Here is a 57,671-nt window from a genome sequence, read left to right on the forward strand (position 1 = left end):
CGGAAAAGCTGCGGATCTCCTTTCATAGGAATGAATACAAACAATGGAATGCTTGTTGCGTTGAACAAGGCAGCAAGTTCTTTCTGTTTGTCTACATTGACTTTGTAGATTGTTATTTTCCCTGCATATTCCTTTGCCAATTCTTTCATGATTGGGGCTGTCTGGCGACAAGGACCACACCAGTCTGCATATAAGTCGATGATGGCAGGTTTGTCACCTTTGTATTTCCACTCTTTTGATTTTTCATAATCGAAGACGTCTTTCAGAAACATTTCTTTGTCCATTACGACGACTTCACCGTTACCTGTTACCTCTTTTTTACCTTGATTGGCATCCGGTTTGTCATTGAAGGCGTATACGATAACGCTCAGCATGACAAAAGCTACCATTGCTAATACTTTCTTCATTCGCTATTTTCCTTTTATATGTAATTTTGTTCGATGATTCCTTTTAATTCACTACTGTGGATAACTCCGGAATGTCTCCATACGGCTTCTCCATTTTTGAATAAAATAAAAGTCGGCACTGCCTGTATGCGATATTTAGTAGCCAAATCTTCATGTTGGTCAACATCTATCTTCACAATACGGGCTTTATCTCCTACCATTGTTTTCAATTCTTCTAAAACGGGTTTCATTGCTTTGCAGGGTCCACACCATTCTGCAAAGAAATCAACTAAAACGGGTATCGGTGACTGTATTAAATCTTCAAACTTTTCCATAATCTTTCCTTTCTTAAATTTAAATATCAGTCTTTGAAGACTGCAAATATAATTTCTATTTTATTAATATAACGGGAAAAAGCTGTTTTTGTTCATAAAATAGTAATTGTAGAGTCATCTTATTGTAATCTGGAAAAGGGAACTTTGCATAACGAAAAACAAATAAATAAGAAATAAACTAATAATGATAGCCTCATGAAATTTTTATTTATTGTACAAGGCGAGGGTAGGGGACACTTGACACAAGCTATTACCCTTGAAGAAATGTTGTTGCGTAATGGACATGAAGTAGTGGAAGTATTAGTCGGTGAGAGTTCATCACGTATCTTGCCCGGATTTTTTTAACCGGAATATACAGGCACCGGTCAAACGTTTTATCAGTCCTAATTTCTTGCCTGCGGCAGATAATAAACGAGTGAATCTAAAGAAAAGTTTTATTTATAATTTACTGCGTATTCCGGAATATTTTCGCAGTATGTGCTATATTAACCAGCGGATTAAGGATACAGGGGCGGAAGTAGTGATCAACTTCTACGAGCTTTTGACAGGACTTACCTACACACTCTTTCGTCCCTCCGTTCCATATGTCTGCGTCGGACACCAATACTTGTTTTTACATCAGAATTTTGAATTTCCGGATAAAAACTCTTTTCAATTACGGATGCTGCGTTTCTTCACCAAGATGACAGCTGTAAGATCTTCGAAGAAACTTGCTTTATCTTTCAATGATATGGAACCGGACAGGGTAGAACAAGTGGTGGTAGTTCCTCCTTTAATTCGGCAGGAAGTAACTGCTATTCAACCGGAAGAAGGAAATTATATTCATGGATATATGGTAAATTCCGGTTTTGCAGATAGTGTGGAGGAGTTTCATACGATATATCCGGAAGTTCCTTTGAGGTTTTTCTGGGACAAAGCAGATGCAGATGAGGTGACCAGGATTGACGAAACACTAAGTTTCTATCAGATAGATGATGTGAAGTTTCTTAATGGGATGGCCGGTTGTCGTGCTTATGCTACCACTGCCGGGTTCGAATCTATCTGTGAAGCAATGTATCTGGGAAAACCTGTATTGATGGTTCCGGCACATATTGAGCAGGATTGTAATGCCCATGATGCAATGAGGGCAGGAGCAGGGATTATCAGTGATTCTTTTGATTTGAAGCCTTTACTCCGTTTTGCCGGAACGTATTCTCCTAATCGTACATTCGTTCGTTGGGTACGTAGTGGTGAACGACGTATTATTCTGGAACTGGAAAAACTGGCTGCTCCACAATCAGCAATTACTTCAATACCAACATTTACTAATTATTTACCGATATGAAACTGAATAAAACAGATTATGTACTTGAGCGGGCGTCAGATGGCGGATATTATGCCTGGTTGACTGTGAATATGCAATGTAATGCTTACGGAGAGTCTCCTGAAGAAGCTGTGTTGAATTTGCAGGAAACAATGAATGAAATGATAGATGAGATGTATATGGTAGAAGAGTTTATTTAATGGAAAATGGATAATGGAAATGTCACCCTACATAGGGACTTTCCATTATCCATTTTTCATTATCCATTTATTCAATACTCAGTTCATCAATAATGTGGGAGGCTCCTGCATATTTATCGATAATAAATAAGGTATAGCGGATATCTACACAGGCGGCACGTTGTGAGGAGGGGCGGAAAGCGATGTCTCCGGTCAGACCTTCATAGTTGCGGTCGAAAGCTGTGCCCACTAGTTGTCCTTTGCTATTGAATACCGGACTGCCGGAGTTTCCTCCTGTATTATCAGTATTAACAATAAAGCAGACAGGCATTTCACCGTCTTTACCATAGCGTCCATAGTCTCTGGCTTTATATAGTTCCTTCAACTTCTGCGGAACTACAAATTCCCAGTTTCCTGGATCTTCTTTCTCCATAACTCCTTTGAGTGTAGTATGAGCATCATAAACTACTCCGTCGGCAGGTTCATAAGGAAGTACCTGTCCGTAAGTCAGTCGTAAGGTTGAGTTGGCGTCCGGATAGATAGGCATTCCTTTTTCCTGTCTCATGTCCATCATTCCTTTTACCCATACCTTATGAGCAGCGTCGTAGTTCTGATTGGCCTCTTTCATGGCAATGGCAGTTTTCAATATTCCATCTGTGATGGAGTATTTGAAAAGTACCATCCAGTCATGACCTATCTTATATAAGCTTGGCTTTTTAATAAACTTTTCAAAGTTTTTGGGATTACCAAAAATCGAATATTCAAAACAAGCATCTACAAATGAATCTATATTTCCTTTGAAACGTGAGTTTATGATCTCGAAAATATTGATTCGTTGTTCCTCCGGAATGTAATTGGCATAAGTTTGCAGCATGGTTTTGGCAACCATTCGCTCTACTTCCGGGAAGGGAATGGAGGCAAAGTATTTTTCACCGGCTTGTTTCAGATTTTCGGTAGCTGTTTTTATTTGTTCTTTGTTTTTTGACTTAAGGGCAGTGACCATTTCTGTTGTAGAAGGGAGGCGCATAAAGTCAAGTGCTGTGACAAGTGCTTCGTTAAGGGCTTGCTGGTGATAGAGTGCATCCCGTCGATGAGCAACGATAGAACGTATTTCATCAAATGCCTTCTGATAAGAATCATCACCTTTTTCGCGGCCACGGGCCAAGAGTTCTTCTTGTTGCTTACGCTTGGTATCCAGTACTTTGAGACGTACTAATCCTTCGTTCATACCAATTGCATTTTTCCAGTAATTGGCTGAAGATGCATACTTACTTGCATAATGGATTCGTACGGCAGGATCTTTCAGCATCTGCTCCATCAGAACTTTCTGACGGGCCCCACGTACATGTTGACGCATAAAGTTGGTAGTCTGCATACGCTCTTCCACTTCGTCAGAAATCATATATCGCCAGTTGCGTCCCGGGAATCCCATAACAAAGGTGAAGTCACCTTCCTGTACTCCGGCAATGCTGATTTTCAAATGTTTTTTACCTGCAAAGGAACATTGTCTTTAGAATATGCGGCAGGTTTCCCGTTTTTATCAGCATAGATACGGAAGAGGGAAAAATCTCCGGTATGGCGGGGCCACATCCAGTTGTCTGTGTCGGCTCCGAATTTACCGATAGAAGAGGGAGGAGCACCTACCATGCGGATATCGCTGTATACGGTCTTTACAAACATATAATATTTATTTCCTCCGTAAAAAGCTTTAAGTTCAAGTTTGGTTGCAGGAGTGACTTCTATATTTTCATCTTTGGCGAAGCGTTCTGCTACTTTGCTCAGGTAGCTTGGCGACAGATAATTAGTACCGTTCGGATCTTCATCTTTCTTCAACTGATCGGTTACGTAACTGGTTACATCAAGGATACGGTCAATAAAAGTGACGGTCAATCCCGGTGTGGGAAGTTCTGCATCACGATTCATGGCCCAGAATCCTTCTGTCAGGTAATCATGCTCTACGTTACTATGTTGTTGGATAGCTCCGTAACCACAATGATGATTGGTGAGTACCAGTCCTTCAGAAGAAATGACTTCTCCGGTACATCCGCCACCGAAGTGTACAACAGCATCTTTCAGAGAGAGGCCATTGGCATTGTATACCTCTTCAACAGGAATCTCCAGACCGAGTTCCCGCATGGCAACTGCATTTTGTGCTTTCAGGTCAGTTAGCATCCACATACCTTCATCGGCGTGGATGCTAAGAGTTGCCAGTGAAAAAATAGCAAATATAATTTGTTTTCTCATTTATTCTACGATAGTCATTTCATTAATCAGATGGCCGCAGTTTCCTAATTTCTCAAGGATAAACAGGACGTAGCGGATATCAAGATTGATACAGCGTTGCAGGTTGTTATCAAAGTTAATATCACCACTCAGAGATTCCCAGTTACCATCGAATGCACAGCCGATCAATTCTCCGTTTTCGTTCAATACCGGACTACCGGAGTTACCACCGGTAATGTCATTGGTTGACAGGAAGCAGACAGGCATATCACCGTTAGGTAATGCATAACGACCGTAGTCTTTCTTTTCTATAAGTTCTTTCAACTTGGCCGGTACCACAAATTCGCGGTCTTCCGGATTTTCTTTTTCAAGAATACCTTTTGTTGTTGTGTAATAGTTATAGTGTACACCATCTTTCGGATCATATGGTTTTACGTTACCATAGGTCAGGCGAATGGTGAAGTTTGCGTCCGGATATGAAGGAACAGGCAATTTCATTTCACCTAAACCGCGGATGTAAGTTTTGTGGAGCAGAGCAAGTTCTTTGTCCAGCTCTTTTAGCTGATCAAGGAGATTACCGTATTGATCGTATTTGGATTGGGCATATTGCAAAGCCAGATCCTCATCAATAGCTTTTACTGTCGGCTTTTTGAGGAATTTATCAAAGTTAGCCTGATTAGCAAAAATAGACTTGTCGTACATGTCGTCTACGAACTTATTGTAGTCTCCTTTATATTTCTGTTCAATCACTTTATAGATAGCAGGGCGTTGGTTTGCCGGAATCATTTCTGCATAGAGAGGAAGCAGTACTTTAGCTACTTTGCGGTCTACTTCATGATCATAGTCTTTGTTATGGATGCTTTTGAAGTTTTCTTTCAGACCTTCCAGACGAACTTTGATCAGAGAATCGTTTTTATCAACCAAAGCTTCCCGTGTTTTAGTTAACATTGAGTTACCAAATTCGATAGCTCCGAAGAAAACTTCAGTCAGGCAAGTCAGTTGATAATTGAGAGGGGCTGTTTGTGCTACCAGATCATCGATCTTTTTCACAACATTGGCATATTCGGTATTGTTTTGTGCCTTTGCAAATTCAGCAAATTTAGCTTCCTGTTCTGCTTTAGTGCCCAATACGTCATTGTCAATGATCGCTTTGTTCATTCCGATAGAGTTTTTCCAGTAGTTACTGGAGCCTGCATATTTGTTTGCATACTGAATACGGATTTTATCGCTGGCGTTCATCACTTCTTTCAAAACAGCCAGGCGTGCACCACGAATGCGGATACGCGGTTCATTGGTTGATTCCATGCGTTCTTTTACTTCTGACACAGTCAGATAACGGCTGGTTCTTCCGGGGAATCCCATGATCATTGCATAGTCTCCTTCTTTTAAACCTTTGATGGAGATTGACAGATGTTTCTTCGTTTTCAGCGGAGTATTGCTTGCGCTGTATTCAGCCGGCTCTCCGTTGGCATCTGCATAGATACGGAACATGGAGAAGTCACCGGTATGACGGGGCCACATCCAGTTGTCTGTTTCGCCACCGAATTTACCTACTGAAGAAGGAGGAGCGGCAACCATACGTACATCCGGATATATTTTCTTGTAGAACAGGTAGAATTTGTTTCCTGCGTAGAAAGGAAGGGCTTGCGGTACAATTCCTTTCTTATCTTTCAGGTCACTTTTTTCATAGAGTTCTTTAGCCAGTCCTTCAAGGAAAGCACCAGTGAATGACTGAGATACCGTAATTTCTTTGGCTGCGATTTTGGCATTCACAATATCTGTTATATCTTCGATACGTTCGATGAAAGTGAACTTTAATCCCGGAGTAGGAAGCTCCTGATCTCTGGATGTAGCCCAAAAACCATCTGTCAGATAATCGTGTTCTACACTACTGTGTTGCTGGATAGAAGAATAACCGCAGTGATGGTTAGTCAGGATCAAGCCTTCCGGTGAAATGATTTCTCCCGTACATCCTCCTCCGAATATACCGACTGCATCTTTCAAAGAGACACCGTTGGGATTATATAAATCCTGAGCTTCTAGTTTTAATCCTTGCTTCTTCATCATATCTATGGAATGTTGCTGTTGCATTAGTTGCAATAACCACATACCTTCGTCCGCTTTTACGGTACATACAAGCAGCGCTGTCAGCGCTAATAAATAAAGTCTTAGTCTGTTCATTACTTTATGATAACAATTATAAATTATGATGTTAATATTCTATTTTTAAACTTCCGTCTTTCAGTGCTTTCATGATATTGGCGGGAGCCCGTTGATTCATTAATTCATTTTTCATGAAATCCATATAGGGAGCTACATGCTGAAAGTATTGGTAATATCCTTTGCACAGATAGTTCAGACCGGGTTCGCCGTCCGCTGTCCGACTGAAGCGGTTCTTTGGACATTCTCCGTTGCAGGCAAATAGAAAGTCGCACTCCTTGCATTGAGTTGGGAGTGATTGGTATTTCATTGTCCCGAAATTATGCTGTCGTTCACTATGCATCATTTCCACCAAAGTCTGGCTATAGATATTTCCCAATTTATATTCCGGGAATACGAAATGGTCACAAGAGTATACGTCTCCGTTGAACTCCATAACGCCGGCATGTCCGCAATGCTTCGCCATTGTACATACGCCCGGTTGCTCGCCCATCCAGTTAGCCAATGTAGAATCGAATATCTGTATGAAGAATTTGCCTACATCTTCTTTTACCCATTCATCAAAAATTGTACAGAGAAAATTACCCCATTGTTCTGGACTTACGGAAAAATCAGCTAATGCTCCTTCTTTATTTTCTGCCAGAGAAGCGAGATGACGACCGTCCTGATGTGAAACAATGCGTTCAACAATCGGAGCGAACTGAATATAATGGCAATCTATTTCTTTGAAGAAATTATAAAAGTCTAATGGATATTCGGCATTGAAATCGTTCACAACAGCCATAGCATTCCATTCTACTCCGTGTTTTTTCAGGAGATTAATCCCTTGCATCACTTTGACGAAAGAAGGTTTGCCCATCTTATTTTTGCGATATTCGTCATGAAACTCTTGCGGTCCATCAATGGAAACCCCTACCAGCCAGTTGTTTTCACGGAAGAACTCGCACCATTCGTCTGTGAGTAAGGTCCCATTCGTCTGGATACAATTATCAATCGTACGTCCGCGGGCATATTTCTTTTGTAGCTCCATCGCCTTTTTATAAAAGGAAAGAGGACGCATCAGCGTTTCTCCTCCGTGCCAGGTAAAAAGCACTTGAGGCATGGTTTGAGAGTTGATATACTCGTCGATAAACTTTTCAAGTAGCTCATCGCTCATTATATGTTTCGGGTTTTCTTTGTATAGGTTCGCCTTTTCCAAATAATAGCAGTATTCGCATGCGAGGTTACATACGGCTCCCACGGGCTTTACCATGACATAAAGCGGTTTGGCAAAAGGTGCATAAGTTGTTGCTTTCATGACTGCAAATTTAGATAAACTAAATGAAAAAAATGATCTCCTACCTCTGTTTATAAGGATTATTAAAGAAAAGAGTCTTACAAGTTTTAAATATTGATAAAATGTTTCTTTTAAGTCCGAATCAGTTGTACCTTTGTACCCAGAATTTAATGAAACAATGAACGTGAATAAGATTTTGCCTTTTGTGCTTTTGCTTCCCTTTCTAGCTTCGTGTACTCATAAGTATAAGATAGAAGGAACATCTTCAGTAAATGGTCTGGATGGAAAAATGTTATATCTGAAGACTTTGAGGGATGGAGAATGGGCAAAACTGGACTCGGCTGAAGTAGTACATGGATCATTTTCAATGAAAGGGAAAATCGACTCTGTGCAAATGACAACACTTTATATGGATGACGAAAGTGTCATGCCGGTTGTGTTGGAAAGTGGCAAGATCGTTATTACCATTAGCAATACCGATCTCAAAGCGATCGGAACTCCTTTGAATACTGCATTGTATGACTTTATTGCAAAGAAGAATGCAATGGAAGAAAGCATCGGTGATCTGGAAAGAAAAGAAACCCGTATGGTGATGGATGGTGCTGATCTGGAAGAAGTTCATGAACAGTTACTTGCAGAAGGAGATTCACTGATGAAAGCTATGAATCAATATGTCAAGACTTTCATCTCGGACAATTATGAAAATGTATTAGGACCTAATGTATTTATAATGCTTTGCAGTTCTTTGCCATATCCTATTATGACTCCACAAATAGATGATATAATAAAGGACGCTCCCTATTCTTTTAAGAGTAATAAGATGGTGAGAGAGTTCTTGACGAAGGCCAAAGAGAATATGCAGTTGATAGAGGAACATCAACGGATGCAACAAAATGTAGGTCCGAAGAAATAAATCTTGAGTTTTTTGCGTATTTTTGCATAAAACTCAAGATAAGATGAAAACGTCCCTTTCTATTCGTATTGCTTTTTTCTTTATTCTTTCTTTTTTGGCAGTTTCCTGTCATAGAGATTCGGATGCTCTCAACATGACTTTTTCAAAAGTGGAAAAGTGCATGAACCTCTGTCCGGATAGTGCTCTAAACCTATTAAAAGGTATTCCTGATTCTGAAAAATTGCGCGGTAAGTCGCAGGCTACTTATGCTCTTCTGATGACACAGGCAATGGATAAGAATTATATGAAGTTTAGTTCGGATTCGTTGATTGCATTAGCTTTGAATTACTATACAATAATTCAGACTCCTCCAGTAATGTATGCAAAGACTCTGTTTTATCATGGAAGGGTAATGCTGGAGTTGGATAAAGAGGAAGAAGCCTTGAAATCATTTCTTGCAGCAAAAGATATTTATGAGAGAACTAAGGATTATAAAATGTTAGCTCTGATTATTGAAGAAATTGGTATGATTAACCGAAGGCAGGAATTGTATGGTGATGCTTTATCGAATTTTAGAGAAGCATTAGATATACATAAACAATTGAAGGATTCTCTTGGAATTATCAGTGTTAGTCAGAATATTGCTAGAGTTTATTTGTTTAAATCCCAATGGGATAGCTGTTCTTTTTATTATAATAATGCTTTAGAAATAGCAGTACGGAAGAACCTGTCTGAAATCTCAATTTTACATGAACTAGGTATTTTATATCGTTCTATGCAAGAATTACCAGAAGCAGAACGTTATTTTTTAGCTGCTTATGAAAAAGAGACTGATGAAGAAAAAAAATATATGGAATGCTTGTCTTTGGGATATTTATATATGCAAATGGGGCAGATAGAAAATGCAAGAAAGTATTTAAAGATGAGTGCTAAATCTTCTAAGGCATATACGCAAATTAGTGCGTTTGATTGTTTATACTTTTTGGAAAAGGATATAGATAATTTTGAGGAGGCAATAGTATATCATGAGTTAGCAGATTCTATAACTAATGCTATGGAAGAAATTAACTCTCGTGAATTAATAGCAAGCCTACAGAAGAAATATGAAAATGAAAAACTTCAGAATGACAATTTGCATATGAAGGTACGATATACGAATTTTATGTTATGGGGTACGATTGCCTTCTTGTTTGTTGTCGCTTGTATGTGCTATTATTATTATAAAAATCGGAATAATAAAAAGAAAATAGCTGAGATTGAATTGCAGATTCGAGAGAACGAAGAAGAAATAGAGCGATATCAACAAGAAATAGAGGGTATTCAAATATCAAAAGATCAGGTGTTAAAGGAAAATCTGATGCTAGAAGAAAATCGTACTAAAGTAGGAGAACTCAATGGAAAGATTGTTCTTTTAACAATGCAGAATAAAACTTTGTCGGAACATCTGAAAGAATTGGGGGGTGAATTAAATGTTGGCATATCTTCAGGCTCATTTATACATGCATTTCGACTTCTATTGGCAATAAAAGAGGGGACATTAAGAGGTAAGCTTTCTAATGAAGAGCGTCAGAAGCTATTCAGTCTATTTGATTTGATTTATTGGAATTATGTTAGTCGTTTGTTAGAAAGAGCTCCAACTCTTACTAAACATGATCTTGAGATTTGCTGTTTTCTTAAATTTGGTTTGAGTCACGAAGAGCTAAGTCGCATCTTTCATACTACTTCAGATTCTGTAACGAGGGCAAAAGGCAGGCTTAAAGGCCGATTAGGCATTCCTCCGCAAGATGATTTGGACCTTTTTTTTGAAGGAATTTTGAGAAATAAAAAATGGATTGTCCGGGTAAATGTTAAGTCTGTAATTGTTAATATGTTGATTTATAGATTGTTATTGCTTATTTTTCTCTTGTAATTTGTCCGGGTTGATTTTTTTGTTTTTTCGAATACATACCGTACTTTTGGCGAAACAAAAAAGCAATATAGTTATGAAAGTACGTTTTATTTTATCTTTTCTAACTGCATTATTTATTGCAGGGAATATGATCGCTATTGAGAGTACAGATCGGGTAGAGAGGAAATTGCCTGTTGTGTTAAAGGGAGAGGTTCCTACCACTACTCATCGTTCTATTCCTGTAATACCTATTAATGCGTCTATTTCTACAGATGATAATATTGTAGAAATCATTTTCACAGCTCCTTTGGGCGAAGTGAAAATACTAGTAGATGGACAAGTACAGGAAGTCTGTCAGGTAACGGCTCCTGGACAAACAACTTCTTTCTCTATAGAAGGATGGGCTCCGGGCGTTTATAAACTAGAATTTAAAATAGCCGGAGGCGGATACGTATACGGAGAACTAGTAATAGAGTAAATAAGGGACTAAACCTTAACTTTCATATAATGAATGGTCATCATACAGTTGCTATTTGCACTTGGGAAGGTGACAAACAGCAATCTATTGAATATAATTCTTCTATTGCAGTCGGGATTGATTGTCCCCGTGCAAAATTGAGAGTAAGTATTCTATTAGATACAATACAAGAGTATCAGGTGAGATATATCTTTTCTGACGAGGAGATAAGTGAAGCTGTAAATGAGGCTGGGCTTATCATTGGCGCAAGGGGTATAGCCTATGAAGGGGTATTACAACGAAAACCGGTTATTGTAGTGGGGGAATATGGTTTTGGAGGTTTAGTTACTCCAGATACATTGCATGAACAATACAATAATTATTTTAGAGGCAAAATCAATGGAATAAAAGCAGAGTACTTCTCTTTAGAACGATTAGAAGAGGAAATAAGGAGAGGATTTGCTTTGACATTCCAGGAATTGCAAATGATGTCTAACCAGACAATAAGATTTCTACATAATATATAGACTTTTTGATTTAATAGATTAATGCATAAAGACTGGTTAGGTATGCGGGGGTGCGTGAGTATCCCCGCATTTCGTTTCTTACCGATCCTGGTCTTCGTTTGTGATCATTCCTTTATGCTTTTCAGGAAGTGCACTCTCAACAGCAGCATAAGCCTCTGCCATAGTAGCTTTTATGTTTTCCATACCTTTTCCTTTAGGAGGAATAGGGTCATGAATGGTCAGAATCATGCGATGGCGATGTATCCATTTGCCTGTACGTGGCAGGATTTCAAAAGAACCGTCGATTGTAACGGGAACAACTGCCAGCTGCAAGTCATCTGCCAATTGAAACGCCCCTTTTTTGAAATATCCCATGTGTCCGGTGAAAGTACGTGCTCCTTCGGGAAAAACGACTAAGGATACCCCGTCTTTCAGCGAATCTTTTGCTTGCCGAATGGTCTCCAGTACTTTTTTGGGACCGGACCGGTCTACAAAAATGTGTCCTGCACTTTCACATGCTTTTCCTACAAATGGTATCTTACGCAGGCTTTTTTTCATCATCCACTTGAAATTTCTTCCGATGAATCCATAAATAAGAAAAATATCGAAGGATCCCTGATGATTCGGCACAAAGATATAAGAGGTCTTCCCGTGTAATTTTTCACGACCGTGAATCTTTACAGGAATCAACAGAAAAAGACAGATGAGTTGTGACCATATTTTGCCCGGATAGTATCCCCAGAAATGAGCTCCTCCTAGTAAAGAGCCTACAATGGTGACAATCGCTGTAAGAATAGTCAATACCAATAGGATAGGTAAAGCAATACAAATTTGATAAATATAATATAGTATCTTCATGGGGAGTTTATTTTTATATATATGCAAAGATACATGATTATTGGTAAAAAAAGCAGTAGGATACAACATAATCTTTGCGATTATGCTATTTTTGTCATCTGTTATAGACAGATAATGATATGATACGTATACTACATACTGCCGATTGGCATTTAGGACAGACATTTTTTGGTTACGACCGCACGGGAGAACATAAGGCTTTTCTTGACTGGCTGGCCGAAGAAATCCGACAAAACGAGATTGATGCATTGGTTATAGCCGGAGACGTGTTTGATGTTTCCAATCCTTCTGCTGCGTCTCAGCGCATATATTATGAGTTTATTTATCGGGTGACTGCGGAGAATCCGAGACTGCAAATTGTGATTGTTGCCGGTAATCATGACTCTGCGGCGCGTTTGGAAGCTCCTCTGCCTTTGTTGCAGGCGATGCGGACGGAAGTCAGAGGGGTAGTGCGCAAATTGGAGGGCGGAGAGATTGACTATGATCATTTGACAATAGAATTGAAGAATAGAGAAGGGGAAGCAGAAGTACTTTGCATGGCTGTTCCTTTTCTGCGGCAGGGAGATTATCCGGTAGTGGAGACAGAAGGAAATCCATATATGGAAGGAGTTCGCGAGCTTTATGCGCGACTTTTGCAAAGGTTGTGGGCACGCCGGGAAACGAATCAGGCTATTCTTGCTGTCGGTCATTTACAGGCTACCGGATCAGAGATTGCCGAGAAGGATTATAGCGAACGGACAGTGATTGGTGGTTTGGAATGTGTATCACCCGATACTTTTTCGGAAAAGATAGCGTATACGGCTTTAGGGCATATCCATAAAGCACAGCGGGTATCCGGCAGGGAGAATGTAAGATATGCCGGAAGTCCGATTCCTATGTCTTTTGCCGAGAAGCATTATCATCACGGAGTGGTGATGGTGACTTTAGATGAAGGCTGTGCGGTTGATATCAGAAGGATAGAGTGTCCACAATCCATACCTCTTATCAGTGTGCCGGGTGGAGAGGCTGCTTCACCGGAAAAAATAATAGAAATAATAAGAGACTTACCGGAGGTGGATGGAGAAGCTCCTTATCTGGAAGTCAAGGTTTTGCTTGAAGAACCGGAACCTATGCTTCGTCAGGAAATAGAAGAGGCATTGGCTGGTAAGAAATATCGTCTGGCACGTATCGTTTCTGCTTATCGTCAGGAAGAAAGAGTGGAAAAGGAGGCTGATGGCTGGAAAAAGGGATTGCAGGAAATGTCTCCGTTGCAGATTGCTCAATCTGCATTCGAAAAGGTTTATCAGACGGAAATGCCTGCCGACCTGACTGATTTATTTCAGGAAGCATATATTTCCGCAACTCGTAAAGAAGAGGAGGAAGGAGAATGAAAATTATAGCAATAAGATTGAAGAATCTGACTTCGATAGAAGGCAGTGTTGAAATAGATTTTACGGTGGAACCGTTATCTTCGGCTGGTATATTTGCAATTTCCGGTGCTACAGGAGCGGGAAAGTCGACTTTGTTGGATGCTCTGTGTCTGGCATTATATGATAAGGCTCCCCGTTTTGCGGCTTCGGTGGAGAGTATCAATCTGGCAGATGTGGGAGATAACCAGATCAATCAGTCAGATGTGAGAAATCTGCTTCGTCGGGGGACGAGTGACGGATATGCGGAGGTCGATTTTCAAGGAGTGGACGGACATCGATATCGTTCCCGGTGGTCGGTCAGACGGACAAGGAATAAGGCGAGTGGTTCTTTACAGCCTCAAGTGTTGGAAGTGAAAGATTTGGATACGGAAAAAGAATTTCAGGGAACGAAGAAAGAATTGCTGGCACAGTTGGTAGAGTTGGTCGGTTTGACGTATGAGCAATTTACCCGTACCGTATTGCTGGCACAAAACGACTTTGCAACTTTTTTGAAATCCAGAGGGGCAGCGAAAGCGGAACTACTGGAGAAATTGACGGGAACAGGAGTTTATTCCCGCATCTCCCAGGAGATTTTTGCCCGGAATAAGGCTGCACAAGAAGAGGTGGCAATGATTCAAAGTAAGATGAGTGTGATTGAGTTGTTGCCGGAGGAAGAACTTTTAACCTTGCAAAATGAGAAAGAACAGTTAGTTGAGAAACGTGCGGCAGGGATTAAATTGCTGGCAGAACTGAATGCGCAATTGAATGTGGTTCGTTCATTGAAAATGCAGGAAGCTCTTTGGATGAAAAAGCAGCAGGAAGAGCAGGAGGAACTGAATAAACAAAAGAATCTACAGGATGCTTTGGTTGTTCAGGAAGAAGGGCTGGTTCATTTTAAAGCACAGTGGGAAGCGATACAGCCGGATTTGAAAAAGGCACGTCAGCTGGATGTACAAATACAGTCGCAGCAGGCGGGGTATATACAGTCGCAACAAATTTTGCAGGCTGCCCGTCAGCAGGTGGCGGATCAGGAGAAGAAATCTGCATCTGCGGTAGAGCAGTTACGGATTTCCTATCATTCTTTGAGTCGTCTGTTGAATCGTACGGATGTGGAGTCACTGCAGCTGGAACAGATTGAAGTCATCCTTAATGAGGAAAAGGATACATTGGAAACATGGACAAAGGTGAATGAAGAACGCCTTGGCCGGTTAAACTCTTTTGGTTATCCTTCTTTGGTAGATGAGCAGGGTAAAATTCAAAAAGAACTGACGCGCTTGCAGAATATAAAGAAATTGACTGAAGAACAATCGAAGTCGAAGCAGGATATAGAGAAACTGGAAAAGGAAGTGACTGCTTGTACACAGCAGTTGGCAGAGCAGGATGCTGTAGTTAAAGCTTTGCAGCGGCTTTATGAAAATGCCCGTATGGCGGTAGGAAAGGATGTGAAAGCATTGCGTCAGCAGTTGCAGGAAGGGGAGGCCTGTCCGGTTTGTGGAAGTACGACACATCCTTATCATCGGGAACAAGAGGTAGTGGATACTCTTTACCGGAATATGGAACAGGAATATAATACCGCAGTGTCTGCTTATCAGCAGATAAATAATCGCAGCATTGTCCTGCAACGAGATTTAACCCATCAAAGGGCAACTGAGGTACAGATAAAAGAACAGTTGTCCGTTTTACAACAAGAAGGATTGCCAGCTGGAGAGGAAGAATATATACAGAATCGGTTAAATGAGTTGGCGGAACGTATTTCAGCTTATCAGCATCTGTATGCGGAATGGCAGCAGAACGATGAGAAAATAAAGAAATTGCGGACACACTGTGATGCTCTGCGTGAGAATGTCTCACAGTGTCGTTTGGCTGCGCAAAAGGTATCAGCCGCTAAAGAACAGTCGGCTATTTTACAGAAAGCAGCTGTTGATGAGCAACAAAGATTCGAAGTGATTGCTAAAGCGTTGGATGCACTCCGACAGGAACGTTCTTTGTTATTAAAAGGGAAGAGTGCGGACGAAGCTGAGGCTACTGTTGCCCGAAGAGAAAAAGAATTGAATGAGGCGTTGGAAAGGGCTCGTAAACAAGTGGAAGGAGTACAAAATCGTCTTTCCGGCCTGCAAGGAGAAATGAAACAACTGTCCGTTGTCATTGAAGAACTTCGGGAGCAACAGAAAGGTATTGAATTTCCGGAACAGCTTCCTCAGGCTATAGCGAAACAGCAGGAAGATAATCTTAATACGGAACGTGCGTTATCGACTGCGGAGGCACGTCTGTTGCAGCAGGCAAAGAATAAAACAATCTTTGAGCAGATAACCAAAGAACTTACCGAAAAACAGGCAGTTGCCGTACGTTGGGCTAAATTGAATAAATTGATTGGTAGTGCCGACGGTGCTAAATTTAAAGTCATAGCCCAAAGTTATACTTTAAATCTGTTATTGCTTCATGCCAACAAACATCTGGCTTATCTTTCCAAACGGTATAAGTTACAGCAAGTTCCCGATACACTGGCGCTTCAGGTGATTGATTGCGATATGTGTGACGAGATACGTACGGTATATTCGCTTTCGGGAGGTGAATCTTTCTTGATTTCACTGGCACTTGCATTGGGCTTATCTTCGCTTTCGAGCAATAATCTGAAAGTAGAATCTTTGTTTATCGACGAAGGATTCGGCTCGTTGGATGCTGACAGCCTGAGAACAGCCATGGAAGCTTTGGAGCAGCTACAGATGCAGGGACGGAAAATCGGAGTCATTTCCCATGTACAAGAAATGAGTGAACGTATTTCAGTTCAGGTGCAGGTACATAAGAAGATCAATGGAAAAAGCGTGCTTACCGTCGTAGGGTAAGCACCGTTATTTCCGGCCATGCACCGAAGCGAAAAGGAAGTCCGACATAGCCGATGCCTTCATTTACGTACAAACCACGTGTCCCTTCCAGATACATCCCGCTCCATTCGGGATAGATATAAGAGGAAGGAGAATGATTCCCGAATTTTAACTGCATAGCGTGGGTATGCCCTGCCAGCATTAAATCGATGTCTGTTTGTGGGAGTACTTCCCGTCTCCAGTGGGTAGGGTTATGGCTTAAAAGTATCTGGAACATTCCTTCGGTTCCCCGCATCGCTTCGGGGAGGTCAGCATATTGGGAGAAAGGCGGTTCTCCTTCGTTTTCAACTCCAATAAGGGCGATACTGTCGCTGCCCTGAATCAGAATCGTATGAGAATTATTCAATAACTTCCAGCCCATAGCGGCTTGTCTTTGCAGGAGATCATTCAGATTATCGTCTTGCTCTTGCTGGCTTTTCCAGCGGAAATAAGGGCCGTAATCATGATTTCCTAAAATGGAGTAGACTCCATCTTTGGCTTTCAGTCCGGACAGTATATCTTGAAAATCATTTAGTTCGACTGCACGATGATTAACCAGATCTCCGGTAAAGACAATAAGATCGGCCTGTTGCTCATTCACCAGTTTTACTAACTTCTGAATAGCGGAAGTATTTCCCTGCCAACTTCCGATATGAATATCTGATAACTGGACAATACGGTATCCATCGAAAGCCGATGGAAGCTTGGGCGAGGAATAAGTTACCTCTTTGACGTCAAACTGCGTGCGTCCGATAAAAGACCCGTAGATGATCATTACGATAGAAATCACGGCTAATGTCAGCCCGGTACAGATAAAGGGAGTTCGGGGCCACCGTAGCCATTTGTGGAAAGGTACCCCGATAATCGTGCAGAGAGACAGCAATAGTTTAGGAGCCGTAAACAGGAAGAAAAAGATGGAAAACCATCCAATAGCCTGTGTATGGCGTTCGGCAAAGGCGTTATTGGAGAAGTAAACCAGATAAAGTAATCCTGTGGATAACAGGAAAGCAGGCAGCCAGTAGAGGATTCTCAGCCAGCGTTTTGCCGTCAGATGAACGATAAATCTGAGATACAGATAAATGTCCGGTAGAATAAGGAAAATAAGTAAAAATATAAATAGGCGTTGCAACATAACAGCACGGATATTAAATTTTTAGTTGAAATAGGCGAAGCATCTGACTCTGGTCAACTGTCTATGATTTTAAGTTCGTCCAGGTTCTTCTTGATTTCCTGAATACGGTTCAGGAATTTCTTGCGATAAATCCACAAGATCAGCCCCAGCCCAGCTCCCCAAAGCAGGATAAAAAACAGAATGATGGCTATTCCATATTGCCATATCTGCCAATAAATAAATGAGAGTACTGCCAGTATAAGAAGGAAAGCAGTAGCAATCAGACGTTCCCGAATCATCCATCGGTGGATGCGGTTGACACGACTGATCACCTCTATCAGAGGCATTTCGTCCACTTTCGTCTGTTGTAGAAAACGGGTGGTGGTGATGTCCCAGTAGAGTGCGGGAATCCACGATAGAATGATAATGATATAGATCGGATTCAGTCTGCCGTGCAACAGGACTTCCAGCAGGAATAAGACCAATACCGGCAAAGAAATCAGGATTAGTTTGATATTCAGCCGGGCAATGGCATGGATACCTTTGTCTGCATGTCCTATCAGTTTGCCAAGTTCTTCCTCTTTGATCAGCTCCTTGTCTTTTAAGTGCTCATCCAGGGCATTCCATGATTTTTTCAGTTCTTCCAGTTCCATATATGATTACTCCTTTTTCATTTTTTTTAGTTTGTCTTTGATACGGCTCAGTTTGGTAGCCACATTGGTCACCGTCAGTCCGGTGATCTCCGCAATATCTTCGTAACTTTTGTCTTCAAGATAAAGCAGGATAATTGATTTGTCGAGTTGTCCCAGCTGATTGATCATTTGATAAAGTTGCCTCAGCATTTCGTGGATCGGGTCATGTTCCTCTATCATCCAGTCCGCTTCGCGGGTGAGGGTGACGATTTCCGGTACATTCTTTTCTTTGCGGAAAAAGCTGATACACGTGTTCAGAGCGATGCGGTAAATCCATGTGGACATTTTGCATTCTCTTCTGAACTTGGGATAGGCTTTCCAGAGGTTGAGTATTACATCCTGATAGAGGTCATTGAGCGGGGCGTTAGGATTGGTATATAAGTAACATACCTTGTATATCACCCGTTCATATTCGCGGATGACCGATAAGAACTCCTGTTCAATAGGGTTGGTTGCCTCTGTTGTTCGTTCTCTCATGAATTAAATGGGTTACTTTTCTGGTTAGTTAGTCGTGCGAAAAGGAGAAAAATCACAAGTAAACGAAAGTTATTGCAGATTGGCAGCCAGGAATTTTCGCATTTCCTCCGTACTTTTTCCCCGACGGCGGGCATAGTCTTCGAGCTGGTCTTCTCCTATCTTTCCGACAGAGAAGTATTCGGCAGCCGGATGGGCAAACATCAGACCGCAGACCGAAGCATGAGGGTACATGGCACCATTCTCGGTCAGTGTGATGCCTATCTGTTTCATATCCAGCAGTTCGTCCAACAGGAAATTGATGGATTGATCGGGCAGGGACGGGTAGCCTACGGCAGGGCGAATCCCTTGATATTTCTCGACCAACAGATCGGGCATTGACAGACTTTCATCTTTGGCGTATCCCCACGCTTCTTTGCGTACATATTCGTGCATCTTTTCCGTAGCAGCTTCTGCCAGACGGTCGGAAAGAGTCTGGACGAGTAAATGTTTGTAGGGATCCTGCTCGTACAGGCCTTCCATATCTGCATCTATGCAAGAAGCAAAGGCACCTATTGTATCCGGAATGCCAGAAGAAAGAGGGCGGATAAAGTCACTCAGGCAAAGGAACGGGCTTCCATCCCGTTTAGGCGTCTGCTGGCGGAGCAAAGGGAAAACTAGGAATTGACCGGTTTCTTTTTCAATCACCAGGTTATCTCCGTCCGAGTTTGCTTTGCAAAGTTTGAAGATAGTTCTCACTTCATAATCCCTGTCAAGTAAATCCAGCATCCGGTTGGCCTCCTTAAATAGTTGCATAGCTTCGGAAGCCTTGTTGCGGTCTTCTTCCGGAAAAGTAGTCAGCCATGAAGCACGGCAGACATCGCAACCGTGAATGTTGGCGATCGCTGCGAAACGAGGTTGGAATCCCCATGCATGGAAAAAGTAAATCCAATTGATGTAGGGGGCGACGTTATGTATCTTATAAGATAAAATCATATGTTTATAAGTGACGAGTTGCTGTTTATCTGAATCTTAACTCCTGTCCACGATAATTCTCGTCAATGGTTCCGTTATCATATAACAGATGACCGTTCACAAATGTTTTTTCTACCTTCCAGTGGAAAGTATGACCTTCCAGAGGGCTCCATTTACATTTGCTTAGGATGCAGTCTGTGGTAACAGTCCACGCACTGTCGGGGCGAACCAAAACCAGATCCGCCTGATATCCTTTCCGGATAAATCCGCGATTACGTATCTCATACATTTGTGCAGGAGCATGAGACATCTTCTCTACTACCTTTTCGATGCTGAAAGCGCCTTTGTCTGCCAATTCGAGCATACTGACCAAAGAGAATTGTATGGTCGGCATGCCGGACATGGCTTTTAATGCACCTCCTTCTTTTTCGCTCAAGGAGTGCGGAGCATGGTCGGTCGCTATAGCGTCGATCAGACCGCTGTTGACTGCCTCCTGCAAAGCCTTCCGGTCTTCTGCCGTTTTGATGGCAGGATTACATTTGATGCGTGCTCCTAAGGTCTGATAATCTTCTTCGGTAAAAATTAGATGAGACACACACGCTTCGGCAGTAATACGCTTCTCTGCCAAAGGTGCTTTGGAGAATAAACTCAGTTCTTTGGCAGTAGAAATATGCATAATATGCAGACGCGCATTGGTCTCGCGTGCCAATTGTACCGCCAAAGCGGAAGAACGGTAGCAAGCCTCTTCCGAGCGGATGACCGGATGAAGTGACAAAGGTACATCGTCACCGTATTCTTTTTTATATTTATCCGTATTCTCTTTGATGATTCCCTGATCTTCACAGTGTGCTGCAATCAGTAAATCCGTACCTCCGAAGATATTGCGCAGACTTGCCATCCGGTCTACCAGCATATTTCCCGTACTGGAACCCATAAATAACTTCACCCCACATACCCGGTTTTTGTCCAGCTGACTGAATAACGGATAATTATTGTTAGTCGCTCCGAAATAACAGGAGAAGTTGACAGATGATTTTTCCGCCAGCAAAGCCAGTTTGTCATTCAGCGCCTCCAAAGTTGTGGTCTGAGGATTTGTGTTCGGCATATCCATGATCGAGGTAACTCCTCCGGCTGCCGCGGCATGGCTTTCCGTTGTGATATCTGCTTTATGAGTCAGCCCCGGATCGCGGAAATGTACGTGCTCGTCAATAGCCCCCGGCAAAAGATAACAGCCGGATGCGTCAATCGTTTCGTCACAAGGCATGGCAGCCTCTTGTCTGTCAACTAAGATCTTAGCAATCTTCTCACCTTCAATAACAACAGATCCCGGAACTTTTCTTCCTTCGTTGACAATTACGGCGTTTTTTATCAGTATACGTTTCATTTCTTTTGCGGGAATTTATGGAACCAACTATTTATTTTTAACTTGATCACTCCGAATATGGCTTCTCCAAAGATACTGCTGTTCATCTTGGAAGTTCCCAACTCACGGTTAATGAAGATGACGGGGACTTCTATGATTTTGAATCCGCATTTGTAAGCAGTGAACTTCATCTCGATCTGAAAAGCATATCCTTTGAAGCGAACATGGTCCAGATCGATTGTTTCCAGTACCTGACGGCGGTAGCATACAAATCCGGCAGTCGTATCATGCACCGGAATACCGGTAATGAAGCGGACGTACTTGGAGGCAAAATAAGACATCAGCACCCGTCCCATCGGCCAGTTGACTACATTCACACCACTTACATAACGGGAGCCGACAGATACGTCTCCTCCTTCTTTTGCACAAGCTGCGTACAAACGGGGCAGATCATTCGGGTTATGGCTGAAATCGGCATCCATCTCGAAGATATATTCGTATGCGTGCTCCAACGCCCACTTGAATCCTGCGATGTAAGCAGTACCCAATCCTAACTTCCCTTTGCGCTCGATCATAAAGAGGCGTTCGGGGAATTCCTGTTGCAAAGTTTTCACAATGCTTGCAGTGCCGTCCGGAGATCCGTCTTCTATAACCAGTATATGGAATACCTTGTCTAAACCGAAAACGGCACGGATAATATTTTCTATGTTCTCCCGTTCATTATAGGTCGGGATAATAACGATGCTATCTGATAATTGCATAGAAGTCCTATTTTTAAGACAAATGTAGCGCTTTTCCTTTAGTTATAGAGGGACTAAGGATAATTTAACGCGTTTGTATTTGTTCCCCGGTGTGAAACTATTGGTTTCATGCCTTGAAACTTTTAGTTTCATTGTTTGAAACCAATAGTTTCAAGGCTTGAAACAATCTTGAAGAAGAAAACTTCGGTGTGACTATATCAATCCCGATTCTTTTTTCGTACTTTTGCGGTGAAATTTTATAGCTATGACAATAACTGAGTTGCAACAACAATATGCCGCTCATCCTAATACAGCAGTCATGGAACGACTGCTGAAGGATGCGTCCGTTCAAACTATTTTTTGCGGGGGCTTATGTGCTTCTTCCGCTTCTCTTTTCTCTTCTGTATTGGTGAAACAAGATGTGTGTCCGTTTGTCTTTGTACTGGGCGATCTGGAAGAGGCGGGCTATTTTTATCATGACCTGACACAAGTGCTGGGAACAGAGAAAGTGTTGTTCTTCCCGTCTTCATTCCGCCGTTCCATCAAGTACGGACAAAAGGATGCGGCCAACGAGATTCTGCGTACAGAAGTACTGAGCCGGTTGCAGAAAGGAGAAGAAGGTTTGTGCATCGTTACCTATCCGGATGCGCTAGCGGAGAAAGTAGTATCCCGCAAGGAACTGAGCGATAAGACCTTGAAACTGAATGTGGGAGAGAAGCTGGACACTACTTTTATCACAGACGTGCTGCATAGCTATGGTTTCGAATATGTGGATTATGTGTACGAGCCGGGACAATATGCCGTTCGGGGTAGTATCATTGATGTCTTTTCGTTTGCTTCGGAATATCCTTATCGTATTGACTTTTTCGGTGACGAAGTAGAGAGTATCCGTACATTTGAAGTAGAGTCGCAGTTGTCCCGTGAGAGGAAAGAGGGAGTGGCTATAGTCCCTGACCTGGCAGTGACGGGAGATGTGACAACTTCTTTTCTTGATTTCATTCCTAAAGAAACCGTTTTGGCAATGCGTGACTTCCTTTGGTTGCGCGAGCGTATCCAGGTAGTGCACGATGAGGCTTTGACGCCACAGGCTATTGCCGTACAGGAAGCCGAAGAAAATGGCGGTATCACGCTGGAGGGCAAGCTGATTGATGGCAGTGAATTTACGGTACGTGCCCTCGATTTCCGCCGGATGGAGTTTGGGAATAAACCGACTGGTACGCCGGATGCAAAGATCTCTTTCCATACTTCCGTACAACCTATTTTTCATAAGAACTTTGATCTGGTGGCCGGTTCTTTCAAGGACTATCTTGAACAGGGATATTCACTTTATATCTGTAGTGACAGCACTAAGCAGACCGACCGTATCAGAGCCATCTTTGAAGACCGGGGAGATAAGATTCAGTTTACTCCTGTAGTACGTACGATACATGAAGGCTTTGTGGATCATACGCTGCATCTGTGTATTTTTACGGATCATCAGCTGTTCGACCGTTTCCATAAGTACAACTTGAAAAGTGACAAGGCCCGTTCGGGTAAGGTCGCTCTGTCCCTCAAAGAATTGAATCAGTTTACTCCGGGAGATTATGTGGTTCACACGGATCATGGTATCGGTCGTTTCTCCGGTTTGGTACGCATTCCGAATGGAGATACTACGCAGGAAGTGCTGAAACTTGTCTTTCAGAATGAGGATGTCGTGTTCGTTTCCATTCATTCCCTTCATAAAGTTTCCAAATATAAAGGTAAGGACGGAGAAGCTCCGCGACTGAATAAACTGGGTACCGGTGCCTGGGAGAAACTGAAAGACCGTACGAAGGCGAAAATTAAAGATATTGCCCGCGACCTCATTAAACTATATTCGCAGCGCCGTCAGGAAAAGGGTTTCTCTTACAGCCCTGACAGCTTCTTGCAGCGTGAACTGGAAGCCTCCTTTATCTATGAAGATACGCCCGACCAAAGTAAGGCAACGATGGAGGTGAAGGCCGATATGGAAAGCGACCGTCCGATGGATCGCTTGGTGTGCGGAGATGTGGGTTTTGGAAAGACAGAAGTAGCAATCCGTGCAGCGTTTAAAGCCGTAGCCGATAATAAACAGGTGGCGGTCCTTGTGCCGACGACTGTTCTTGCCTATCAGCATTTCCAGACATTCCGCGAACGTTTGAAGGATCTGCCCTGCCGGGTAGAATATTTGAGCCGTGCCCGTACGGCAGCTCAGTCCAAAGCCGTATTGAAAGGACTGAAGGAAGGAGAAGTCAGTATTCTTATCGGCACCCACCGTATTTTAGGAAAAGATGTTCAGTTTAAAGATTTAGGCTTGCTGATCATTGATGAAGAGCAGAAATTCGGAGTCTCTGTGAAGGAGAAGCTGCGACAGCTAAAGGTGAATGTGGATACATTGACCATGACTGCCACACCGATTCCACGTACGCTTCAGTTCTCGCTGATGGGAGCCCGCGACCTGAGTGTAATCTCTACGCCTCCGCCTAACCGCTATCCGATTCAGACAGAAGTACATACCTTTAATGAGGAAGTGATTACGGACGCGATTAATTTTGAGATGAGCCGCAACGGTCAGGTTTTCTTTGTCAACAATCGGATTGCGAACCTTCCGGAACTGAAAGCGATGATCGAACGTCATATTCCCGATTGCCGTGTTGCCATCGGGCATGGACAGATGGAACCCACACAACTGGAACAGATCATTTTTGACTTTGTCAATTATGACTATGATGTGCTTTTGGCGACTACTATCATAGAGAGCGGTATCGATATTCCGAATGCCAATACGATCATCATCAACCAAGCGCAGAACTTTGGTCTGAGTGACCTCCATCAGATGCGTGGACGGGTAGGACGCAGTAACAAAAAGGCTTTCTGCTATCTGCTGGCGCCTCCGTTGAGCAGTCTGACGGCAGAAGGAAAACGACGCTTGCAGGCGATTGAGAACTTCAGTGATTTGGGGAGTGGCATCCATATCGCTATGCAGGATTTGGATATACGTGGAGCCGGTAACCTGCTCGGAGCAGAGCAGAGTGGCTTCATTGCCGATCTGGGGTACGAAACGTATCAGAAAATTCTTGCCGAAGCAGTTCATGAACTGAGGAATGATGAGTTTGCAGAATTGTATGCAGATGAAATAAAGGGAGAAGGTCAGATCAGTGGAGAAGAATTTGTAGACGAATGTCAGATAGAAAGCGATCTTGAACTTCTGTTGCCGGCCACCTATGTGACGGGCAGCAGCGAGCGTATGTTGCTTTACCGCGAACTGGACGGACTGACGCTGGATAAAGACGTGGATGCCTTCCGTTTCCGCCTGGAAGACCGCTTCGGACCTGTTCCGCCGGAAACGCAGGAATTGCTTCGCATCGTTCCCCTCCGTCGCTTGGCGGCGCGATTGGGAGTGGAGAAAGTCTTCTTGAAGGGCGGACGTATGACGCTATTCTTTGTCTCCAATGCGGATAGTCCGTTCTATCAGAGTCAGGCGTTTGGCAAAATGATAGATTACATGATGAAATATACCCGGCGCTGTGACCTGCGTGAGCAGAACGGCCGACGGAGTATGCTGATAAAGGATGTGACTAATGTGGAAACTGCCGTTAGTGTGTTGCAGGAGATTGTAGCGTTGCCGGTGAAAGAACAGGATGATCATTAATTGTCAATAAAGAAGGAGAAATACAATCAGTATATTGTTTGTTATAAATGTATGAATATATTTTCGTCTGATGCCTTTTTTCTGTCATCTGTGATTTTTGTTTTCTCTTTCTTATACAAGTTACTTCATAAACTCGCATCACATTTATAATAAATAGTGAGGACGTTTATTATAAACGGGTCCCAAGTTTATTATAAACTATATTTTGCCAAATTCTTCGGAATGAGAGGAATTAATTAAACAAAATGGGGTGAAATCCTTGCGGACTTCACCCCATTCTTACTCCTTACAATGTACTCTCATACATGTAAATTATATCTTTATGTCTTTATATTTGTACGTTTCATGCTTTTAATTCCAGATTTGTTTCTACAAATATACGAAATTTAAAAGGCAAAGTCAATAGGGAAGCCGTTTTAACGGTTTCATTTGTTTCTCTTTCCGTATAACTTGTCTATCAGATCCTGTCGGCCGATACGTCTTAACTCATTCAGAATATTCTTTCGTTCTTCCGGCTTATACCAGAAGAAGAATTGTCGTTGTGCCAGTTTCTCCCGTTGTGTTTTGGCACTGAATACAGGTTCCAGTGTATAGGGATGAAATCCGCTGTACCATGCTTCGGTGGCTACAGTCATCGGAGTAGGGGTAAAGTCCTGTACTTGCTCCAGATGAAAATCCAGCCGCTTGGTGATAACAGCCAGTTCCGCCATGTCTTCTTCCTTGCAGCCGGGGTGCGAAGAGATAAAGTACGGTATAAGTTGCTGACGTAGATTCTCTTCCCGGTTGATACGGTCGAATATTTTTTTGAAAGTTTCAAACTGTTCGAATGAAGGTTTGCGCATGATGGATAACACCCGGTCGCTGGTATGCTCCGGAGCTACTTTCAAGCGTCCGCTCACATGATTGACAATCAACTCGCGTGTGTATTCAGCCGTGCTGCGATTGGTGGCGGCGTCTTTACTCTGATGGAGCAATAAGTCGTAGCGCACTCCACTGCCGATAAATGATTTTTTTATGCCGGGGATGGCATCTACCGCTTTGTATATGTCCAATAACGGGCGGTGGTCTGAATTAAGATTCGGGCACACTTTGGGATGAATACATGACGGGCGTTTGCACTTTTTGCATATTGCTTCATCTTTACCCTTCATCTGATACATATTGGCGGAAGGGCCTCCAAGGTCACTTAAATACCCTTTGAAGTCGGGCAACTGCATCACCTCCTTTACTTCCTTCAAGATAGACTCCTTGCTGCGGCTGACGATAAACTTCCCCTGATGTGCGGAAATGGTGCAGAATGCACAACCGCCGAAGCATCCCCGATGGATGTTGACGGAGAACTTTATCATATCATATGCGGGAATCCGCTTTCCTTTGTATTTAGGATGGGGAAGGCGGGTATAGGGCAGATCGTACGAATGGTCAAGCTCTTCCTGGCTCATCGGAGGATAAGGAGGATTGACAACGACCACTTTATTATCTACCTCTTGTGTGATACGGGAAGCCGCATATTTATTGGATTCTTCTTCGATGTGCCGGAAATTGCTAGCCTGTTTCTTTTTGTCAGCCAGACACTCTTCATGTGAGTAAAGCTGAATATCGTCTGCGGCAGGAGTCCACTCTGTCGCACGGCAGAGATAGGCTGTCTGAGGGATAGTTCCCGCTATTTTCTTGAGTTCACCGGCTGTCAATGAAGCATCCTCCGCAGGAAGCAGTTCCTTCATTTTCCGGGTTAGTTCTACAATCGGCTTTTCTCCCATACCATAGATCAGTAAGTCTGCGCCACTATCGCATAAGATACTTTTCTGAACTTTATCCTGCCAGTAATCATAATGACTCAGACGGCGCAAACTCGCTTCAATACTTCCTAATATAACAGGAACGTCCGGATAGAGTCTTTTTAGAATCTGACTGTATACGATGGAAGGATACTCCGGACGCATATCCGGACGGCCGTCCGGAGTGTACGCATCCTCACTGCGCAGACGCTTGTTGGCAGTGTATTTGTTAACCATCGAGTCCATACTTCCGGCAGAGATGCCGAAGAATAATCGGGGACGACCCAGCTTTCTGAAGTCACGCAGGTCATCACGCCAGTTGGGCTGGGGGATGATCGCAACTTTCAAACCTTCCGCTTCGAGGATACGTCCGATGACGGCAGCGCCAAATGAGGGATGGTCTACGTAAGCATCACCGCTGAAAAGAATGACATCCAGTTCATCCCATCCGCGGAGTTCCACTTCTTTCTTGGTGGTAGGTAACCAATCGGTCAATCGATATTCTTTCATGCCGCAAAGATACGGATAATAAAAAACATCCCAATGATTTTTTTATTCATTGGGATGTTTAACTTCAATCATTAAGATGTTTTTTTAAAACTTCTCATTGATTGTAAATTGCAATGTCATTTGCTCTCCGTCATAGATTTCACGAAAACCGATGCTTTGCTCGGAAAGATATTCCTTTAAGTCTTGGAAAGCATCTGCATGATTCATGATAATTTCGAGCGTTTCACCGAAAGGAGCCTCGCATATAGCTTTGATTGCAGGAATCAAAGGACTGTAAGCTGTTGTTCCGCAGGTATCTACCGTAATCATTATTCTTCCTCCTCTTCCGCATCCTGAGTGGAAAGCCAGGTGAGATAGAGCTTGATGAGTTGTTGCAGGCCGAATGCTTTCATGTTATTGTGATAAATAACATCTATGCAAAGATCCAGCAATTCTTTACTGTCCTCTTCCTGACTGGCAATCAGGGAACGAATATTTAGTTTCAGTTTATCCAGTACGGGTTCGTCTACAATTCCGGTACTATCGATGAGATGGCGGAATAAGGCATATTTCTCGATTGTTTTCAGATTTTCGCTGGACACCTCTATGCTGCGTGTACCGCTAGGGTTTGCTTGTATAGTATACATCGTTTTTTAGTTTTAAGGGTTATTACTAGGAGCAAAGATAGAATTTAAAATGAAAAACGGATTAAAAAAGCCCGGATATTTTTATCCGGGCTTTCAGAAAATAAATCTTATATCCGTGAGTACTTTATTTCTGAGTAAAGAAACCTAGTATCCCTGCCATAATGCTGGCTCGATCTGTTTCGGACTGAATGCTTTCGAAAGGAAAGCCGAGTATAAAGGTACGATAGTCCGCCCCTTTGTAAGCAATGCCTGCCGACTGATTGCCAAGTGCATAAGTAAATACTGGAAATGCGGGAGCTACCGGAACGATGCAGTCCGGTGCCGTAACAGCATAACTGGTCTCATTGGGCAAGCGGGGGATCGTGATGCTGCGTCCTAATCCATTGATCTGACCGGAACTTTTGTCTGTCAGACTGTTCTGATAACCGTATTTCAAAACTTTCTCTGTAAACTCCCGGTTCCCTTGTGTTCCGCTCATGTCACTTCCCACATACGCACCGCTGACGAACAAATTACCTCCTGACTGGCAATAGCTTGTAATCAGTCTTTGCATCGGTGAAGAGAATGTTTTGTAATATGCTTTGGCTATCGGGTCTTCCTTTTCAAGTCCGAGTATATAGTCTACGATCGGGTAATCTTCTAAAGTGACGATTCCATTCTCTACCGTTTCGTCGCTGCACGAAACAAAACTGTATTTCCCTGCTGCCTGAATGGCTTTTCCATGAATGAAAGGATAATCAAACGTATTTCCTGCTATCTCCATGCCTTCCAGTTCTCTGCCGCTATGTCCCAGGCTGCCTTCTCCTTCTTTTCCGGCTTGTGAACGGTTGAATCCGCTCTGTGCCCCACAAAAAGAGATATTGGACAAATAAGGTACTCCCGGATCTTGTTCCAGATCAAATCCGGCTTTGTCCGGTGTGTTAATGACAGCCGGACCGCTGATTCTGTCGAATCCATTGATAATCAAGATTCTCTCTCGTTCACGTTTTGCCTTATAAGCCGAAAGGATTTCAGAAGGAAAACTTTCTCCTCCCCGGTTTACGGCTGTCACTTTGAACGAATAGACAAGTCCCGGTTCTACTTTGACATTGTAATAGGGTTTGCTGACCAGAGTTCCGTTGTCGAATCCTCCGTATCCGATGCGTGTATATACCATATATTCCCGTGGACGGGCTGTCGGTTCCAGCGGATCGTCTTCCCCTTTCCAGGTAAGTTCCAGTGTGTTTTTCTTTTTTCCGAAATGGATAGCGAAGTTGCTGACCGGAAGAGGTTGCACTACATAGTCTTTGCCATGCTGACTGTTTATAAATTGCAGGATACCTTTGTAGATAGCACGTCCTACGGTAAACTTGAAATTCGGATTATGACCGAGCTGCATATCTGCAAAGTTCTGATGAGAGAGCAATTCGATAATCGTGGAAGGAGTAGCAGGAAGTCGTGTCTCACTGTAATTCCGGTTCCACATGCTGCGGCGTGTCCATGGTAGATTGTAGTTCGTACGAATATCTTTCTGAATTTGAGTCAGCAGGATATCCGCAAGATCACGTGAAGCATATCTGTCCATTCCCGAATTTAGTTTGCCATTATTGAAATCGGTGGTATAGATACCGAGCGAACCGATGATTTCATCGTCTTTACTGCATCCTGCGTCACTATGAAGTGCCATAGTCATTTCCAGAGGTACACCTAAACCCGCTTGTCCCGGATTATAGACAGAGCCTCCCGACAGATAGTTGATTGTATTGGAACGTGTATTGATATCGTCTGTATAATCGTTTTCTCCTTTACGCCCGGCATATACATCGTATGGCATACCGGCCCACTGGGATGAATATCGTGCTCCTTCCAGATAACGGGGAAGTCCGCTTATTTTTCCTCCTCGTGAGATATTACCCATTCCGCCTCCGAAGCGTACGGCATCTGCACACACTACGCCATGCTCGCTACTTTCATTACTAAGCACAACCATACCGTAGTCATTATTTCCTTTGTCAAACTCAAAAGTTCCGAGATACACCCAAGTACCGCCGCCTATTTTCTGATTGACCTTAAATTCCGTGACACCCCCATTATGAAAGACGAGGTATTTGGCATCGCTCACGCTATTGGGTAGTGTCTGATATGAAACATAGACCGCATATTTTCCGGTTGCCGGCAGGGTAGGTACCCATTCGGCAAAAGCCTGATCCTTATTCTTCTTTTTTTTCTTTTCTGTTTGAATATATCGGCTGGTACCGTCAGTGAAAGGGTTTTCCCCATCTTTGTAAATGGCTTTTTTCTGGGCGAATCCTTTCACGGAAGTAGTCGTCCAGCGTGCCTTCTTACTGCCTGCTTCCAGGTAAAGGGAAGCATTCGGAGTATCGTTGTCAACGATGATTTCATTCTTTTGTGTGTCCCGTTCGCGAGGAGTATACACTATGGCACCAGCATTTTCCAACATCGGAATGACATATGGAAGAATGAAAGATTGAGTGAACATATCTTCTGTAGTGCAGAATAATCGGGGGCGTTGCCATCCCCATTCGCCTTTGTCATTCTTATAATAATTACCGTGACTTTGCCAGAGGGCAATATGCCGGTCCTGCAATCCTCGGGATATCTCATTGGGGCGGGAAGTGTTTTTCACCCATGGAGCACCTTTGTATTCGGTGTTCAGCGCCATTCGTTCTTTATCCTTTTTCTTGCTTCTGTATAAGTTGGGAACTAATTCTTCAATGGGCTTTCCATCTGCATAAATGGTGATCTGATAATAGTTTACCGGACCGGGGAGTAATTCTTTCATCTGATTGTAGATGGTTTCTACCGTTTCCGGCAGAAATGGCTGGTAGGCGAAGCTTTCCGAAGCATAAATCTGAATGGTTCTGCGGTCATAATCAATATCGAAACTGTTCAGTTTCGGTGTACTGATTTTTGCTGTCGCTGTGTATTTGGCAAAGTAATCCGTTAACCGCTCTTTTATATTTCTCTCAATGTCTTGAGCGAAGAGAAGACTGGTGCCCATTGTCAGGCACAGAAGAAAGACTATTATTTTTTTCATCGTTCCACTCTTTAGGTTGCATCCTATGATTATCTATGTCCGCCACTTTCCCCTTGATGGCATTTCCCCTTTTGGAAGGAGAATACGAAATGAATCTCGCGTTCATGTAAGTCCATTGCATTCTGTGGCAAAATCTCCTGCAAAAATAAACAAAAAAAGAGTGGGAAGTATCGAACTGCCCACTCTTCTTTGATTGTTTTATATTCTATTAATTAAGAATCTTCTTTCTTATAGAGGAATGTATTCTACAAATGCCTCCATTGCTTCATACGATGCCAGTCCTAACTGATCGTACAACGTTGCTGTGCCACGGTTACGGTCTTCACTACGTTGCCAGAACAGACGTTCGTCATTACCTAAGAACGGAGCGCTTTCCATCTGCGACTGATGCTTCAGGATAGAATTACGTTTTGCACGAAGCTCTTCCGGACTGATAGGTACAGCCATTTCGATGTTCTCAATTTCCCATTCTGCCCACGCACCACGGTACATCCAGATACGACAGTCTTTCAACCATTTGGCTCCTTCTTCTTTTTCAAGATCGACAGCAGCGAATACGGCATCCGTACATACACGGTGTGTACCGTGTGGGTCAGCCAAATCACCGGCTACGAAAATCTGATGAGGCTTTATTTCACGAAGCAGGTTACGTACGATCTCTACGTCAGCCTCGCTAATCGGATTTTTCTGAATCTTGCCGGTTTCATAGAACGGCAAGTCAAGGAAATGTACCCGATCTAACGGAATATTATTGTAAGAAGAAGCGGTACGGGCTTCACCACGACGAATCAAACCTTTGATAGTCAGAATGTCACGGCTGTCCATATCACCGTCTTTCTTTTCTTTCAGGAATTTGCGTATTTCTGCATATTTCTCGCTGATTACCAAGTCTTCGCTGTTATTGAAAATCTGATTGAATCCGTTAATGAAATGCATGAAACGAACCACTTCCTCATCACCTACGGCAATGTTACCGGAAGTTTCGTAAGCTACGTGTACCTCATGCTTCTGTTCTACCAGGCGGCGGAGGGTTCCACCCATGGAGATAACGTCGTCATCCGGATGCGGAGAGAAGATAACCACACGTTTCGGATACGGTTTGGCACGTTCCGGACGGTAGGTATCATCAGCATTAGGTTTGCCACCCGGCCATCCGGTGATGGTATGCTGCAAGTCATTGAAAATCTTGATATTTACATTGTAAGCAGAACCAAACAATGCCAGAAGTTCGCTCAGACCGTTTTCGTTGTAGTCCTTGTTGGTCAGCTTCAGAATCGGTTTGCCTGTCAACTGGCACAGCCATACGATAGCGCTGCGGATCAGTTTATCATTCCACTCGCAGGATGTTACCAACCATGGACGTTGGATGCGTGTTAAGTTCATGGAAGCCGAAAGGTCGATCGATACATGAGCATTGTTGTGAGTTTGCAGATAAGATGCAGGAATAGTGTCGCTAATCGGACCTTCCACACATTCTTTGATCATTGCTGCCTTATTTTCCCCCCATGCCAGCAAATATACCTTTTTAGCGCCAAGAATGGTAGATACTCCCATTGTGATAGAACTGATCGGAGTATTTTCTATCGTTCCGAAAATCTTGGATGCTTCGTTGCGCGATGCATTGTCCAATAAGATCAGACGTGTGGTAGAGTTCAGACGTGAACCCGGTTCGTTGAATGCGATATTACCTACACGACCGATACCCAGCAGGGCAATGTCAATACCTCCGAAACTTTCGATGCGCTGTTCGTACAGACGGCAATATTCAAAGATGGTATCTTTGGCGATGGTTCCATCGGGAGTGAATATATTCTGTTTGTCAATATCGACATGATCCAGCAACATTTCTTTCAAAGCATTGAAGTTGCTGTTGATAGCATCGGCTGTCAACGGATAGTATTCATACATATTAAATACGATCACGTTACGGAAGCTCAGTCCTTCTTCCTTATGCATGCGGATCAGTTCCGAATAGACATGACTGGGTGAGTTACCTCCGGGGAGTGCTAGTACGCAAAAGCGTCCTGCTTTCTGTTTTTCGCGGATGGTTTGTGCTATTTCGCAAGCAATGTAGTTAGCCCCTTCTTCTACAGACTCATAAATGTCTGTAGGTATTTTCTCGAGTCTTGTCAAGACTGATTTTTCAAATGCATTCTCCGGTCTGTAGTATTTGGGGGAGACCCTGTGGAGAGTGATTTGAGAACTAAGATTTGTTTTCATAAAGTTGTTAATTAAGTTATGTAAGATTAGAGTCCTTACGACTGTATTTTCACGACAAAGATACAAAAGAAGTCTATATAATTAACTACTAACTTCTAGGTATTGTTGCACCTTCAAATCGTTTTTAACATTTGTTTTATCACGAATGGCGGAGTTGGAATTCGTCTGCATCTTTCCATACCGGAAACTTTTCTCTGAACTGATGAAGTGCGGTCAGATGAAGCGTAGCAGTTGCTATGCCCTCCGTTTCGTCGGGCACGGAGGCCGCTTCTTCTCCGAGCGCTGAATAGATTTTGCTTCCTCCGTTGTATTTCAGATGATATCCGTCTATACCTACTCTGTTGACCCCGCATACGTAACACTGATTTTCCAAGGCACGGGCACGAAGCAGTGTATCCCATGCCAGACGGCGGGGGATAGGCCAGTTTGCTACATATATTAATAGGTCATATTGATTGGCTACGTTCCGGCTCCACACCGGAAAACGAAGATCGTAGCATACAAGCAGGCAGATATTCCAGCCACGGTAAGGGATAATCAGACGTTCATCGCCTGCCGAGAAATGTTCTGCCTCACGTCCCATGCGGAACAGATGGCGTTTATCATAATAGAATTCTTCTCCTTCCGGCGTCAGAAAGAAAGCACGATTGTAATATCTTCCGTTGTCTACAGTGATATAACTCCCGCAGATGGCCACTTGAAACAAAGAAGCACATTGTTTCAGTGCTGTAATCGTCTCACCGGAATTTGCTTCCGCCAGCATATCACTCTGCATACTGAATCCTGTAGAAAACATCTCCGGTAAAACAACAATCTCCGTTGTTCCACGGAGACTTTGCAGCTTCTCGTGGAGCAAACGGAGATTTTCTTGTTTGTTTTCCCAAACGATATCGGTTTGTACTATGGAAATACGAATCGAATCCATGATGCCTGTTTTAAGTAATAGGGAATAAGTAATAGGTAATAAGGAATAAGTAATAGGTAATATACCATGCGAAGCAGCATTTCAGCAGCTACGATTAATACTTAATACCTATTACTTATTACTTTATTCTTAAAGTTCTCCAAGTGCAAAATTCTCAGGATGTTTTCCTTTGAAATCCTTGAAGTACAGTTTGATTTCCCGCATATCTTTATTAAGATCTCCCGTCGGCATAATTGCTTTAGTGGACGTTATGGTCTTTGTACTGTAGTCAATACCGATCAGAACGATAGGTACTTGAGCCTTAAGGGCGATGTAATAAAACCCTTTTTTCCAGTTCGGGTTCGCCTTGCGGGTTCCTTCGGGTGTGATAGCCAGATGAAACTTTTTGCATTCAGCAAAATGATGAACCATCTGATCAACTAACGAAGTTTTCCGACTACGGTCTACGGGAATTCCGCCTACAGCTTTAAAAATAATTCCTAACGGAAAAAAGAACCACTCTTTTTTCATCATGAAACTTGTTTTACGGCCTAATGCTCCATAAAACAGTTTTCCAATAAATAAATCAAGGTTCGTTGTGTGTGGTGCGGCACATATCACGCATTTATCATAATTAGGTACCGTAACGTTTGTCTTCCACCCTAACAGGCGGTAATAGATAAAGCTATAAATTGCTTTCTTCATTCTGATCTTTAGTTCAATTTTCCGATGGCCTCAATAATCTCGTTAACTTTTGCATTGAAATCTACTCGGAATTTCTTATAAAAACCTTTCACATTGCCCGGTTCTGTATGGCTGATGCGGCTGACAAATTCATCCTGCATTTTTAAAACCTCAGCCATCAGTTCATCAGCTTTAGCCTTATCAGTACCAGGGATAAACATACTATTGATTAAGCACTCAGTGAATAATTCTCCTGCGATATAGTTTACGTTCTTTTTAAGTTCTCTTCTACTTGCCATAATATTTACATTTAATGGTGAATAATAAAAATTGCTTGGGGTAAAGATAGGGACTTTCTTTGATTCTAGCGAATAAATGGATTGAATTTTTTCTTTTTACTATTTGCTCTCTAAGTGTACTCTGCTTGGATATACAACTGACTAATCAACCGGATTTTGAAATGTTGAATTAAAATTGAACGGATTTGAATGAAATTTAGTCAAACGGGGAATTGCCCTCGACAAGGATGAGGTATTTTATTTATTACTGTTCCCTTTTGAATGATTATAGAACTTTTCCCATTTAAAAAAGAATTATCTTTGAATAATTACTTAGCAATGATATTTTTAATAACTATAATTAATTAAATGAGAAACAATGGATTTAGATTTATCTAAAAGAAGTAAGCCCTGTTTTAAGAAAAATAGGACGATGTCAATGGGAAAAGTAAAGAATCCTTTTTTAAAGGTTTGTGGTATTGGGTTGTTGACAGTAATATGCATTTCTGTTAAAGCCCAAAAAGTAAACTTTACAGTGAATTCGAAAACTGGAGCTATACAATCAATGAATATTGATAATGATAAACAGAACATGAATTGGCTGATAGCAACAGATGGTAGCCAATATCCTTGGATAAAGGAGAATTATGGTTGGGGACTTGGCTATTTCACTGAGGTGAGAAGAAATCAGAAAAACAAGCTGTTTTGGAATCTTCCTGCCAGTATAAAGCAGGATGGGAGAGAAGTTACTTACCGAGTTGGAGATATATGTATCCTTGTAGAAAGGAGTATGAAAGGAGAAGATTTAATAGAAGAGTATACTTTCCGAAACGATGGAACAGAGGAAATACTTTTATCGGATATAGGCATCTATACTCCATTCAACGATAACTATCCAGGGGCACAAGCTTGTATAAATATGCGGGCTAACGCTCATATATGGGAGGGTGATAATGCAGCTTATGTAAACGCAACACGTATGGGAGGATATGCTCCACATTTGGGACTGGTTTTGAGGGAAGGCGAAATTAAAAGTTATGAAATATCAGAGCGTGATAGAAATAAGGGTAACTCTCATACAAGAGGAATTATTTCTTTGAATCTTCCGGATATGAAATTGATGCCGGGTGATGAACAAGTATTTTCGTGGTATATCTTTTCGCATAAAGGTGGAGATGATTTCCGTCAAAAGTTATTGGAAAGAGAGAGTGTCTGGGTATCTTGCAACAAGTATGTATTTGAGAAGGGAGAAACTGCCCTTGTGAAAATATCAGGTGGGCAGATGGTAAAAGACTGTATACTTAAAAAGAATGATGTCACTATCCCTATGAAAAAACAAGGAACAGCATGGTATGCTGAAGTAGTAATGGATCAGTTGGGAGAAGTGCGTTTTGATATACTATATGGCACAGGGAAAAAAACTCATGCAAATTGTTTGGTGATTAGTAATGTGAATGATTTGATTAAAAAACGAGTAGAGTTTATAGTTGCAAATCAACAGATGAAAAGTTCGAATACGCGTAGAGATGCTTATATGGTTTATGATAATGAAAAGAATGAAATATATCTGAATAATACTCATAACTGTAATCCGGTTGACAGGGATGAAGGTGCTGAAAGAGTCGGTATGGGGGTACTTTTAGCAAAGTATTATCAATTGCATCCTGTTGCTGAAGTAAAGGCATCTTTATTGCGATATGCAAGTTTTTTGCGTAATAGATTGCAAGATGCTGACTATAAGACTTTCTCTTCAGTCGATCAGAAGGGACGTAACAGGGCATACAATTATGTATGGGTAGCGGATTTTTATTTCCAGATGTATAAAATAACCAATGACAAACAATATGCTAAACATGGTTATATGACTTTGCGGTCTATGTTCAAACAGTTCGGACATGGTTTTTATGCCATAGGTATACCGGTTCGCTTAGGACTACAAACTTTAAAAAATGCTGATATGCAAAGAGAATATCAAGAGCTGGAGAATGATTATATTGCAGTTGGTGATACTTTTTTGAAAAATGGTTCGAATTATCCGGCTAGTGAAGTAAACTACGAACAAGCCATTGTAGCTCCATCAGTCATGTTCTTGCTTCAACTTTATATGGAAACCGGAAGGCAGAAATATTTGGATGGGGCAAAGATTCAAATGCCTGTATTGGAAGCTTTCAATGGCAAACAACCCAGTTATCATTTGAATGAAATAGCTGTTCGTCATTGGGATGGTTATTGGTTTGGTAAGCGGGAAATGTGGGGAGATACTTTTCCACACTATTGGAGTACATTGTCAGGAGCTGCTTTTTATCTTTATTCGCAATGTACGGGAGATCATTCATATAAAGAGCGTGCAGAGAATATTGTGAGAAATAATCTGTGTTTATTCTTTGAAGATGGAAAAGCTTCTTGCGCCTATATTTATCCAAATAAGGTTAACGGAGTAAAGGGCGGATTCTACGATCCATATGCAAATGATCAGGATTGGGCTTTAGTTTATTATTTGCTTGTACAAAATGGTATATATTAACGAATAATGGAATCGTTAAATACAGAAAGCTTGATAGGGTAACTTTTAGTGATCTATTGTAAAATGAAAAGCCAGTCAACATTTAAACAGTTAACTGGCTTTTTCTAATATTTTGCTTTCTTATTTACTGTGGCTTTCCGTAAGCAGCAAATTCATAAATGCCATCTGCCCACATTGCAGAATTGTTTTTATGTACATTGACAACACCGTATACGCGGAGCCGTAAATATCTGTAGAGCGACGGATCTTCAATATTCAGAATCAGAAATCCTACCTGCCAGTTTAATTTGCCGTCTACGAGCATTTTATAACTTTTTCCATCCCGGCTTCCTTCAATGGTATATTTGTAGGCAGCCTCGGAACCGTTAACCAATCTTGTCGAAAGATTAATCTCAGAAATCACGGCTTCTTTCTGCATATCTATGGTAAACATATAAGGAGAACCTGTAGCAGCATTTGAACTTTTCTGGAAATAAGCAGAAGATTCTGTACAAGCTCCATCCGTGATACAATCAGCTTTAATTCCTCTCGCTCCTGGGACAGCGGCTGTCACCGGTACATTTAATGTCAGGTTTCTACCGTTCTGAACAGGGATAATACCATATTTGTCACTAAACTCTAGGTATCTGTAATAATCCATCGAAGCATATCCTTTGTTAAATGCGGCTATTGAAATTCTCGGGAAATTACCATCCGGAGTTTTATATTTTCGTTGCGCTCCCCAGTGGTAACTCCATACTCCGCAGGTTTTTCCAACTGTACTGATTCTATTAAACTGTGCATCAAAAGTAGAATTGTTGCCGATTTCTCTCATAGGTGTCCATTCACCTCCTAAATCAGCGGCAGATGTATACATGGTTTGACTCGGATACCATCCGGAAGCCTTTGAACTGAAGAAATAGTATTCTCCGTCTTTTTTGATGATTGCAGGAGTTTCCCGATGCAGTCCTTTACATATTGTATTAACTAATAAAACAGGCTTAGTCCATGAAGTGTCTAGCTTATAGATATTTATATCTCTGTTCATATTTGTAGCTGAAAGGAGATAAGCTGTACCGTCATCGTCAATGAAAAGAGATTGGTCTCTAGACTCATGGCCCAATGGTCGTTCCATAGTGCCTACTTCGAGCTCACCTTTGGGAGTTATTTGTGCCAGATAGATTTTAGCTGCAACATATCCACTTTGATCTTCATAATGTGCTGAAAGTACTACCTTGCCGGTTTTTGCGTTATATCTGAAAGCAATACCCTCAAATTTTACATTTGGGTAAAAAGCCAGTTCACGAGAAGCACTCCAACTACCATCGAGTCCTGTTGGAGAAAAGCTTTCTGTAGCTAGCCATCCTTTGAGTGTTTGTCCATCTATTTCCTTTTCAACGTTTTCCATTTTATAAGAGAAATAAAGATCTCCAATTTTCATACCCTGAGGTTTCTTGATAGATTCTTTGGTGATATATTTCCCGTTTAGATTATCATAAATTTTAGTTTCGCCGCTAGGGGTAAAGGTTGTTGCTTGTTGAGAAGCGGACGTGGCTATTTTCTTCCCCTCTTTAAATGCTTCTACATGGTAGGTAAAGGTTTTATCTGCTTTCAGATTATAATCATCGTATGTATTTCCTTTAGCTTCTCCAATACAATTTCCGTCCCGGTAGATTTTATAAAGGTCAGCGTCCTCTCGTTGCATCCAATTCAGTTTTACATTGTTGACGGCTTTTTCACCGACAAGTTTGAATACAGTGGCAGTGGCTGCCCAGATATCTGTTGTTATAACTTCTTTCGATTGAGTTGCGAAAGCAGGTTGCAAAGACAGACTGCATAGATATATAAATATGAATAGAAAACTATTTTTTGCCTGTTGACTTTTTATGTTCATAATGTAACAAATTTAATTTATCAGAATTACATATGAGAAATTTATTGGGCTTCCATCTGTTTTAGATTATTAGCCTTGTAGGCAGCAGAGAATATATCTGCTTCCTTATATTTATATTTATTGGAATCGAAATATACTGCAAAATCTTGCATTAACTTCTTGGATAATTCAGTAAGATATAAATTACTTCCGGCAAATGTATTTGAACCGGAAACTGTAACATACTTCTTATCCTTCAGATTTTGTATCTGATAATAACCATCTTCCTGCAGGTTGAATACCCAGCATTGAGCATCATCTTTCTTCTCGGGATTGAGGCGTAAAGTTCCGAACAGTGATTCCAAAAACTTTCCGGTTTTGGTATCTTTTATTTTATATACGTTGGGTATATTAGTCTTTATAAACTCCAGACTTAGATTGATGTCATCATCATCATCCGCTATACTGAAACCATTGGTAGGTTTAGACACTAAGCGATCAGAGGTCTTTTCTAATAATGAGTATATATTACCGGGTATGATTTCTGCAGCTCTTTTATAACGATACATACTATTAAACACGGTTAAATCCCATTGATCATACCATTTTACGACAGGATAGCCTGAGCGCATACTAATGGGCAACCACACATGATGAGACTTTCCTACATCCTTAGAGTTCCAACGGTCACCCATGTATATATAAGCTTTTTCTTTACCCTCCACTTTAAATACATAACAGCTTTGTGAGTTGTAAGTAACTTGTTTGAGTTTGTCTACAGCAAAATTATTCCCTGTTGTCCAGTTCCCCAGTATATAAGTACTGTAGGCACTTCTCCCGGGATTGGGTTCCCAGCCTGTGCAACCGGAAAATAATCCAAAATACATATCCCCAACCTTAAAAATAGCGGGTGCCTCATATTTAAGTCCCTTTAAAATTTTAGTTTCTGTTGGAGTCGGCTCCAGATAATCGTCTCTAAGTAATGCAATATTCATGTTGGTATTCATATCCGTAGAACAGAAATGATATGCTTTTCCGTCTGTATCTACGAATAACGTCTGATCACGGGACTCGTTTTTATTAGGGCGAAATGTTTTGTAAAGTACATAAGGCCCCATTATTTTATCGCTTGTTGCTACACAAACACGTGCAGCTCCATATCCATCTCCACTTTCCCAATGGCTCCACATTACCCATTTCTTAGTTTTGGGATTATAAATTACTTTGGGACGTTCAAACAAACGTCCCTGCGATATATCATTCATGTCTTCTCTGGCTTCACCTGTCGTTTTCATCGACAACCCCAGCCGTTTCCAGTTGTATAAGTCTTTAGATTGATAACAGCTTACCCCATTTGATTTAAAACCTGTACGATCTTCTCCAAACCAATAATAAGTTCCTTTTTCGTAAACGACACATCCACCGTGCGCGTTAATTTGCTCCCCATCTATGTCATTCCACAAAACACTCGGACTGATCTGGGTGTTTTGTGAAAAAATAGAGGTGAATGAGAACATAAAGCAGATAAATAAAGTTATTCTCATGTTTTCGTTATTTTAGTCTTCAATGTTAATCGTTATTTCAGGCTGTGCTGGTGCATAGGCTCCGGATTCATCAATTGTGAAATATTCCACATCGGCAGTATTATCTATAAAACCGAATTTGGGCGAGTATGTACGTGATGTGCCGGTCAGTTTAGCGTTGTCTACACGGACAGCTCCGATATCATTTCCCCATCCTCCACGTCCTACTGTAAAGGATACACGAATTTGGTTACATTCGGCAGAAGTAGTATAGTCCATTGAATAAGTTTCCCAGTTGTCACTGGCAATTTCTGTGATGACTTTTTTTTCAGGGTCTTGCACTTCTTCTATGATCATTTTACCGGTGAGTTTTCCTTCTTTTTTTGCTATTCCTCCTTTTAATAGAGCAGATAGTGTGTAACTTTCATTCGGTACAACATCTACCACTTGCATTAGGATACCATCACTCCAGCCAGCTGCCCATTTATAGGGTCTAATTTCAAAAACATGATTGTCCAGGTCCTGATTATTATCAATTTCTTCAGGAAGAATTTGTTGTTCTGAATTCCAACGGTCGCCAATAACAACATCCCACCCCTCAACTCTACTAACTAACTTTGTTTCTGGATTTACATCAAATTCTCCTTCGAAGTTTGGGTTCTTCAAAAGATTTTCTACTGGTTTGCCAACTTTCTCTGCAAAGTTTGGCTGGGGAGCGTAGTCTATAATTCTAACGGAATCTACAGGAATTCCATCTCTATAAATGAAGGCACGGTTATCTGGTGTTATGGCAAAACGATAAACATGTGCTTGTCCATCATTATTATAGAACTTGCCTTTTCCCCCTGCTTTTCCATTTGTTGCAGGATTATTGATCTCTTTTTTGTAGGCATTGAATAATCCAATTTCATTAGAGGTAATATACGCTTTGAATCCATAACCTTTTTCGTTTACAAAATAAGGATAAAAGTTTTTCTCCGAGTCATCTGTTTTTATTTTGAACTCAATAGTATATCCTTTTGAATTTGGAGTGAATGCTTTGGTAAATTCCGTATCATTCCCTTTCTTATAAACAGGAGATGCTGCAATGTCTTTCACTGGAAGGGCAGTTCCAAATCCTTTTACTTTTATATATGAACGGATATCTCCACTTCGCAGAATAATTTTCCCTTCAGTCAGTCTTTTAGTACTGTTTAAGATCACTTTCACTTTTTGTTTCCCAGAGTTGGCTGCTATAACAGTCGGAGTTACGGTGAAACCGTTTGGAGCTGTAATTGTTATTTCTTTGCCGAGTAAAGCCTCGGAATTGACAATGAAGGATGATGATGCGTTTGTACCATTAATCGTTAGTAATGGTAGATGTTCCTCTGTTGAGGTTTGTAAGGCTTCATTTTCTTTTTTATCATCTTCGGGTTGAACTGCATAAGTAGCTGTTGTGCTAATTGTCAGCAATGACAATGATAAAAACATAATCTTTACATATTTTTTTTTCATGATACAGAAATGTTTTATAAATTAATTATTTATGATTGAACTGATAATCAGTGTTTACTTCTTGTTTGCAAAGTTGCTGAATCATATTCATATATAGGTGCTGGAATGATTCAAATACGTATAATTTTAAGTTATCTGTTCAAAGTGGGATAAAAATCATTCAGAAAGGTTTAAAAATAGACCACATATGTTTGTGTTAGTCTTAAATTAATATATTTTAAGGGATTTATGAACAGTGATAGTTTTCTTTATTTTAATATTGCATAGAAAATACGTCTTTATATTTAATTCTACTATGAAACATCAAATAAAATTCTATATAGTACTGTTTTTTATTCAATTGTTTTCGTGTGCCTTTGCACAACAAATGTCGGTATCTACACTTCCATTAAATAATTATTTGCCGTCAAGTACTGTTTTACGGGTTCATTGTGACCGGGAAGGCTTTTTGTGGCTAGGAACCAAAGATGGCTTGTGTCGTTATGATGGCTATCGATTACTTGTTTTTCGTTCTGGGTTGAAATCACCGGATCTTTTGACGAATAATGAAATTACTTGTATTGCAGAAAATAAAAATGGATATTTATTTATAGGAACTAAAAAAGGGATTAATATACTGGATAAGCGAACTTATCAGATAATACCAGTTATACACAATGATTTGAAAGATCAAGAGATTCGGACAATGATAGTGGATAGTGATGGATGGATATGGGTTGGGACGTTAACTTCTGTTTTTCGTTGTTCTGCCGATTTCTCATTTTGCAAAAGATATGATTCTACTTTACCTGTTACTAGTGTGAATTCTATTTATGAAGATGCAGATAAGAATATTTGGGTAACTTTATGGGAAAGGGGATTACATCGATATAATTCAAAAACAGACTCATTTATTGCTATGCCTCATATTGGAGTTTTAAATAATCCATTTAAAGTTTTTCAAGATAATAAGAAGCAACATTGGATTTTAACATGGGAAAGCGGGATCTTTTTACTTTATCCGGAGGAGAAAGATGATTTAATGTATAGTCATGTGGATATTAAAAGTAATGAGCATTGGGACATGAATGGTTGCTTTAGTATTACTCAGGATGATAAGTATGGTTATATATGGATTGTATCTACACAGGGGCTTTATGCACTTCAAAAACGTCCTGGAAATATAATTAATACTGTGGATATATCTCATATTTCTTCTAAGTTAAATAATATTTTTAGTGAAATAGTAAAAGATAAGTCAGGTAATTTATGGATTGCTGCCTTTAATGAAGGAGTATCAATGATTGATTTAAATAAACCTTTAGTACAAAATTACTCTTTTCCAGTTATTCGGGAAAAGACGGGATTTGTTACAAATATAAAGAACATATATGAAGATAAGGAAGGAGATTTATGGATAGACCAGAATCGTTGGGGAATAGGAATTTACAATCCGGATTCTAATAAACTTCTCTTTTATAAAGATATTCCTTCTCTAAAAAACATTACTAACTTGAGAAATGTAAGCTGCATTACTTCTGCTCCATTGCTTAATGAGATATGGCTGGGGTCTGAGTATTATCCGGAAATTTACAGGGTGAAGAAGGATAAAAAAGAAATAGAACTATTGGGGACTTTGAAATTAACTGATTATGTGGATAATTCAGGATTCCCGCGTTTATTTTATACTGATAGTAACCATAACCTTTGGGTGGGAACAACTAAAGGTATTTTGGTTAAACCGGCAAACGAAAAGATACTTCAAGATGCTAAGTTTCCATTTGTAGATATAATAGGAATTGGAGAAGGTAAAGATGGTTCCCTATGGATTAGTACAAGAAAGCAAGGCGTGTATAATGCAAAAATATCCTCTGATCTGACATTAGAAGAGAAGAATTTAAGAAATCTGAAGACTCACGCAGAGGGAGTAATAAGTGATAATATTGGAGCAATCTGTGTGGATGATAATGGCTTGGTGTGGATGGGTAGCCAGGATGGGGATGTATTCACTTATGACCCTCAAACCAATAAAGTGGAAAACTTATCTGATATGTTTGATATGCTTGAAGAAGGTATTTTTAATATTATAACAGATCAGTTGGGACATATTTGGATTTCTACCAATAAGCGGGTAATTGAATACGACCCTAAAAATGGTGGTATCATGGATTACTCGACAATGACTGATGTGATGGTAAATTCTTTTATGCCTAATTCTTATTATAAAACTCGTGCTGGGAAAATATTATATGGAGGAAATAAGGGAATCTCAGTATTTACTCCTTATGATCATTTGTCTGATAATCCTCGTAGAATTAGAACGATGGTGGCAGATGTTAAGATAGATGGTGTTTCTAGTCTTTTGGAGAAAAACAACCAACGTTTTAATTTAAGAAGTCAGATCATTTCTTTAAATGCAGGAGATAAAAATATTGAGATAGATTTTTCTTCTTTAAATTATGCGTTTCCTGACAAAATTAAATATGCATATAAAATGGATGGAGTTGATGATGATTGGGTGTATGTCAGAGGCGATCGTCAATTTGCATTTTACAATCAATTACCTAAAGGTAAACGTACTTTTTATCTAAAGACAACTGATGTAAATGGTTTATGGAGCAATTATATAGCAGAAGTTCAGGTGTTTAAACAGCCTGCTTTCTATGAAACATTGTGGGCTTATTTATTTTATATTGTGTTTACACTTTTATGTCTGTATCTTTTCTATTACAGGATGAAGCGTCGTATTCAGTTGCGGCACGAACTGAGAATAGCTCAAATAGATAAAGAGAAGTCAGAAGAATTGGTGCAAACAAAATTACGTTATTTCACAAATATATCGCACGATTTATTAACTCCCTTAACTATTATTACTTGTTTGATTGATGATGCGGAAATGACGAATGGTAGTCGGATTTCGCAGTTAACTATGATTCGTTCTAATGTGAATAAATTACGTAGACTATTACAGCAAATTTTAGATTTCCGTAAGGTGGAAAGTGGGAACATGAAATTATCTGTATCAAAAAGTGATGTCATATCATTTATAGATGATGTTTGTAAGATACACTTTACTCCATTGATGAGAAAGAAAAATCAAACCTTTACATTTTTGACTGAAGATAGACATTTGATGGCTTATTTTGATAGAGATAAATTAGATAAGATAGTATCTAATTTATTATCTAATGCTTGTAAATATACAGCTAATGGTGGAGATATAAAATTAATAGTAGATTCATATTGGGAGTCTGAATATCATCATTTACGAATACAGGTCGTTGATACCGGAGAAGGTATTGCTCCTGCTGATTTGGAGAATGTTTTCAAAAGATTTTATACAATAAATAAAGGAGATGAAAGTGAATCTAATGGGATTGGGTTATCCTTAACAAAGGATTTAGTGGAGTTACATCATGGCACTATTAATGTTGAAAGTGAATTAGGTAAGGGAAGTACTTTTACTGTAGATCTTCCCATTAATAAAGATAGTTATCAGGAAGATGAATTAATATCAGAACATATTTCGGTAAATGGCATAAATACGGATCTTATTTTAGAGAAAGAAGAATTGATTGATTCAAAGGTTGGCGAAGGCGAAGATATGCAAATAGCTGACGTTCATTTGTTATTGGTGGAGGATAATGAAGAATTGTTGTTTTTGATGGAGAAAATTCTATCCAAGCATTATCATGTACTTATTGCAAAAGATGGATTAGAAGCTCTGAACGTTATAAAAGATAATGAAATAGATATTATTATAAGTGATGTGATGATGCCTGAAATGGATGGTCTAGAGTTTTGTCGCACTTTAAAGTCAAATTTGGAAACCAGTCATATTCCTATCATATTATTAACAGCTAAAAATACCGTGGAAGATCGCATTGAATGTTATAATGCGGGAGCGGATGGATATATATCCAAGCCATTTGAATTAAAAATATTAGAGGCTCGTATTAATAATTTTATAATGCATAAGAAAAACAAACAAGAAGAGTTTCGATCTAATGTAGAAGTCAATATTGATTCTTTAGAACCTTCTTCTATGGATAAAGAGTTTTTGGATAAAGTGATTTCTGTTATAAAATCAAATATGTCGGAAGGAGATTTTGATGTGGTTCAATTAGCGGATGCATTAGCTGTGTCTAAGTCTTCTCTATATAGGAAAATGAAAATAGCAACAGGGCTGTCACCCATTGAGTTTATTCGAAATATAAGACTAAAACATGGTAGTCAGTTATTGAAGGATAAATCAATATCTGTAGCAGAGGTAGCTTATGAATGTGGATTTTCTAATCCTAAATATTTTGCAACTTGTTTTAAAGAAGAATTTGGTGTAACTCCAAAGGAATATCAAAAATCTTGTTAGGATAAAAAATAATATGAACTTAAAATGCACAAGTACGTATCTTAATGGAAGATGCGTACTTTTCTATATATCAATGATCTATCCCTTTTGAATGATTTCTGAACTTATATTGAACGATTTTTAGACCTATGATAGTTAATAGCGATTATGGTCCAATTTTGGAAGTTTTTGAATGATTAGAGAACTTCTTTCTACTGGATAACTCGCACTTTTGTGATGCATTTGATGCACAACTAATACTTATTTGGTCTAAATAACTTTATAAATCTAATAGTATGGTGATAATTTTACCTAATTTCTTTTTGCAGAAGCCTGTTTGTCGTTTGCTGGCTGTCATGGGCTTTTTAGGATTTAGTGGAGCGATAGCGTCTCAATCAAGTTCGCCCGCGAATATTGATTCTGTGGAGACCTATATGAAAAAAGACTCTTTTGAGAAGAATGTAGGATCTCGTTTCGTTACTAATCGTAGTATAGACTCCTTTGGGGTGAGTGATACTGTTGATATCAGGATGTTGCAGCGCTCTCAATTTTTATCTATTCAGCAATTACTGAAAGGGAATGTGGCCGGTGTATATGTACAGGAAAATAATGGAGAGCCTGGTACCATTCAAAGCATGCTGGTTCGTGGCTTATCTTCACCTGTCTTTTCAAATAAAGATGTGTCCGGTGTTCAGCCGACGATTTATTTGAATGGTGTTCCTTTGATGTTGGAAAACAGCTATGTGTACGATATCAAACAGTTTGATATTAATCCGATAGGAGCCGCTGCCAATATGCTGGCGGGATTGGATATATCTTCCATAGAGTCAATCGAAATTATCAAAGATCCGCTTCAGCTTGCCAAATTAGGTCCTTTAGCTGCCAATGGTGCCATCTGGATAACAACCAAAGACGGTTATTATGGCGGTGAAAACGTTTCTATCGGGGTTTCGGCAGGAATGGCCTTTGCTCCGTCTTCGGTTCGTATGACGAATGGATCATACGAAAAAGCATTCCGTCAACGTTTCTATGATACGTATTCTCTTACACCGGGTAAACAACCCGATTATCTTATGGATACAAGAGATGTACGTTATTTTGGTAAACCGGACTGGGCAGACGATTATTATCAGTCATCACTCTTATATAATGTAAATGCTTCTATCGGTGGTGGTTCAAAGAAAGCGAATTATGTATTTACACTCGCAACGACAAAAGATGCGGGAGCAGCGGACAATACCTCTTATACGAAATATAATATTGGCTTTGCCTTGAATATGGTTCCTTTGGATGGCTTGAATGTTAGTACAATTATTAATGCCGCTAAGATAGACCGTGTCAGGAATCGGAATTTTAGAGACAGGTTTGCTGAGATGGAGTATATGGTTGATTTTTCAACTCCGCTTGCACCTGCCGGCAATTTGTATAATGACTTTTTAATATCCAATGATTTGACTAAAGATGATAATTATAACAATTTACTGAATGGATTGTTGGCTTTGAGCTATACTAAGCAAAGATTCAATGCTACAGCCAGCATCAAACTTGATTATACAACAAATGTTCGTCGCGCTTTTTGGCCTATGGCTTTGTTGGAGTCCGTCAACTTTGTCTCTAACTATTCAGGATACAATCAACGGATTATAGGTGAAACTTCAGCGAGCTATTTGTTGCCTTTAGCTGATATTCATAAGTTGAATATTCAGTGGAATGGCTCTATAACCAGCGATTTGTATCACTATAATTATACTCGTGCCTATGATGGTGATGATGATATGAAGCCGACAACAAGTACCGGGAACTTCAAGCAGTATCGTTATGTTGATCGTTTGGAGAATAGGTGGGTATCGACTTCAATAGCTTTAGATTATAAGTATAAGAATTTGCTTAATGTGGGATTATTGGCAAGATACGACGGAAATTCCGCTATCCAGTCGGATCATAGATGGATGTTTACACCCGCTGCCTCTGCTGAATGGAATTTAAAGAATCAATTTTTTACAGGTAGTACTGCATTGTCTGGATTGTCTTTGCGTGCATCTTATGCACGAATAGCCAAATCATTCCAGTCCGATAGATATGAATTAGGTCCTCAATACTTGGCTACAAGTATCACATGGAGTGGCGAACCGTTACTTTCCTCAGCTAATGGATTTGCAACAATCACTCGTCCGTATGCATCGGGTTGGGTTGGTTATGATTTAAAGCTTCCCTATTCTGATAAAATGGAGCTTGCTTTGAAAGGTTCTTTTTTCGACAATCGCATTATTGCGGAAATAAGTCTGTATAAGAATTATGAAAAGAATTTATTGACATATTTGCCTGTCACTCAAGAAATGGGATATGAGTATAAACTGGCCAGTGGAATGGATATCAGTAATCAGGGATTGGAATTAAATCTTTCGGCATCCATTTTGAAGAACACTCCGTTGAAGTGGGATTTGTCTTTCAATGCAAGTTATAATAAGAACAAACTAGAGAAACTTCCCGAAAACCAGAAGACAACTGTGATAGGCGACCATAAACTACAAGTAGGACAGTCAGTTGATGCCTTTTGGGTGTATCAAAATAAAGGCATTTATACAAACGACTCAGAAGTTCCTGTTATGAATGGGAAACCACTGAACGTAAATGGAGTTCCTTTTAAAGCAGGAGATCCTGTTTGGACAGACGTTGACGGAAACAATCAGATTAACGACAATGACCGTGTGCTGACCGGACATGCCATTCCACCCTATACAGGAGGATTGACTAACCAGTTTGCTTATAAAAGATTCGATTTCAGCTTCAATCTCTTCTTTGCTTTGGGGCATAGTGCTTTAAATCTGCGCGATCAACAACGTTACGACTTTGCGACTTTGGATAATATTCAGTCCTTGCAGTCTGTTAAAGAGATTTTCTTTTGGCAAAACACTAATCAGCGTGACGATTATCCTATATACAATCCGCAAAGCAGTGTTCATCCTTACCGTGCAGAACAGGATTTGTTCCTTGAAAAGCTGTCATACCTGAAACTGAGAAATATAACTGTTGGTTACACACTTCCTATAAAGAAAGTAGGTAGTAATATACCTAAGAGTTTGTATTTCTATCTGACAGGATCTAATCTGTTATCTTTCAGTAATTTTTCAGCAGGTGATCCGGAATTAGTAAACTTCAATGGTACCTATGACGGGTATTCGCTTCCCATTCCTCGTTCCATTTCTTTGGGACTGAGATTTAAGTTCTAAAAATATCGGAGATGATAAAAAATGAAAAACAATATGAAAAACAATATGAAAAAATTGCGATTAGCTCTTTTCTCCGCACTTGCCTGTCTATTTCTGCAGTCCTGCAATGACTTTCTGGATGTAGATCCCAAACATGCAGCTTCGGAAACTCAACAATGGAAGACCCTTGAAGATACTCGATCAGCATTGATGGGAGTATATGGCTTGACACGCGCAGCCTTAGCCGATAACAATACTCATTGGATATGTGGTGATTTGCGGAAGGGGGATTTTACGGTTTATAAGCGTAGTGACTTACAAGCTGTGTCTGATAATGAATTGAACAAGCCATACGACTTGTTGAAGAAAGTATCTAACTGGAGAAGATTTTATGCGGTAATCAATGCGGCATCTGTTTTTATGGAAAAAGCTCCACGAACTGTCGAACTTGACCGGTCGTATTCTGAACAAAACTTGAAATATGACATTGCTCAAGTACGCGCTTTGAGGGCATTTGCTTATTTTTATATGGTAAGAATTTGGGGAGATGTGCCGTTAGTCACCTATTCTTATGATAACGGAACTTTTCCGTCTATGCCTCGTACAGACGCTCAAACGGTGCTGAGTTATGCTAAGGCAGAACTGTTGACAGCTATAAAGGATTTACCCTATCAATATGGTACTCAAACGAATTTATATTATGGTTCATATGGGGCCCAATGGCAGGGAAAACTGTTCAATAAGTTATCTGCATACTCTGTATTAGCTCACATCTGTGCTTGGCAGGGAAATTATGCAGAAGCCGAGACATATTCTGCATTTATAATAGACCATGCATCTGAGATTAATGCAAAATATACTTCCATTACCGATTTGACTTCAGAAACAGGGCTGTTTTACTCGAATGCGAGTGTAAAAGGTTCGAGGATTCTTGGATTTAATTTTGCTCACAATGATAACGAAGCAACTCAAAGCGGACATCTTGAACAGTTGACTTTAGCTTATCCGTTGGTACAAAAATCCTATCCTGAAATATACGTTTCAAAGGACAGCTTATTTTCGATTTTTACCAATTTCGATGACTTGCGGTTTGGAATCATGGACACCATCAAATATTCATCCTATTATGTTCAGAATTTGAATGAAGAAATTCCGGTGTTCAGTAAAATAAAGATTATTCAGGATGGATCGGCGAAAGACAATGATTTTGGAGTCTTTGGTTCGTCAATTGTTTTCACTCGTCTTGAAGATATCACCTTACTACGGGCTGAAGCATTATGCGCACTAAATAGAAGCACAGAAGCTGTATCCTACCTGAATATGGTCCGAACAAATCGTGGATTGAGAGAAGTATCCTTTAAAAAGGATTTTGGGAATAATCGCGAAAGCTTAATTGCCGAGATATTTGAAGAGCGTCGCAGAGAGCTTATGGGAGAAGGCTGGAGATGGTATGACCTTGTCCGTCGGCAAAAGCTGATGAAAGATAATGAGACATTCTTGCGACTGATCAGCAGTGGTGGAATCTACTGGCCGGTATCGGAAGATATCATTACTGCTAATTCACAGATTGAACAAAATGAGTTTTGGAAATAAAAGAAAACGACAATGAATAAGATACTATTTATTTTATGTCTGACTTCGGCTTCCCTTTGGATGCTGTCTTGTACAGATTACGAAGTGGCTTCATATCCTGAGGAAAATGAAACCGAAGTATTTAATGGAACCGTTCTGGATTATTTGTCCACAGGGAATGAAAGGCTGAATTTGAAATTTGATTCTATGATGGTTCTTGTCAACAATATTCCCGATTTCATACAGCAGATGGAACAGACGGATGTGCAATATACAGTTTTTGCCATACCGGATGCATGTATCCGTTCCTCGTTGGCGCAACTTAACGAGTACCGTAAACAAAAGGAGTTAGGTGAAGCGATTTATTTGAGTGATTTATTAATTGAACCGTTTGTTGTTAAAGATACGATCGTTAATGTTGTAACACCGACTTTAAATGATACGATCATTAACGAATATCATTACGATTATGGAGCTGACCTTGAGCGAATGTTATGCAAGTACATTATTAAAGGTAGTTACGATACCGATAATATTCTAGCCAATGAAGGAAATGCCTCCTTAAATTCTTTGAAGTACAATTATCAAATGAATATAGAATGTTCTCGTAAACCGGCATCCGGATTTGTGGGTGGAGGAGTCAAACAGCTTATTTTCAGTGATATGAAAAGCTCTCAAGTGAAAGATAACTGGAACAGAGTTTCTACAGTATGGAATGATGTTTATACAAATAATGGTATCATTCACATCCTTTCTCCACAACACAGTTTCGGTTTTGATGAATTTATTTACGTATTTAATAATTATGGCAATGAATATAAGAAGTAAAAATATTGCGCTGCTGTTTTCCTGCGTATTATTAAGCATATCGTGTGTCGATAAATATTTGCCGGATAGTTTGGATGCTTTCGACAGAGACGTCAATTTTACTACAAAACTATATCGTCCTCAGCTAGGAAAAAACTCTTTGATGTCCGACAACTTTTCATCGGGTAATTCAACGCTTCCTCTTACTTTCGAAATATCACGAATCGTGAGGGCCGATGGAAGTCCTGCACCTGAATTGACGGAATATTTCCCGGTAAAAGTTTGGAAAACTCCATATATGGGTACCGAAAAGTCTATAGAAGAAATAGAAGCTAAAAGAGAAATAGAATATCGTACTCTTTTTCAGGTTAAAAAGCATTCCGGAGAATTTATGATGTGGTCTAATGCCGAATCTTCTTTTGTGCAGTGTGCTCCGAGTGACGGTTATATTTTTGATGTGCTGGTGAAAAACTCTGGAGGATATAAAACTTTTACCGATATGCAGCTTATACCTGTCAGAGAAAGTGATTACGAACCGAGTATATACGATCCGGAAACAGGGTTGGTGCAGGGACAGGACTATGTTACACCCAATTCGTTAACCCTTTTTCAAACAGAAAGTGGAGACTATATGTTTCCTGAAGATGTACATATTTATTTTCGTGAGAATCAGGATAATGACGATGATGTAAAAAGTTTGACTTTCCGTTTTTATGGACCGGATTATACACCGATCTCACCATCATCTTTTAATCAGACAGACTGGGCTAATCTGATTCATGGTTTTAATATGGAGAAAACCGATGAATATGTAAAGTACGATGTCGTTTATCCGATGCCATTGGTTGAAATGAAATCAAAATATACCAATAAAGATGGTAATAGAATAAATGTCAATTTCTTATACGACCGTATTACAGCAAGTGGTTATCGTATGACATCCACTATGTCATTTGAATTTGCGATATACAAGGAAGCTCATTGGGAGATAATAGTTGTATTTACAGCAGGAGCCCCCTTGTTTGAAGATGGAAAATAACTAATTAATACCATGATTCTAATATGAGAAATATATTTAAATATGGCTTATTGGCTATGGCGATTGCCGTCACCTCAGTTGGTGTTCGGGCTCAGGATATTCCTGTCAGTGGTGTAGTCAAAGATAAAAGCAATAATACTACATTGCCTTATGCTTCTGTTATTGTTAAAAATGAAAGTGGAAAAACTGTGCCTCAACTTTCAACTACAACTGATGACGACGGAAGATTTTCTACAAAAGTAAAGAGTGGTTATCGACTTGTATTCTCTTTTCTGGCGTTCGACAGTCTTTCAGTCAAAGTAACTAAACCCTCAGAACGCATGCAAATATATTTGAGTCCGGTTGAGAACATGATTGAGGAAACGGTTGTGGTCGGATTTAAAAGAGTTAGCAAAGCTGCGGTAACAGCATCGGTTACGGTTATTAAAGCGGAAGACTTGGTTAATACCCCTGTTGCCAATCCGATGGAGTTGCTTCAAGGGCGTGTTCCCGGGTTAAATATCCAGGTGAATAATGGTACTCCCGGAGGTCTTCCAAGTTTTTCAATTCGAGGAGTCTCGGATATTTCCGTTCAATCTTCCGGTGATGGCGAGTTTATGATGGGACTGACTCCTCCTTTGTTTGTTGTTGACGGTATACCGCAGGAAGACGTAACAGGCTATGATGCAGCTGGTTTGCTGTCAGGTGCGACAGTCAGTCCGTTGGCTATGATTCCACTTGAAGATATTGCGAATATCCAAGTATTGAAAGATGCAGCTGCAACCTCTCTGTATGGTTCAAAAGGTGCTTACGGAGTAATTCTTATAGAGACCAAAAGAGGAGAAACAGCCAAACCGAAAGTTTCTTATTCAGCTAACTTTGTAGTCAAAACCCCACCGAGGTTGAGAGATGTACTTGCAGGCGGGGCGGAGAGAGCGCTTAGAATTATGCAAATTTTGGGAAATGATACATCCGCCTATCACGGATATAATGAAATCCATAAATTGCAGGCACTGTCAGATAGCTTGAATCCTTATTACAATAATAATACGGATTGGCAGGGTGTCTTTTATCAGACGACTTACAATCAAACTCATAATCTTAGTTTCTCTGGTAAACCCAATGAGAAATTTGACTATAAGATCAATGCAAACTATTATACGGAAAAAGGAATTGTGAAAAACACGGACTTTAACCGATATGGTATCAGGGCAGCAGTAGGATATAAGCCTAATGATAGATTTCATTTGAATCTAAACCTTGCCACTACATTAACCCGAAACAGTAATGGTAGTGGAAATGCTTTCTCACAATCCGGCGTAGCCGCAGGTTCGGCAGCTTCTTCCTTGTTACCTCCACCGTCTATGTATACAGCTTCTAATTCTGCATTGTCTGTTTTTTCCGTTCAGGCAGATAATCAGAATGTAGTATATGATGCAAGTATGAATGTCATGTATCTGTTGCCATTTGATATAAGATGGACAAGTACTTTAGGATATAAATACGGAACTGTCGAGAATGAGAAATTTACACCGGGTATTTTGAATGCCAATAGGGCTGCTTGGAATAACGGTAGTGAATATAGTTATAATATGTATGTTCGTTCATTGTTGTCAAGAGCCGTAAAATTGGGAATTGTGAATTTTGATTTACAGGGAGGTTTTGAACTTTCATCCGAAAAGTATAGCGGTAACTTTATTACGCTGAATGGATTGGCAAGTGACCATATATGGTCGTCCGGTATGCCGTCCATGGCAGCTGGAAGGTCGAATTTTTCAGATAAAAAGAATACGTTTGCACTTATTATAGATCCTCAGTTATCGCTGCCTGGTGGGAAATACGTATTTACTCCCAATATTCGTCCTGAAATAAATTCATCTTATGGGTCGCAGGCGAAGTGGGCAATAAATCCTTCATTGGGATTTCGCTGGAACTTCAGCCGTGAATCTTTTGCTAAAAAATGGAAGTTTCTGGATGCCGGAGCTCTTCGTGTAACTTGGGGACGTAGTACCACTTATAAAGCTAGTATTTATGATATATGGGGAAGTTACAATCTGAGCAAAGATACTTATAATGGAGTTTCTATTATTCCTATTGATAAAAACGCTATGCCGAATCCGGATTTGAAGCCGGTAACGTCAACATCATGGAATCTCGGAACAGACTTATCATTCCTTAATAATAAAATTATGTTCGTTGCCGAGGCGTATTACAAACAAATTGACAATCAGCTAAGTTCGATAGAGTTGGCTAACCACAATGCTTTTAATTCCGTAAGAAGCACGAAAACGAGTCTGGTTAACTATGGATTGGAGTTTTCGTTGAACGTCCGTCCGTTGTCAAGGCAAAGTAATTGGGATTTGAATGTGGCGACTTCACTGGCAATTAATAAAGACGTGATCGCAAAGCTGCCTAACGAGGTGCGGCAGATTATTAACAGTGATGCGGAAGTGGTGAATAAATTAGGTTCTAACGCGATGGGGAATTATCTCTATGTGTATAAAGGCGTATATGCGACTGACGAAGACGTGCCTGTTAATCCGCTGACCGGAGAACGCTTGCGGATGGGAGGGAATACTTCTACTCAAGCATACTTTAAGGCGGGAGACCCTATTTGGGTGGATGTAAATGGTGATTATATCATCGATGAAAAAGACAAGGTGATTGTAGGTAATTCACAGCCGCGCATGACCGGTGGTATCAGTATCAATCTTCGTTATAAAGCGTTTTCTATCAACACTAACTGCTCGTTTACGTTGAGACGTGATATTATTAACAAGGCTCTGGCAGACCGTTTTAGGGCTTATGGAACACCTGTAGCAGGTAAGGTGGACCTTACAGGTAGTGGAGCTTTAACACCTATTGAGGCTTATAATTTCTGGACAGAAGATAATATCTATGCCCAATATCCTAATCCATTTGATTATACCCGTTCAAGTATTATTCAGCCTTTCAGGTATGACCAGACATTGTTTATGGAAGATGGCTCTTATTTTAAAATTAACGGTATATCTGTAGCTTATACTATTCCAAAGAAAATGCTGGATTTTTTTAGGATCAGCCGATGTCAGCTTAATTTTAGTATGAACAATATTTACACTTTCTCCAAATATTCAGGCATCAATCCCGAAAATGTAAACAATTTGGGATATGACACATCCGGTGGTTATCCCAATGGTCGTACTGTGACATTTGGTGTCTCAATGGATTTTTAGATGAACGATTAAATATAGAAGAATATGAAAAATATAGTTTTAATAATGACTTTGATAGTATCTTGCCTGTTTGCCGGTTGTGACTCGCTTGCAAATAAGAGTGAAGATAAATTATCGGGTGATGATTTTTGGGCGCAGGGAAATGAGACGAATGCGGAAGCTTTTTTGTTGAGCATATACAATTCGTTTCGGAATGCAACAATGTCACAACGTCCTTTCCTTACGTATAGCGGAGATATGCGGTGCGCTCCAATAACAGCCTACAGCACTGGGGATAAATATGTAGCTTATCTGGCTAACAACGATATGGGTGAATTGCGTAATACATATCCCAATGATGCTAGGGGCGGTTTAATTATGCAATGGGATGTGTTTTATACTGCTATTCAGGATGCCAA

Annotated in this window: 38 protein-coding genes and 2 pseudogenes (1 of these 40 cut by a window edge); 17 read left to right on the plus strand and 23 right to left on the minus strand. The window is 40.5% G+C overall.

All coding sequences use genetic code 11. The features are described 5' to 3' along the window. On the minus strand, positions 1–407 hold a 407-nt coding region (locus HMPREF9007_RS18855), incomplete at its 3' end, for a thioredoxin domain-containing protein (protein ID WP_008760533.1). Positions 408–421: 14 nt separating this feature from the next. Further along, positions 422–721, minus strand: coding sequence for a thioredoxin (gene trxA / locus HMPREF9007_RS18850; RefSeq protein WP_008760534.1), 300 nt, complete (start codon positions 719–721; stop codon positions 422–424). 195 nt (positions 722–916) lie between these two features. Here trxA and HMPREF9007_RS18845 point away from each other — a divergent pair. Together HMPREF9007_RS18845 and HMPREF9007_RS18840 are read left to right on the plus strand one after the other, a co-directional pair. Further along, a pseudogene (locus HMPREF9007_RS18845) lies at positions 917–2,045 on the plus strand (glycosyltransferase family protein). Then, positions 2,042–2,224 carry a hypothetical protein gene (locus HMPREF9007_RS18840; RefSeq protein ID WP_008760535.1) on the plus strand — a complete coding sequence of 61 codons (183 nt, stop codon included), beginning with the start codon at positions 2,042–2,044 and terminating at the stop codon, positions 2,222–2,224. Before HMPREF9007_RS18845 ends, HMPREF9007_RS18840 begins: the two are co-directional and overlap by 4 nt. A gap of 67 nt (positions 2,225–2,291) precedes the next feature. Here the strand turns inward: HMPREF9007_RS18840 and HMPREF9007_RS18835 are convergent. The 3 genes and pseudogenes from HMPREF9007_RS18835 to HMPREF9007_RS18825 all read right to left on the minus strand — a co-directional run bounded on the left by HMPREF9007_RS18835 (position 2,292) and on the right by HMPREF9007_RS18825 (position 7,883). After that, positions 2,292–4,447, minus strand: a pseudogene (locus tag HMPREF9007_RS18835) (S46 family peptidase). Next, positions 4,448–6,607, minus strand: coding sequence for a S46 family peptidase (locus tag HMPREF9007_RS18830; protein WP_008760536.1), 2,160 nt, complete (start codon positions 6,605–6,607; stop codon positions 4,448–4,450). It abuts the pseudogene before it with no gap. A 31-nt stretch (positions 6,608–6,638) separates the two neighbouring features. Then, a complete protein-coding gene (locus HMPREF9007_RS18825; RefSeq protein WP_008760537.1) occupies positions 6,639–7,883 on the minus strand; it encodes an anaerobic sulfatase-maturation protein in 1,245 nt (414 codons plus the stop codon). 157 nt (positions 7,884–8,040) lie between these two features. On the opposite strand from HMPREF9007_RS18825, the gene HMPREF9007_RS18820 reads away from it, so the two are divergent. The 4 genes from HMPREF9007_RS18820 to HMPREF9007_RS18805 all read left to right on the plus strand — a co-directional run bounded on the left by HMPREF9007_RS18820 (position 8,041) and on the right by HMPREF9007_RS18805 (position 11,626). Continuing rightward, positions 8,041–8,775 (plus strand): DUF4369 domain-containing protein, encoded by a 735-nt coding sequence (locus HMPREF9007_RS18820; protein ID WP_008760538.1) that lies wholly within the window; start codon positions 8,041–8,043, stop codon positions 8,773–8,775. A gap of 43 nt (positions 8,776–8,818) precedes the next feature. Next, on the plus strand, positions 8,819–10,663 hold the full coding sequence (locus tag HMPREF9007_RS18815; protein ID WP_277754629.1) for a tetratricopeptide repeat protein: 1,845 nt from the start codon (positions 8,819–8,821) through the stop codon (positions 10,661–10,663). 73 nt (positions 10,664–10,736) lie between these two features. Continuing rightward, positions 10,737–11,120 carry a DUF3244 domain-containing protein gene (locus tag HMPREF9007_RS18810; protein ID WP_008760540.1) on the plus strand — a complete coding sequence of 128 codons (384 nt, stop codon included), beginning with the start codon at positions 10,737–10,739 and terminating at the stop codon, positions 11,118–11,120. 29 nt (positions 11,121–11,149) lie between these two features. Further along, positions 11,150–11,626, plus strand: coding sequence for a hypothetical protein (locus tag HMPREF9007_RS18805; protein ID WP_008760541.1), 477 nt, complete (start codon positions 11,150–11,152; stop codon positions 11,624–11,626). A 78-nt stretch (positions 11,627–11,704) separates the two neighbouring features. On the opposite strand, the gene HMPREF9007_RS18800 is transcribed toward HMPREF9007_RS18805, so the two are convergent. Further along, entirely contained in the window at positions 11,705–12,463 is a 759-nt protein-coding gene (locus tag HMPREF9007_RS18800; protein WP_008760542.1) for a lysophospholipid acyltransferase family protein, read from the minus strand. A gap of 119 nt (positions 12,464–12,582) precedes the next feature. Here HMPREF9007_RS18800 and HMPREF9007_RS18795 point away from each other — a divergent pair, with 119 nt between their 5' ends. Together HMPREF9007_RS18795 and HMPREF9007_RS18790 are read left to right on the plus strand one after the other, a co-directional pair. Beyond that, a complete protein-coding gene (locus HMPREF9007_RS18795) occupies positions 12,583–13,833 on the plus strand; it encodes an exonuclease SbcCD subunit D C-terminal domain-containing protein (RefSeq protein WP_008760543.1) in 1,251 nt (416 codons plus the stop codon). Then, entirely contained in the window at positions 13,830–16,694 is a 2,865-nt protein-coding gene (locus tag HMPREF9007_RS18790) for an AAA family ATPase (protein ID WP_008760544.1), read from the plus strand. The genes HMPREF9007_RS18795 and HMPREF9007_RS18790 overlap by 4 nt, the downstream gene beginning before the upstream one ends. Here HMPREF9007_RS18790 and HMPREF9007_RS18785 read toward each other — a convergent pair. From HMPREF9007_RS18785 to HMPREF9007_RS18760, 6 genes are all read right to left on the minus strand, one after another. After that, positions 16,678–17,844: a metallophosphoesterase gene (locus HMPREF9007_RS18785; RefSeq protein ID WP_008760545.1), complete on the minus strand. Its 1,167-nt coding sequence runs from the start codon at positions 17,842–17,844 to the stop codon at positions 16,678–16,680. The two genes, HMPREF9007_RS18790 and HMPREF9007_RS18785, sit on opposite strands and share 17 nt — an antisense overlap. A gap of 53 nt (positions 17,845–17,897) precedes the next feature. Continuing rightward, entirely contained in the window at positions 17,898–18,476 is a 579-nt protein-coding gene (locus HMPREF9007_RS18780) for a membrane protein (RefSeq protein WP_008760546.1), read from the minus strand. Positions 18,477–18,482: 6 nt separating this feature from the next. Further along, positions 18,483–18,992, minus strand: a complete 510-nt coding sequence (locus HMPREF9007_RS18775; protein WP_008760547.1) for a sigma-70 family RNA polymerase sigma factor — start codon at positions 18,990–18,992, stop codon at positions 18,483–18,485. A 69-nt stretch (positions 18,993–19,061) separates the two neighbouring features. Next, positions 19,062–19,964, minus strand: a complete 903-nt coding sequence (locus tag HMPREF9007_RS18770) for a vitamin B12 dependent-methionine synthase activation domain-containing protein (protein WP_008760548.1) — start codon at positions 19,962–19,964, stop codon at positions 19,062–19,064. Positions 19,965–19,989: 25 nt separating this feature from the next. Beyond that, complete coding sequence (locus tag HMPREF9007_RS18765) at positions 19,990–21,327, minus strand: dihydroorotase (protein WP_008760549.1); 1,338 nt, start codon at positions 21,325–21,327, stop codon at positions 19,990–19,992. After that, complete coding sequence (locus HMPREF9007_RS18760; RefSeq protein WP_008760550.1) at positions 21,324–22,067, minus strand: polyprenol monophosphomannose synthase; 744 nt, start codon at positions 22,065–22,067, stop codon at positions 21,324–21,326. Before HMPREF9007_RS18760 ends, HMPREF9007_RS18765 begins: the two co-directional genes overlap by 4 nt. 244 nt (positions 22,068–22,311) lie before the next feature. On the opposite strand from HMPREF9007_RS18760, the gene mfd reads away from it, so the two are divergent. Then, complete coding sequence (mfd, locus tag HMPREF9007_RS18755; RefSeq protein WP_008760551.1) at positions 22,312–25,695, plus strand: transcription-repair coupling factor; 3,384 nt, start codon at positions 22,312–22,314, stop codon at positions 25,693–25,695. Between the two features lie 425 nt (positions 25,696–26,120). On the opposite strand, the gene HMPREF9007_RS18750 is transcribed toward mfd, so the two are convergent. The 8 genes from HMPREF9007_RS18750 to HMPREF9007_RS18715 form a co-directional block, all read right to left on the minus strand. Then, entirely contained in the window at positions 26,121–27,983 is a 1,863-nt protein-coding gene (locus tag HMPREF9007_RS18750; protein ID WP_008760552.1) for a YgiQ family radical SAM protein, read from the minus strand. Between the two features lie 84 nt (positions 27,984–28,067). Then, the gene (locus HMPREF9007_RS18745) at positions 28,068–28,292 is read right to left on the minus strand and encodes a sulfurtransferase TusA family protein (RefSeq protein ID WP_008760553.1); all 225 of its coding nucleotides are present in this window, start codon (positions 28,290–28,292) and stop codon (positions 28,068–28,070) included. Continuing rightward, positions 28,292–28,609: a hypothetical protein gene (locus tag HMPREF9007_RS18740; RefSeq protein WP_008760554.1), complete on the minus strand. Its 318-nt coding sequence runs from the start codon at positions 28,607–28,609 to the stop codon at positions 28,292–28,294. Before HMPREF9007_RS18740 ends, HMPREF9007_RS18745 begins: the two co-directional genes overlap by 1 nt. A 124-nt stretch (positions 28,610–28,733) precedes the next feature. After that, positions 28,734–31,646, minus strand: a complete 2,913-nt coding sequence (locus HMPREF9007_RS18735; RefSeq protein WP_008760555.1) for a xanthan lyase — start codon at positions 31,644–31,646, stop codon at positions 28,734–28,736. Between the two features lie 228 nt (positions 31,647–31,874). Continuing rightward, the gene (locus tag HMPREF9007_RS18730) at positions 31,875–33,866 is read right to left on the minus strand and encodes a glucosamine-6-phosphate deaminase (RefSeq protein WP_008760556.1); all 1,992 of its coding nucleotides are present in this window, start codon (positions 33,864–33,866) and stop codon (positions 31,875–31,877) included. Between the two features lie 139 nt (positions 33,867–34,005). Continuing rightward, positions 34,006–34,791: an amidohydrolase gene (locus tag HMPREF9007_RS18725; protein WP_008760557.1), complete on the minus strand. Its 786-nt coding sequence runs from the start codon at positions 34,789–34,791 to the stop codon at positions 34,006–34,008. Between the two features lie 129 nt (positions 34,792–34,920). Continuing rightward, positions 34,921–35,475, minus strand: coding sequence for a 1-acyl-sn-glycerol-3-phosphate acyltransferase (locus HMPREF9007_RS18720; protein WP_008760558.1), 555 nt, complete (start codon positions 35,473–35,475; stop codon positions 34,921–34,923). 8 nt (positions 35,476–35,483) lie between these two features. After that, entirely contained in the window at positions 35,484–35,753 is a 270-nt protein-coding gene (locus HMPREF9007_RS18715) for a hypothetical protein (RefSeq protein ID WP_008760559.1), read from the minus strand. A gap of 418 nt (positions 35,754–36,171) precedes the next feature. Between HMPREF9007_RS18715 and HMPREF9007_RS18710 the strand changes: the two genes are divergently transcribed. After that, positions 36,172–38,256 (plus strand): six-hairpin glycosidase, encoded by a 2,085-nt coding sequence (locus HMPREF9007_RS18710; RefSeq protein ID WP_165000514.1) that lies wholly within the window; start codon positions 36,172–36,174, stop codon positions 38,254–38,256. Between the two features lie 124 nt (positions 38,257–38,380). On the opposite strand, the gene HMPREF9007_RS18705 is transcribed toward HMPREF9007_RS18710, so the two are convergent. The 3 genes from HMPREF9007_RS18705 to HMPREF9007_RS18695 are packed head-to-tail and all read right to left on the minus strand — an operon-like array spanning position 38,381 to position 43,125. After that, positions 38,381–40,129 (minus strand): family 43 glycosylhydrolase, encoded by a 1,749-nt coding sequence (locus HMPREF9007_RS18705; protein ID WP_032850155.1) that lies wholly within the window; start codon positions 40,127–40,129, stop codon positions 38,381–38,383. Between the two features lie 41 nt (positions 40,130–40,170). Beyond that, positions 40,171–41,652 (minus strand): family 43 glycosylhydrolase, encoded by a 1,482-nt coding sequence (locus HMPREF9007_RS18700; protein ID WP_032850157.1) that lies wholly within the window; start codon positions 41,650–41,652, stop codon positions 40,171–40,173. Between the two features lie 12 nt (positions 41,653–41,664). After that, a complete protein-coding gene (locus HMPREF9007_RS18695) occupies positions 41,665–43,125 on the minus strand; it encodes a hypothetical protein (RefSeq protein WP_008760563.1) in 1,461 nt (486 codons plus the stop codon). 295 nt (positions 43,126–43,420) lie between these two features. On the opposite strand from HMPREF9007_RS18695, the gene HMPREF9007_RS18690 reads away from it, so the two are divergent. From HMPREF9007_RS18690 to HMPREF9007_RS18660, 7 genes are all read left to right on the plus strand, one after another. Then, positions 43,421–47,473 (plus strand): hybrid sensor histidine kinase/response regulator transcription factor, encoded by a 4,053-nt coding sequence (locus tag HMPREF9007_RS18690; RefSeq protein WP_008760564.1) that lies wholly within the window; start codon positions 43,421–43,423, stop codon positions 47,471–47,473. Positions 47,474–47,748: 275 nt separating this feature from the next. Beyond that, entirely contained in the window at positions 47,749–50,682 is a 2,934-nt protein-coding gene (locus HMPREF9007_RS18685; RefSeq protein ID WP_032850159.1) for a SusC/RagA family TonB-linked outer membrane protein, read from the plus strand. A gap of 33 nt (positions 50,683–50,715) precedes the next feature. Next, positions 50,716–52,254: a RagB/SusD family nutrient uptake outer membrane protein gene (locus HMPREF9007_RS18680; protein WP_008760566.1), complete on the plus strand. Its 1,539-nt coding sequence runs from the start codon at positions 50,716–50,718 to the stop codon at positions 52,252–52,254. 12 nt (positions 52,255–52,266) lie between these two features. Next, positions 52,267–53,061: a hypothetical protein gene (locus HMPREF9007_RS18675; protein ID WP_008760567.1), complete on the plus strand. Its 795-nt coding sequence runs from the start codon at positions 52,267–52,269 to the stop codon at positions 53,059–53,061. After that, positions 53,045–54,079, plus strand: a complete 1,035-nt coding sequence (locus HMPREF9007_RS18670) for a DUF5007 domain-containing protein (protein WP_016267929.1) — start codon at positions 53,045–53,047, stop codon at positions 54,077–54,079. Before HMPREF9007_RS18675 ends, HMPREF9007_RS18670 begins: the two co-directional genes overlap by 17 nt. A gap of 23 nt (positions 54,080–54,102) precedes the next feature. Continuing rightward, positions 54,103–57,273 carry a TonB-dependent receptor gene (locus tag HMPREF9007_RS18665; RefSeq protein ID WP_032850161.1) on the plus strand — a complete coding sequence of 1,057 codons (3,171 nt, stop codon included), beginning with the start codon at positions 54,103–54,105 and terminating at the stop codon, positions 57,271–57,273. 24 nt (positions 57,274–57,297) lie between these two features. Further along, positions 57,298–57,671 carry the 5' end (the start) of a RagB/SusD family nutrient uptake outer membrane protein gene (locus HMPREF9007_RS18660; RefSeq protein ID WP_008760570.1) on the plus strand. Its footprint extends 1,138 nt past the window's final position, so the window shows 374 of its 1,512 coding nt (coding positions 1–374); its start codon is at positions 57,298–57,300; the stop codon falls past the right edge of the window.

Source organism: Bacteroides sp. 1_1_14 (genome assembly GCF_000162515.1).
In the GTDB taxonomy this organism is placed as follows: Bacteria; Bacteroidota; Bacteroidia; order Bacteroidales; family Bacteroidaceae; genus Bacteroides; species Bacteroides thetaiotaomicron.

Coding starts and splice junctions, on each gene's coding strand:
- trxA (WP_008760534.1), bottom strand. CDS start 721: ATGGAAAAGTTTGAAGATTTAATACAGTCACCGATACCCGTTTTAGTT.
- HMPREF9007_RS18840 (WP_008760535.1), top strand. CDS start 2,042: ATGAAACTGAATAAAACAGATTATGTACTTGAGCGGGCGTCAGATGGC.
- HMPREF9007_RS18830 (WP_008760536.1), bottom strand. CDS start 6,607: ATGAACAGACTAAGACTTTATTTATTAGCGCTGACAGCGCTGCTTGTA.
- HMPREF9007_RS18825 (WP_008760537.1), bottom strand. CDS start 7,883: ATGAAAGCAACAACTTATGCACCTTTTGCCAAACCGCTTTATGTCATG.
- HMPREF9007_RS18820 (WP_008760538.1), top strand. CDS start 8,041: ATGAACGTGAATAAGATTTTGCCTTTTGTGCTTTTGCTTCCCTTTCTA.
- HMPREF9007_RS18815 (WP_277754629.1), top strand. CDS start 8,819: ATGAAAACGTCCCTTTCTATTCGTATTGCTTTTTTCTTTATTCTTTCT.
- HMPREF9007_RS18810 (WP_008760540.1), top strand. CDS start 10,737: ATGAAAGTACGTTTTATTTTATCTTTTCTAACTGCATTATTTATTGCA.
- HMPREF9007_RS18805 (WP_008760541.1), top strand. CDS start 11,150: ATGAATGGTCATCATACAGTTGCTATTTGCACTTGGGAAGGTGACAAA.
- HMPREF9007_RS18800 (WP_008760542.1), bottom strand. CDS start 12,463: ATGAAGATACTATATTATATTTATCAAATTTGTATTGCTTTACCTATC.
- HMPREF9007_RS18795 (WP_008760543.1), top strand. CDS start 12,583: ATGATACGTATACTACATACTGCCGATTGGCATTTAGGACAGACATTT.
- HMPREF9007_RS18790 (WP_008760544.1), top strand. CDS start 13,830: ATGAAAATTATAGCAATAAGATTGAAGAATCTGACTTCGATAGAAGGC.
- HMPREF9007_RS18785 (WP_008760545.1), bottom strand. CDS start 17,844: ATGTTGCAACGCCTATTTATATTTTTACTTATTTTCCTTATTCTACCG.
- HMPREF9007_RS18780 (WP_008760546.1), bottom strand. CDS start 18,476: ATGGAACTGGAAGAACTGAAAAAATCATGGAATGCCCTGGATGAGCAC.
- HMPREF9007_RS18775 (WP_008760547.1), bottom strand. CDS start 18,992: ATGAGAGAACGAACAACAGAGGCAACCAACCCTATTGAACAGGAGTTC.
- HMPREF9007_RS18770 (WP_008760548.1), bottom strand. CDS start 19,964: ATGATTTTATCTTATAAGATACATAACGTCGCCCCCTACATCAATTGG.
- HMPREF9007_RS18765 (WP_008760549.1), bottom strand. CDS start 21,327: ATGAAACGTATACTGATAAAAAACGCCGTAATTGTCAACGAAGGAAGA.
- HMPREF9007_RS18760 (WP_008760550.1), bottom strand. CDS start 22,067: ATGCAATTATCAGATAGCATCGTTATTATCCCGACCTATAATGAACGG.
- mfd (WP_008760551.1), top strand. CDS start 22,312: ATGACAATAACTGAGTTGCAACAACAATATGCCGCTCATCCTAATACA.
- HMPREF9007_RS18750 (WP_008760552.1), bottom strand. CDS start 27,983: ATGAAAGAATATCGATTGACCGATTGGTTACCTACCACCAAGAAAGAA.
- HMPREF9007_RS18745 (WP_008760553.1), bottom strand. CDS start 28,292: ATGATTACGGTAGATACCTGCGGAACAACAGCTTACAGTCCTTTGATT.
- HMPREF9007_RS18740 (WP_008760554.1), bottom strand. CDS start 28,609: ATGTATACTATACAAGCAAACCCTAGCGGTACACGCAGCATAGAGGTG.
- HMPREF9007_RS18735 (WP_008760555.1), bottom strand. CDS start 31,646: ATGAAAAAAATAATAGTCTTTCTTCTGTGCCTGACAATGGGCACCAGT.
- HMPREF9007_RS18730 (WP_008760556.1), bottom strand. CDS start 33,866: ATGAAAACAAATCTTAGTTCTCAAATCACTCTCCACAGGGTCTCCCCC.
- HMPREF9007_RS18725 (WP_008760557.1), bottom strand. CDS start 34,791: ATGGATTCGATTCGTATTTCCATAGTACAAACCGATATCGTTTGGGAA.
- HMPREF9007_RS18720 (WP_008760558.1), bottom strand. CDS start 35,475: ATGAAGAAAGCAATTTATAGCTTTATCTATTACCGCCTGTTAGGGTGG.
- HMPREF9007_RS18715 (WP_008760559.1), bottom strand. CDS start 35,753: ATGGCAAGTAGAAGAGAACTTAAAAAGAACGTAAACTATATCGCAGGA.
- HMPREF9007_RS18710 (WP_165000514.1), top strand. CDS start 36,172: ATGGGAAAAGTAAAGAATCCTTTTTTAAAGGTTTGTGGTATTGGGTTG.
- HMPREF9007_RS18705 (WP_032850155.1), bottom strand. CDS start 40,129: ATGAACATAAAAAGTCAACAGGCAAAAAATAGTTTTCTATTCATATTT.
- HMPREF9007_RS18700 (WP_032850157.1), bottom strand. CDS start 41,652: ATGAGAATAACTTTATTTATCTGCTTTATGTTCTCATTCACCTCTATT.
- HMPREF9007_RS18695 (WP_008760563.1), bottom strand. CDS start 43,125: ATGAAAAAAAAATATGTAAAGATTATGTTTTTATCATTGTCATTGCTG.
- HMPREF9007_RS18690 (WP_008760564.1), top strand. CDS start 43,421: ATGAAACATCAAATAAAATTCTATATAGTACTGTTTTTTATTCAATTG.
- HMPREF9007_RS18685 (WP_032850159.1), top strand. CDS start 47,749: ATGGTGATAATTTTACCTAATTTCTTTTTGCAGAAGCCTGTTTGTCGT.
- HMPREF9007_RS18680 (WP_008760566.1), top strand. CDS start 50,716: ATGAAAAACAATATGAAAAAATTGCGATTAGCTCTTTTCTCCGCACTT.
- HMPREF9007_RS18675 (WP_008760567.1), top strand. CDS start 52,267: ATGAATAAGATACTATTTATTTTATGTCTGACTTCGGCTTCCCTTTGG.
- HMPREF9007_RS18670 (WP_016267929.1), top strand. CDS start 53,045: ATGAATATAAGAAGTAAAAATATTGCGCTGCTGTTTTCCTGCGTATTA.
- HMPREF9007_RS18665 (WP_032850161.1), top strand. CDS start 54,103: ATGAGAAATATATTTAAATATGGCTTATTGGCTATGGCGATTGCCGTC.